We start from the raw sequence: 57,355 nt of genomic DNA, 5'->3' as shown, positions 1-57,355 counted from the left end.
TTGCGCAACAGTTCACGCGCGCGACGCAAACGCAGCGTCAGGTAATAGTGCGTCGGCGATACGCTCAGGAACATCTTGAACATGCGCTGCAAATGACGTTGCGACAAATGCACGAGCCGTGCGAGTTCGTCGAGCGATAACGGTTCTTCGATATTCGCTTCCATCAAGCGCACGACTTCGATCAATTCGGCGCGCGAGAAACCGACCCGCGCATCCACCGGAATATGCTGATAATCGGTCGACCCGCGAATCCGCTCGACGATGAACTGCTCGGACACCTGTGCCGCGACCGCAGGGCCGAGGCGCATACCGATCAGGTTCAGCATCAGATCGAGTGGCGCGGTACCGCCCGTGCAGGTGAGCCGGTCACGATCGATCACGAACAGTTCATCGGCGAATCGCACGTGCGGGTAACTTTTGTGCAGCGGCGACATGTCTTCCCAATGCACCGTACAGCGATAACCGTCGAGCAGGTTCGCAGCCAGCAGCGCGTACGGTCCCGTACACAGTCCGCCAAGCGGAATCCCTTTCGACGCAACGTCCTGCAGCAACGCGATAACCGTATCGTCCACATAATCGCGCACATGCCAGCCGGCGCAAACGATCAGCACATCCGGCATACCCGCTTCGGCCAGCGTCGTGGTCGGCTTCACCGTAATGCCGTTGCTCGCTCGCGCGGGCTCGCCGTCCGGTGTAATCACCGACCACGTGTAGTGCTGCGCGCGGCCCACGTAGTTGGCCATGCGCAGCACCTCGACCGCGCTCGTGAACGCGATCATCGAAAAATTCGGCAACGTCAGAAAGCCGAAGTGCGCGAGCCCGGACAGCGGCGAATCGGCCGGAGCCTCGACGGTGGGAATCGCCTCGCGCTTCATGGGCGGCTCAACTGTGCTGCGCCGTCGGCGCCCGGCGCACCTTCATGACGCTGCGCAGACCCGACAGCAACGGTGCGCGCGCCGTGCCCGGCGAGCGGCCGAAGCTTTCCGTAATGCGGTCGAGAATGATCGCCAGCATCACCACCGAAAGGCCGCTTTCGAAGCCGAGGCCGATATCGAGCCGCTGAATACTCGCCAGCACGTCGTTGCCAAGACCGCCAGCGCCCACCATCGAGGCGATGATCACCATCGAGAGCGCCATCATGATGGTCTGGTTCACGCCGGTCATGATCGACGGCAGCGCGTTCGGAAACTGCACTTTGTAGAGCAATTGCAAGGGCGTGCAACCGAACGCCTGCCCTGCTTCGACGATTTCGCGATTCACGTGCTTGATGCCGAGCGACGTGAGACGCACAGCAGGCGGCATCGCGAAGATCACCGTGGAGAGAATCCCCGGCACGCGGCCGAGACCGAACAGCATCGCCGCCGGAATCAGATAGACGAACGCGGGCATGGTCTGCATCAGATCGAGCACGGGGCGCACGATCGTTTCGACGGTGCGGCTCTTCGCGGTCCAGATGCCGAGCGGCACGCCGAGCAGCAGGCTGATCAAGGTCGACGAGAGCGTGAGGCCGAGTGTGATCACCATTTGATCCCAGAAGCCGGTGCCGTAGATCAGCAGCATCGCCAGCAACGTGAACAGCGCGAAACGCCAGCCCACCCGCCATAAGCCGACGCCGACAAAAAACGCCATCAACGCCCACATCGGCACCGCTTGCAGGCTGTGCTCGATCAGCGCGGCAAAACTCTCGATGACCTTGCCGATGGAGTCGAAAGTTTGCGCATCGTGGTCGAGCAGGTAATGAACGCCGTGGTCGACCCAGGCGCCAATTGGAATGATTTCAGACATGGGAACCTCTATGGCGCGTGAGAACGTGCAGCACGTTCGTCTTGTTGACCGAACCGCAGTAGGAGCCATCCGCTTCGACGACCGGCAGCGGCGCGCGGCTCGCCACCACGCGTTCGACGACGTCGTCCAGAGGCGTCGTGCGGCGGATGCATTCGATGTGATTGAGTTGGGGCGAAGCGCTGCCCATCGCATCGCGGCACACAAAGCCGCGAATCTTGCGTTCGGCGTCGAGCACGAAGGCGTATTCGGCGCTGCCGTTGAGCGTCGCGGCCACGCTCGATGCGTCGATCTGCGGCGAATGCTGCATGAGCGGCACCGCATCCGTCTGCATCAGATCGCCGGCCGTCAGATAGCGGCTGGTGTCGATGCCTTCGAAGAACGCGCGCACATAGTCGTCGGCGGGATTGGTGATGATTTCCTGTGGCGTGCCGATCTGCACCACCTTGCCGCCTTCCATGATCGCGATCCGGGTGCCGATGCGCATCGCCTCTTCCAGATCGTGCGAGACAAACAGGATGGTGCGCTGCTGCTCGCGTTGCAGATCGAGCAACACATTCTGCATTTCCTTGCGCTTGAGCGGATCGAGCGCGGAGAACGCCTCGTCCATGATCATCAGCGACGGGTTGACGGCCAGCGCCCGCGCCAGACCCACGCGCTGCTGCATGCCGCCGGACAGTTGGGCCGGCAACTTTGCCGCGAACGGTGCGAGGCCGACCTGTTCGAGCACGGTCATGGCGCGCTTCTCGCGTTCCTTCTTGCCGACACCGGCCACTTCCAGCCCGAACGCCGCGTTGGACAGCACCGTGCGCTGCGGCATCAAGGCGAAGGACTGGAACACCATGCTCATGTCCTTGCGGCGCAGTGCAGTCAGTTCCGAGCGCGGCACGCTCGCCACGTCGCGGCCGTCGATCAGCACCTTGCCGGCTGTCGGCTCGACGAGCCGGTTGATCAGGCGGATCAGCGTCGATTTGCCGGAGCCGGACAGGCCCATCAGCACGAAGATCTCACCCTCCTTGACTTCGAACGACACGTTATGGACACCGACTATCTGACCGGTGCGCGCGAACACGTCTTCTTTCGTGGCGCCGCCTGCCAGCATGCCGAGCGCCTGTTTCGGGTTGGTGCCGAACACCTTGCACAACCCTTCGACCACGACCTTGGGGGAATTCATTGAATGCTCTCCTATGTCGACCGGAGTTAGCGCTTTAGCGCTTACTCCGGTCCCATGCAACGCTGTCGACCGAGTCTGCGCTTTTGCTGTCAGCCGGAGTTAGTGTTTTGGCACCTACTCCGGGCCCATGCAGAGCACTTACCCGGGTCCCATGCAAGATAGTTGCTGCGTGGCGAACGGACGTCCGCGCTGTGCATACATAGTTGCCAGAAAAAAGTATGCCTAGCCGACTATTTGCGACAACCACATGTGGAAATGCGACACCGCTGCCGGGCGGTTATCGGCAAGCGGTCGATGAAACCCTGTTGGACAAGGGTTTGCGGGGTGTTGGGGTGGTCAACCCGGTGTGTCGCGCCAGAGCAAGTGGACATGCCTGGGCGGGAAAAAAATCCGCGTGGAGGACGTGACAGGCAAACGTGCGGCGGTGCAGCAAGCGCACCGCCGCTGAGCGGAAAAGCTTATTGCGGCGCCGGCGCCGCCCGATATCCTCGCCGGCCGATCGCCAAAGCGAGGATGGCGGATACCGCGAGACTCGCCGCCACCACGTAGAGTCCGGCAGCATATCCCCCCGTCACGCTTTTCAGCCAGCCGATCGCAAACGGGCCGACAAAACCGCCGAGATTGCCGATCGAGTTGATCATGGCGATGCCGGCCGCTGCGCCGGCGCCTGAGAGAAAGGTACTCGGCATGGCCCACAGCGGCGCCTTGGCCGCGCTAATGCCCACGTTGACGACAATCAGCGCGAGCACCACCGCAACGACCGTATCCGCAAAGCCAGCCCATGCAAGCCCGACGCCTGCCGCAACGCATGGAATCACTACGTGCCACGTGCGCTCGCCGGTGCGATCCGAATGGCGGGCCCACATCACCATGCCGACCACGGCCAGCACGCTGGGAATCGCATTCAACGCGCCCGTGCCGAGCGCGCTGAAGCCGAATTGCCGAATGATCAGCGGCGCCCACAAACCGAGCGTACAAAGGCCCGCGGAAGTGCCGAAATAAATCATCGACATGATCCACACGCGCGGGTCGCGCAGCGCGGCGAACGCGCCTGCCGCATGGCCTGCCTGCGACTCACGTCCCGCTCGTTCCTCACGCAAGGTCGCGACGAGCCACGCTTTCTCATCCGCGGCAAGCCACGTCGCTTTTTCGGGCGAATCGGTGAGTGCTTTCAACACCACGAAGCCGAGAATCACGGCAGGAATCGCTTCGACGATAAACAGCCATTGCCAGTCTTTCAGTCCGAACAGCGTCGGCATCTGCATGATGGCGCCTGAAATGGGCGACCCGATAGCCGTCGACAATGGCGCGGCCGCCATGAACGCCGCCGCCGCGACAGCACGCTGGCGCGCGGGAAACCACTGGCTGAGATAAAGAATGATGCCGGGAAAGAAACCGGCTTCCGCTACCCCGAGCAAAAACCGCAGCGTATAGAACGAGTGCGGCCCAACCACAAACGCGGAAGCCGCCGACACCAGGCCCCACGTCACCATCACGCGGGCAATCCAGATGCGCGCGCCGACCTTGTTCAGAATGAGGTTCGAGGGCACTTCGAACAGAAAGTACCCAAGAAAGAAGATGCCGCCGCCGAGCCCGAACATCGTCGGCGAGAGGCCGAGGTCCTTGTTCATCGTGAGCGCGGCGAAGCCGACGTTCACGCGATCGAGAAAGCTGACAAAGTAAAGCAGCATGACGAAGGGCAAAATGCGCCACGTCAGCTTGCGAACCACACGGGCTTGCAATTCATCGGCCATGCCAGTCTCCATTCTTTGAATCGCCCGTGACGTGTTCGTCCGGGCGTTATGTTTTTGTCTGATGCGTGCGTTGCGAGTTACACATTACGTATTACGTATTGCGTATTGCGTATGACGTGTTCAGGCTGCCTTGAATTGCGCCGCCGGGTCCGCAGCGAGGATCTCGCAGACCGCATCGGTCACCTGCACGGTCGTCGCCGTGCCGCCGAGGTCGCCGGTATGCAGCGCCGGGTCGGCCGTGATGCGTTCGATCGCGCTCATCAATTGCTGCGCGGCGGCCGTCTCACCAAGGTGATCGAGCATCATCACCACCGACCAGAACGTGCCGACCGGATTGGCGAGACCCTTGCCCATGATGTCGAAAGCGGAGCCGTGAATCGGCTCGAACATCGAGGGATAGCGGCGCTCGGGGTCGAGATTCGCGGTCGGCGCGATGCCGAGACTGCCGGCCAGTGCCGCTGCCAGATCGCTGAGAATGTCCGCGTGAAGATTGGTCGCGACGATCGTGTCGAGCGTGGCGGGACGGTTGACCATGCGCGCCGTCGCGGCATCGACGAGCTCCTTGTCCCATTTGACGTCGGGAAACGCTTTCGAGACTTCGAGCGCAATCTCGTCCCACATCACCATGGCGTGGCGTTGCGCATTGCTTTTGGTGATCACCGTCAGCAGCTTGCGTGGCCGCGACTGGGCGAGGCGGAACGCGAATCGAAGAATGCGCTCGACGCCCGCGCGGGTCATCATCGAAACATCCGTTGCCACTTCGATCGGATGCCCCTGATGAGCGCGTCCGCCTACGCCGGAGTACTCGCCCTCCGAGTTCTCGCGAACGATGACCCAGTCGAGATCCTTCGGGCCACAACGCTTTAACGGTGCGTCGATGCCGGGAAGGATGCGGGTAGGACGCACGTTCGCGTACTGATCGAAGCCCTGACAGATCTTCAGGCGCAGCCCCCAGAGCGTGACGTGATCGGGAATATGCGGGTCGCCCGCCGAGCCGAACAGGATCGCATCTTTGTTGCGGATCGCATCCAGCCCGTCGGCCGGCATCATCACGCCGTGTTGACGGTAGAAATCGCCGCCCCAATCGAAATTCTCGAACTCGAACTGGAAGGCGCCGCTTCGCGCAGCGATGGCTTCGAGAACCCGTTGGCCCGCGGGCACGACTTCCTTGCCGATGCCGTCGCCGGGGATGGTTGCGATGCGATAGGTCTTCACTGGCGTCTCCTGATTGTTGAATGACTGGCTGCATCCTAGAACAGGGAGCGCTCGCGAAAACGCTGCTAGACTCAAAGCATCCTTAACCTGAAGTTAACAATGAGCGCGCGGTATTAGCGCTCGTTATTCGGCCGGTTATTCGGCTCACTCATCCGCTCATCGGTCTACCCCTTTCCCCCACCCAACATGACCTCGTCGATACAGCCGGACGACCTCGCCTTCTTCTCCACGCTTGCCGCAAGCGGCAGCTTGACCGCAGCCGCCCGCGAACTCGGCCTGAGTACGGCGGCCGTGAGCAAGCATCTGGCACAGATGGAATCGCGTGCGGGCGTGTCGCTCGTCAACCGCACAACGCGGCGCATGAGCCTCACGCCGGAGGGCGAGCTCTACCTGACCCGGGCGCGGCGCATCCTGAGCGACATGGATGATCTGGCCCAATTGCTCGGCGGCTCGCAAGCGGCGCCGAAAGGTTTGCTGCGTGTGAACGCGACGCTCGGCTTCGGGCGCAGTCACGTGGCGCCGCTGATTTCGCGGTTCGTACGGCGCTTTCCCGACGTGGACGTGCAGTTGCAACTCTCCGTCGACCCGCCACCGATCAGCGACGACGCCTTCGACGTCTGTGTGCGCTTCGGCGAACCGCCGGATGCACGCGTGATTGCACGCCGGGTCGCGTCCAACCGGCGGCTGCTTTGCGCGTCGCCCGCGTATTTCGCCACACGGCGCACACCACGCAGTCCGGCGGAGCTATCGCAGCACAACTGCATCGGCATTCGTCAGGGCGACGACGGCTACGGGCTATGGCGTCTAACCAGCGGACGCGGTTCGACCGAAAAAACCGAGACGGTTCGCGTGCGCGGCAACCTCACCACCAATGATGGCGAGATCGCAGTGAAGTGGGCGCTGGACGGCCACGGCATTCTGATGCGGGCCGAATGGGATATCGCGGAGTATCTCGCCGATGGCCGCCTGATCCATGTACTGCCGGACTACCGCACACCGGGCGCCGATATTTACGCGGTGTACCCGCAACATTTGCAAATGACTGCGCGAGTCAAGGCATTCGTCGACATGCTGACCGAGACACTCGGCTCGCGCTGAGTCAATTTGCCGTTAGTTCTGCAATGCAGAACTAACGCATGAGGCGGCCAGCTCCCGATTCAAACCGGATAATTCCAGTAACCCCCTTTCATTACATAGCCTTACGGCACAAATCAAGCTCGCCACCGACACCAGGTATTTTCCCTATTCTGGCCTGCATTGCAGTTCAACAAGCGATTTCCCTCGTTGACACAGAACGAACGATCGTGCCAAATTGCGCCTGCATCCTGTGCGCAAGCACACGATCAATGAGCCCATAGCCGCGCCGCCCCAGCGATCAGGAGACAACCCACCAGGCAAGCCAACCCGCGGCGTTCATCAGCAGATCAATTATTTCGCATCCCTTACCAGATTGCGCAGGCCCTCTATCGCCCATTGAAATCGTATCGCGCAACAGATCGCCAGAATCTTGCAGCACACGCATTACTTCGCCAGTTCAGTCGATTCCAATAAACAAGGAGACACGAAGCATGCAGGCAAGTTATCGCAATCGGGTTGGAACCATTCTTGGATTAGTCGGCGCGTGCGCGCTCGGCGTCGCGCAGAACGCCCATGCGCAAAGCAGCGTTACGTTGTACGGTATCGTCGACGGCTCCCTGCTCTACACCAGCAAAACACTCAACCCGGCGACCGGCCAGAGCGCCGGCCATCAATACTCGTTCACCGACAGCGGGCTCTCGGGCTCGCGTTTCGGCATGCGCGGTGCGGAAGATCTGGGCGGCAGCACGCGCGCGATCTTCGAACTCGAAAGCGGTATCAGCATCGCCAATGGCTCGCTCAGCAATTCGAACGGCAACGAATTTGGGCGCCAGGCGTGGGTCGGCATCGACAGCCGTTACGGCACGGTCAAGGCCGGCTTGCAGTTCTCGCCCTTCTTTCTCGCGGTGTACGACTTCGACCCGCGCGAGATGTCGTACTTCGGCAGCGGACTTGTCACTTACCTGAATAACGTCTACGTGACCGGTCTGTTCAATCCGAACGGCATTTCGTACACGTCGCCGGAAATCGCCGGCCTGCAAGCCAGCGCGATGATGGCCCTGGGCGGCACAGCCGGGGATTTCCAGGCGGGCCGCCAGTACTCGGCGAGCTTGCGCTACCACCTTGGCTCGCTGACCGTCGATGCTGCGCTCTACAGCGGCAACGCCGGCGGCAGCGCCGCATCGATCGCGATTCCGAGCGTGGTTGAATTCGACGGCCGGGCAATTGGCGCCAGCTACGTGTTCAACAGCCTGACCGTGAAGGCTTCATACGTGCAGTACAAGGTGGCGGGTTCGTTCAACGACCGCGTCTATTCAGGCGGCGCCAGCTATCGCATCACACCGGCATTAAACGTCGACGCAGGCGTGTGGGTCACGCGCGACGGGAACCACTCGTCGAACAATTCGATACTCGCGTCCACCGGAGTTGAATATTCGCTGTCGAAGGCCACCGTGGTGTACGGGCAAGCCGGCTTCGTCACCAACCATGGCGCGATGCACACCGGACTGTCCGTCAACAACGCGCTGAACGAAGCGACCGGCACAACCGCCGGCGTGAATCTCGGCATCCGGCATATGTTCTAGCCGGTGCGGAACGCATGCGAAAGTCCGGCGCACCGCGCGAGCGGAGCGCCGGACGGATCACGTGGAACTACGCGTGGCATTAAGCGCTACAGATCGTAGCCAGGATTGCGCCGCGTCAAACGCCGCAGCAGGCCGGGCCACACCAGATCGGCGCCCTTGCCTTTGCTGACTTGACGCGCCTGCTCCCCCATCGTTTCGATGATCGACTGCGGCACTTCGATCAACTTGCCCCCCGCTTGCGCCAGGATCTGGATACGACATGACGTTTCGAACAGGTACATCGCCTGAAACGCTTCGGCAACGGTGCGCCCGCAGGTCAGCAGTCCGTGATTGCGCAGCATCATGTAATTGGCGTTGCCGAGATCGGCGACCAGCGTCGCCTTTTCCGCATCGCGCAGCGCGACGCCTTCATAGTCGTGATAGGCGAGATTCGTCAACACGAAACCCGATTGCTGCGACAACGGCAACAAACCGTCTGCTTGCGCCGCGACCGCGATGCCGTGTGCTGTGTGCGTGTGCAGCACGCAGTTCACGTTGGGCCGCGCTTCATGCACGGCGCTATGGATCACGAAGCCGGCAGGATTCACGTCGAACGGGGTCGGCATGACGGGCTGCCCTTCATGGTCCACCTTGACCAGACTCGATGCGGTGATCTCCTCGAAGAAGAGACCGTATGGGTTGATCAGAAACTCATGCTCGCGACCCGGCACCCGCGCCGAAATATGCGTGAACACCAGGTCGTCCCAACCGAACAAAGCCACCAGCCGGTACGCGGCGGCAAGGTCGACGCGGACCTGCCATTCCTCCGGTGACACCATCTGACGAACGCTAGGGATTTCGATTGCGGAGTTCATGGGCGAGGCACCTTGAGAAAGCGATGAACATCATGTTGACGGCCGCTTTGCGAAGCATTTGCGCCGGAATGTGGGGAGCGCGTGAGCGGTGGGCTTATTTCTGCATTGCAGAATACTGGGGCGCACAAAGTGAAGTCAAGCCGACTTTCCCTTTTCACCCTCGCAGTTTTCGAGCTCGATCGACATGCCGCCGATCTATGCCGAATGCAAGCAACGGCGCTGCTCTTATGCAATGTCTCTGGTTACCTCAAACATGCTGCTTCAAGGTATGCATCATCTAAGTGACTTCCCTAATAATCTGCATTGCAGAACAATTAAATGGAAAAACGTGTTGACGGAAAGCGAACGCCCGTGCCAAATTTCTCTCGCGCCGCCTTTTCAATTTGCACCGATGCGTGCGTGTTTCAAACCGTCGACAACTGTCGACAACGGTAGCCGGATTCATGAGAACGGCCGTTGTCCCGTCCGTAGCCAGGCGTGTCGCGATGCGTCCCCTGAAACAGGGGTGACCCTTGCACAGCACGCCTTCCATTGGAGGGTGTAAAAGCGTGGATATGTTTTTGCAGCAGGTTCTCAACGGCTTGACGCTGGGCGGCATCTACAGCCTCGTCGCGCTCGGACTCACGCTGGTGTACGGCATTCTCGCCGTGCCGAACTTCGCTCACGGCGCGTTCTACATGGTCGGCGCTTTCGTCTCGTTCTACCTGATGAGCCGGCTCGGCTGGAACTACTGGCTCGCCATGATCGGCTCCGGCCTGGCGGTCGCGGTCCTCGCGATCCTTGCCGAGCGGCTGGTGTTTCATCCGCTGCGCAAATCGTCCGAATTGCATCCGATGATCGCCGCGATCGGCCTTCTGCTATTTCTCGAAGCCGGCGCGCAGGCGATCTGGGGCGCGGACTTTCATCGCATGGCCACACCCTACGCCGGAATCATCGACCTGGGCGGCGTGACCGCGCCGTTGCAGCGCTTGCTGATCATCGGGGCCGCGTTCGCGCTGGTGGTGCTGCTGCAACTCTTCCTCCGCTACACGGTGATCGGCTCGAGCATCATCGCAATGGCGCAGGACCGCGAAGGCGCCTCGCTGATGGGCATCGACGCCAACAAGGTGACCATGCTGACCTTCGGCATCTCGGGCCTTCTCGCCGCCGTGGCGGCCACGCTGTATGCGCCAATCAACCTCGTCTATCCGGCCATGGGCCAACTGGTGATCCTGAAGGCCTTCGTGATCATCATTCTCGGCGGCATGGGCAGCGTGCCGGGCGCAATCGTAGGTGGCCTGATCATCGGCATGGCCGAGAGCTTCGGCGCCTTCTACATTTCGACCGACTACAAGGACATCATCGCCTTCGTTCTGCTGGTGGTGATTCTGTCGGTTCGTCCTCAAGGGCTGTTCACCAGGGAACTGCGCGCATCGTGAAATCAGTCATGAAATTATTCGAGGGCAGACTGGGCTGGACGGTGCTGTTCCTGCTCGGTCTCGTGTTCCCGTTTCTGGCCACTAACGACTACATGCTCACGGTGATGTCCACGGCGTACATCTTTGCGCTGGCCACAGTCGGCCTGAATCTGATCACCGGCTACACAGGACAGTTCAATCTCGCGCACGGCAGCTTCATGGCGGTGGGCGCGTATACGGTGGGGATTCTGACGGTCGATCATCAGGTACCGTTCTGGCTCGCATTCATTGCCTCGGGCGTGGTCGTCGGGATACTGGGCGCGCTGGTGGGCCTCGTCTCGCTGCGTCTGCGTGGCCACTATTTTTCCATTTTCACCTTGTGCGTTGGCTACATCATGTTTCTCGTGATCGAGAAATGGGACGGCCTCACGCACGGCGTCTCGGACATTGTCGGCATTCCGGCGCCTTCGGGCTTCGGCATCGTCTCGTTCGACAATCCGCGGCCGCTCTATTACCTGGTGTTCGCGTTTCTGGTGCTCGGCGTTTGGCTGATGCAGCGCATCGTCAACTCGCTGCTCGGCCGGACCTTCATGGCGATCCGCAATAGCGACGGCCTCGCGCAGTCGCTCGGCATCAACCTGATGCGCAACAAGGTGCTGGCCTTCGTGCTCTCGGTTGTCTATGCGGGGTTCGCGGGCGGTCTCTATGCGGGCGCCGTGCGCTTTCTCGGTCCGGATCTGGCCGGCGTCGAACATACCTTCGACATGACCATGTACATGCTGGTGGGCGGCATCGGCACCCTCGCCGGCCCGTTGCTCGGCGCGCTCGCCATACCATGGCTCACACAGTACCTGCAGTTCTTGCAGGCGTACCGCTTCGTCGTATTCGGTCCGATCCTGATTCTGCTGGTGATCTTTCTGCCGAACGGTATCGTCGGTCTGTATGTGGCAAGAAAAAACCGGCGCGCCAAACTTGCCACGCAGCAAAGCGCCAGGGTCGCGCGTCAGCCGCAATCCGCGCGCGGAGACCGTCATGCTTGAAATCGACTCGCTCAGCAAACACTTTGGCGGCCTCGTCGCGGTAGACGACGTCAGCACGCATATCGAAGCAGGCAAGATCAACGCGATCATCGGGCCGAATGGCGCGGGCAAGACCACCTTCTTCAATCTGATCAGCGGTACGCATCTGCCGAGCGCCGGACGCATTCTCTTCAAAGGCCAGGACGTGACCCGGCTGGGCGCGGATCAGATGGCACGCCTCGGTGTCGCGCGTACCTTTCAATCCACCGCGTTGTTCGACCGGGCCAGCGTGCTCGACAACCTGATCGTCGGCCACCGGCTGCGCACGCGTTCGGGGCTGTGGGACGTGCTGACACATTCGGCGCGGCTCAGGCAGGAAGAGCGCATCTGCCGCGACAAGGCGCGCGAAGCGCTGGACTTCGTCGGCTTGTCGGCGATCGCGGAACGGATGGCCGGCGACATCTCGCAGGAAGAGCGCAAACGCGCCGCCATCGCGCTCGCGCTCGCTACCGTGCCGAGCCTGATGTTGCTCGACGAGCCCGCGGGCGGCGTGAATCCCGAAGAAACCGAGGGCCTCGCCGAACTGATCCGCAAGCTGGTGAAACACGGTGTGACGGTCTGCCTTGTGGAGCACAAGATGAACATGATCATGAAGCTCGCCGACCGCATCATGGTACTGAACTACGGCAAGAAAATCGCCGAGGGCACGCCCGCCGAAATTCGCGCGACCCCGGCTGTAATCGACGCCTACCTCGGGAGCGAGCATGCTGAAGTTTGACAACGTCTCGCTCGACTACGGCAGCTTCCGCGCGCTGGACGGCATCAGTCTGCACGCGAGCGACGGCGAACTGGTGGTGCTGCTCGGTGCGAACGGCGCAGGTAAGAGTTCGATCTTCCTCGCGACGAGCGGCCTGCGGCGTGCCGCGAGCGGCAGCCTGCGTCTGGGCACGCGCGAACTGCTGGGCATGACGCCCGCGCAGATCGTGAAGAACGGCGTGATCCAGTGTCCCGAGGGGCGCAAGCTGTTCCCGGGCATGTCGGTACTGAAGAATCTCACGCTGGGCGCTTACGTGCATCGCAGCGACAAGGCCGGCAATCAGCGCAATCTGGACCAGGTGTTCGCACTCTTCCCGCTTCTCGCCGAACGCAAAGACCATCCGGCCGGCTCGCTGTCCGGCGGCCAGCAGCAGATGGTGGCGATCGGCCGCGCGATGATGGCCCGGCCCAAGGTGCTGCTGCTCGACGAACCGTCGCTCGGTCTCGCGCCGCTCGTGGTCAAGCAGGTTTTCGAGGTGATCCAGCAGATCAATCGCGCGGGCACGACCGTGTTGCTCGCCGAACAGAACGCGTTTGCGGCCCTGAAAATCGCGCACCGTGCCTACGTGATCGAGAACGGCCGCATCGTGCTGGAAGGCGATCATGCGAGTCTCATGAACAACGAAGCGATCCGGCGCGCTTACGTCGGCGGCTGAACGAATCTGACGCACGGTCTGACACTCGGTCTGGCGCACGAATATGAACCTGAGCGTCGAACCATTCGGACCATCTGAACCATCCCAAAGGAGACACGCATGACGATCAAACGCTTGTACGCACGGGCGGGCCTGTGTGCGGCTGTCGCCGCGACTGCGCTGCTGGGCACGGGCGCCGCAATGGCGCAACAGGTGGTGCATATCGGCTACTCGGGTCCGTTGAGCGGCGGCGCGGCGAAGTACGGTCAGGAAGTGCTCGACGGCATGCAGATGGCGGCCGCCGACGTCAATCAGGCCGGTATCGAAGTGGCCGGCAAAAAGATCAAGCTCGAGATCGTGCCGCTCGACGACAAGTACAACCCCGCCGAGACCGCGATCAACGCACGGCGTCTCGCGCAGGAACAGCAGGCAGCGGTCGTGCTGGTGCCGCATTCGGGCGGCGGCTTCGCGGTGCAGACCAGCAACGAGCAGCAGAAATTGCTGCTCCTTTCGTACACCAGCGTGCCGCAGATCAGTGAGCGCGGCAACAAGCTCACGGTGCGTATTCCGCCCGCATTCACCTCGTATCTGAACGCGTTTATCAAGTACGAAATGGCGACGTACGGTAAAAAAGTGGCGCTCGCCGCCACCGATACCGACTACGGCAAGATCTGGGTTGCCGCATTCAAACCCGCGTGGGAAGCGGCTGGCGGCACGGTCGTCGCGGACAATTCGATGTCGTATAACCGCGCCACCGATTTCTACAGCGGCGTGAGCCGCGTGCTGGCGGCCAAACCCGATGTGATGTTTATCGGCGGCCCGTCCGAACCGACCGGCCTGATCGCACAACAGGCGCGCGAGTTGGGCTTCAAGGGCGGCTTTGTCGTGATGGACCAGGCCAAGCTCGACGAAGTGGCCAAGGTCACCGGCGGCTATGCCCCGCTCAACGGCGCGATCGGGGTATTGCCGCTGGCCAACGACGACACGCCGAACGCCAAAGCGTTTGTGGAACGTTTCCGCAAGAGTCACGGCGGACGGGACCCGAGCCAGGAGGTATCGCTGAACTACACCGCGGTCTACGCAACGGCACTTGCGATGAAACTGGCCGGCAGTGTCAGCGACGCGACCGCGATTCGCAATCAGTTCGATAAGGCGGTGAAGGCGCTGCCGCCGCAGGCCAATCCGAACGGCGTGAGCGGTATCGACGACCACGGCGGTTTCGTGCTCGGCAATCCGCTCGCGGCGGTGGTTCAGGGGGGACAGTTGAAGTCCGCGGGATTGGGTTCGCTGACTGCTGCGAAGTGACGGCTAGCCCCGCACAAACCACGTCCGTTTAGCCGAACTGAGCATGCCGCGATACACAAGCCAGGAAACGACAAAGCTCGCCGGTGCAGAGAACGACTGCACCGGTTCTGGCACATTCATCAGCACAAGGCCGGCAAATGTGCCTGCGAACCATGCGGTCAGTCCGCCCGGATTGAAAGCAGGCACATGCGAATCGCGGCATTCGATTTCGCTGCCGATCAGTTCATCGTAGCGTGCTGAAAGGATGTGTGCGAGCGCCACGCCGACCCACGCGACCACGAAAATCCCTTGATACGCCAACGCCTGCAGGATTTTCGAAAATACATCGGCCATCATCAGCGCATAGACAACTGCGCCAACGACTAGCGCCCACGCGAACTTCGGCGCGCGAAGACCGACCGCTTTCTGAAAGAAAGCCTGCATGTTAATGGCCGCGAGATAGTAGTTCGCCGTGTTGATACGCGACTGCGTTACCCACACAAACAGCAGACCCCAGATCCCCATCAGCTTGAGCAGCGCAAGCACGACGGACACCTCCGAGAGCGTACCGAGGTCGGAAATCGTGCTGACCAGATAGATGCCGACCGCTCCATTCAGCAGGAATGTGACCAGATAAAAAGGGATGCCAAAGTTGAAGCGGCCGTGATAAACGGCGTCCTTCTTGCGGCCGAAGCGGGCGTAGTCGAAGGTAAACATCATCAGTACCCACACGCCCATGTAATAGACAAAACAACTCCACCAGCCATTGGCCGGCGTGCTGCCTTTCGGCCCAAAGTCGAGCCACGCCGCGTTGTAGCCATATTCATGGGTAGCCAGCACAACGGCCGCGACCAGTCCGAGCAGATAGAACGGCAGCAGCACGCCGTTGAACTTGTCGAGCCAGTGCTGCACACTGCCGAACACGAGCGGCACGCTGTAGCAAACGACAATCAGCGCCGCCCACCGATAATCCAGTGCTGGAAACAGGCTGTGCGCCGCAACGGCGATCACGGATCCTTCAAACACCGCGTAGTAGATTGCAGTCGCGAAGAAGATCAGCGTGGCGAGCGCGGCGCCCGCGCTGCCGAACAGGACCCGGGAAAACAGCGCAACGGACAAACCGGTGCGAACCGCGTAGCGGCTGATGATGGAGTTGACGATACCGTACGACACCACCGAAAGCACCATCCCGATCAACGCGTTGCGCGCACCATAGTTGAGCGCAAGCGTTGCACCGACCACAATGTAGAACATCGCACTGCAAACCGCCCACCAGGCCATCGTCAACGAAAACGCCGGCATGCGGGCATTCTCCGGTATGGCAACGGTCGATAGATCGAGATCGCCCTCGGCTGATTCCTGTGCCAGATTGGCCATGATCGTGCTCCTCTATACATCTGCAGGTTTGAGAGTGACGCCGTAATGGCAACCGCGTTCGGCGCCACGGCGAGGTGTAAAAGAAAGACCATCGGTGCGGCGAAAAACGAATGCACGTGCCCGCGCGCGGCGCATGGCGCCGCACGAACGGAATCGCGAGAAATGCAATTAGATGCCACACGAGCGGCGCTTGATTCGGCCTGCCCGTGCATGCGTTGTTTGTGTGCTAGAGCAGTAACGCTTCGCGCAGCCGTGCGAGCCGAAGTTGGGCGTCGCGTCGGGCAGCGAGCGCCTGTGTCATGGAGACGGCCACGAAGTGCGCCTGATGGTTCGGCTGCATTTGCCCGATCAGATCCATGTCGGCGCTGATGACTGTGCCAATCGTGGCGTAGCCGCCGCCAGACACTGCGTCACGAAGCAGGATGATCGGCTCGAGTCCGGCCGGGACCTGGATCGAGCCGATCGGATAGCAGGCGTCGACGATGTTCGAGGGATCGGAGCCGGCGCCGAATGGCTGCTCGCGCTCGCGAAACTTGAGTGGCCGACCTTGCTTATAGCGATAACCGATGCGGTCTGCTTCAGGCGCGACGGTCCACGTATCCTCGAAAAACGTGATGGCTGACTCGTCTGTGAGGCGGTGATGGTAGAGCCCAGGCAGCACGCGCAGTTCGACTTCGCGAGCGAGCGGCGTACGCAAGCTCCCGGGCAACTCCGTGCCTTCCCGAGCGGGTCCTCGGGCATGTCCGATTCCAAGCCGGTCACCTTTTTGCAGACGCCGCCCCTCATGACCACCGAAAGCCCCTAGCGTATAAGTGGAGCGGCTTCCAAGCACCATCGGCACGTCGATGCCGCCGGCCACCGCAAGGCAGGCTCGCGCACCGCCTTTCACATAGTCGAAGGTCAGTGTGCTGCCTGCCTTGATTCGCAGCGCGACATTGCAGGCCTGCGACACGCCATCGATTTTGGGTTGCATTTCAGCGCCCGTCACGGCGATCAGCGCGTCCACATGAAACAGAATTTGCGGGCCGAGCAGCGTGCATTCGAGTACGGCGGCGCTCTCGAGGTTGCCCACCAGAAGATTGGCCGCACGCAAGGCGTATTGATCGAGCGCGCCGGACGGTGGAATGCCGACGTGGTAATACCCTTGCCGGCCGGTATCCTGCACGGAGGTCGCCAGTCCGGGCTTGACGACCTCAATGGCGTGAAGAGGACTAGTCGGCATTGAGCACCTCGATCAACGAGCGGTTATAGGCTTCGGGGTCGCTTAAAAAAGCGCCGAGTGAGAAGTTCACGTCGCGCACACGTAGTGAAAAAGTCCCCGCATCGACAGCGGCCACGGCTTTGTCGTAGGTATCCCGATCGACCGGCTTGAACTTGACGATATCGCCGGGGCGGAAGAACACCATGAAATCGCGCAAATAATCCAGGCGTTGTGCCGGATCGAAGATCGGTGCGGGCGTCACGCCGAACATCTGATAGCCCCCCGCGCCGCGCACCGAGTAGATGCAGCCGAAGCAGCCGCCGTGGCCGACCGTCAGCCTGGGTGTATCGGTGCGGGGCCGCAGATATTTGGGCACCTGCAGTTGACGGGCACGTTCGACCATCTGGAACATGAACGGCAAACCGGCCACGAAACCCACCATCGAGACAAACCAGGGGGAGCCGGCGTGCGCTGCGATGAAGTCCTCGACATCCTTCTTTCCATTGATCCGCGCCGCGTATTCCAGGTCGGTTGAAGCCGGGTCCTGATGGCGCTCGCGAAAACGCATCAGCGTCTCGTGCGTCCATGGATCGTTATAAAGCACGGGTATCTCGACGATACGTGTCGCAAGGTCCAGTTCCGTCGCGCCGGCCACCTCCGTTTCTATCCGCTTGAGCAGCGCGAGGAGCTCGTCCGGCTCGATCACGTCGGGATCGTAGCGAACCTGGAATGACGCGTTAGCCGGGCAGATTTCGGTCACACCGCTCACCTTGCGGCGCTGCAGTTCGCGCGTGATCGCGGTACCCGTGAAGAAGGCTTCGAGCGACATGTCTTCGCTGATCTCCACGAAGATGAACTCGTCGCCACCGAATGTGTAGCGGATTGTCATGCTGCCTCCTCATTCCCGGCCGCGGCTGCCATCTGTTTGGCGCGCCAGTCTGTTACCCATGCTTCCAGATAGTTGGTGTGATAGCGGCCGGCGAGAATCTCTTCGTCATCCAGCAATGCGCGGTGCAGCGTCGCGGTCGTCCTGATGCCGCCGATACGCAGCTCGCTCAACGCCCGCTTGAGTCGTGCAAGCGCTGCAGGCCGGCTTTCGTCAAAGACAATCAGCTTGGCGAGTAGTGAATCGTAGAATGGCGGTACAGCGTAACCTTGGTAAAGCATCGAATCGATGCGCACACCCGGGCCCGCCGGCCAGACCAGTTCATCGATTCGGCCCGGGTTCGGACGAAAATCCTGCTCGGGATCTTCAGCGTTGATCCGGCATTCGAGCGCCGCGCCGCGCATCGCGATATCGTTCTGGCTGAAACGCAACGGTTCGCCATCGGCAATACGCAGTGTCTCGCGCACCAGATCGATCCCGGTGATGGCCTCGGTTACCGGATGCTCGACCTGGATACGGGTATTCATTTCAATGAAGTAGAACTCGTCGCGCGTTTCATCGAACAGATATTCCAGCGTTCCAGCGCTGCGATACCCCACCTGCTTCGCAAGCCGCGTCGCGGACGTACACAACGCATTGCGCAATGCCGGCGTAAGCGATGGTGACGGCGCCTCTTCCAGAATTTTCTGGCGGCGCCGCTGCAGCGAGCACTCGCGTTCGAACAGATGGACAACATCATTGCCGTCGCCAAGCACCTGCACTTCAATATGGCGGGCGCGTGCGATGAATCGTTCGAGATACACCCCACCGTTGCCAAACGCCGCTTGAGCCTCACGTTGCGCCAAGGGCAATTCGGTCTCGAGTTGCGTAGCGTCGTGCGCCACCCGGATGCCGCGTCCACCGCCGCCCGCTGCCGCCTTGATCATCACCGGGTAACCGATTCTGGCTGCGATCTCACGCGCTTCGCCGAGAGACAGGACAACGCCGTTGCTACCGGGAACGGTCGGAACGTCGGCGCGCTGCGCTGTTTCTCGCGCCTTTGCCTTATCGCCCATGGTCGCAATGACATTCGACGAGGGGCCAACAAAGATCAACCCGGCGTTCTCGACTTGTGCTGCAAATGCGGCGTTTTCCGAGAGAAAACCGTATCCCGGATGAATGGCATCCGCCCCGCACTGCTGTGCGGCAGCGAGAATCGCGGCGGGGTTCAGGTAACTTTTCGCAGCATGCGCGGCGCCGATGTGAATGGTCTCGTCGGCCATGCGCGCGGCAAGGCTGTCGCGATCGGCGTCGCTGACCACCGCGACCGCCCGCATATCCAGTTCGTGTGCTGCGCGGATTACTCGCACAGCAATCTCGCCGCGATTAGCGACCAGGACCGTGCGGATTCGCTTCGGCTGATAGAACATGCCCGTGGAGGCGCCCGTGTTCGACGTGTTCATCGTGCTCACCCTTCGATCCGCATCAACACTTGCCCTGCATCGACCGGCTCGCCGTCATCGACCAGAATTTCGGCGACGCAGCCCGCCACATTCGTCTCGACATCGTTGAACTGCTTCATCACTTCGACGAGCCCAACCACGGCACCGCTTTCGACGGACACCCCTGCTTCAACGTAAGGCGCGGCCTCAGGCGACGCGCGCCGGTAGAACGTGCCAGGCAAGGGGCTAACAATATCGTGTAATGCCATGGGTATGCTCCTCAAGTCTTTTTGGGTCACTGCGATTAGCGGGCGACTGGGTATAAGGGCGCCGCCACACGAATATCGTGGTGTGTCAGCGTGGCACGCGTGGCCTCGACGAGCTTGAGTGCGCCCGGCGTGTCGCTATGAATGCAGACCGAGTCGAATTCGATATCGATGTCGTCGCCGTCGACTGTGGCCACCCGTCCTTCCACACAGGCGCGCAATACTTTCGCTGCCACCTGCGCAGGATCGAGCCGCGCGACGTGCCGGGTAAAGACGATCGAGCCACTGCGATCGTAGTCACGGTCGGCGTAAAACTCGCGGATCACCGGCTGGCCGAGCTCACGTGCGATCCGGTACGTCACCGAGGCTTCCATGCAATACAGCAATAGCGTCGGGTCCAGCGTTTGAAGCGCCCCCACCAGCAGGCGCGACAGGTCCTCGTCGCGCGCGGCGAGCATATAAAGCGCCCCGTGCGGCTTCACGTGCTGCACGCTGACGTTATAAAGGCGTGCGAATTCGCGGAGTGCGCCGAGCTGGAAGATGATGTCGTTGACGAGCGCCTGCGGCGTCTCGGCAATATTGCGGCGTCCAAAACCCACCAGATCGCGGAATCCCGGATGCGCGCCGACCCCCACCCCTGCCTGTTTCGCGAGTTGCACCGTGCGCGCCATGATGTTTGGGTCTCCTGCGTGAAACCCTGTCGCGATGTTGGCCGAGCTGATGAGGGGCATGATGTCCTCATCGACGCCGTCACCAATCCGCCATGGGCCGAACCCCTCCCCCATGTCGGAATTCAAGTCGACGCTGTGCTTTTTCATGCTTGATCTCTCCTGGGTCAACGGCCTGGCCGGGCTTGAAGGACGCCCACCAGATCGATTCAGATGAACGTTATCTGCTCGCCAGTCGCCAAAATAGTTCTATTTTTATATGGCACGTTATCTGTTTTTTCGATAGCTTCCACGGCGTACGCGGACGGAGGAAAGCAGCTGTGCAGCCTATGGGTAAAGGATGGAAGCGCCGGACCCGTTTCTGATCATTTTCGGAGGGTAAGATATTACGCAGAGCAATATCATTTTTTCGGGTGAACTCATGGCCTTGACCCTCCGGCAACTGAAATACTTTGTCGCCACTGCTGAACTTGGTCAGATTTCGCAGGCAGCCATTCAACTGACGATTTCGCAGTCGGCAGTGACCAATGCCATCAAGGAGCTGGAAGACAGCCTCGGCACACAACTGTTCATGCGTACCGCTTCTGGCATGACGCTGACCAATACCGGGCGGCGTTTTCTCAACCAGGCGTACACGATCCTCTCCTCGGTGGATGAGGCAATGCGTATTCCGAACCTCGAAAGCACGCTCACAGGCACCCTGACGCTTGCGGCGAGCTACACCGTGCTCGGCTATTTTCTGCCGCATCACCTGCTGCGCCTGAACACGCTCTATCCGCGGCTCACCATCCAACTGCACGAGTTGAACCGGGAGTCGATAGAAGAAGGATTGATCGCGGACCGATATGACATGGCTGTGTTGCTCACGTCGAACGTTGCGAATCCGGAGCTGGTGCTTGAACCGGTCATTCACTCGGTTCGTCGCCTGTGGTTGTGCGCGCAACATCCGTTGCTAAAGCGTGAGAACGTCACACTCGCCGACGTCGCCGCCGAACCGTTCGTGATGTTGACCGTCGACGAAGCGGCGTTTACGGCTTTGCGCTACTGGAACGAGACGCCGTACCGGCCGAACGTGAAACTCCGCACATCGTCCGTTGAAGCGGTGCGCAGTATGGTGGCAAATGGAAGCGGCGTGGCGATCTTGTCGGACATGGTCTATCGCCCCTGGTCGCTGGAGGGCAGACGTATCGAGACCATGCTGCTACGCGACCCGGTGCCGCCGATGAGCGTGGGCCTGGCATGGCGCAGAAGTGCCGAGTTGAGCCCGGCGATGCATGCGGTGCGCGAGTACTTCCGTCATACGTTCATGGAACCGCGGGCGTTCACCGGTAGCAATTGAAGTACCTTTGTGCCTCCAATTCCAAGCATGTTTCGAATCATGCGTATTTGAAGCCTCTTTATGAAGCCGGCGCGTCCGCCGGCTCCCCGATTACCCTTTCAATGCGTCGATAATCTGCGCACGTACTTCAGGCCGCTCGGCAAACGGATCGGTCGGATTACGCGGCATGACGATATCCTCGGCACGCGTTTTCACGCCGCCTAACGCGTGCGGATGCGAGAAGATATAGAACTGCTCTTCGCGGATCGCATCGAACACCATGCCCGCAACCTCCTGCGCACTCACCTTCCCCGAACTCACCGCCTTCTCGCTCATCACGCGCGATACGCGTTGCGATAAGGTCGGCGGCGTGTCGTTCGCCAGTTCGGACGGCCGGTTGCGATGCGCCTTCGCAATCCCCGTCGGCACGAAGTAAGGGCACAGCACCGAGCACGCCACCTGCTGCGTGACCAGTGAAAGATCCTGATACAGCGATTCGGTCAGCGACACCACCGCATGTTTCGACACGTTGTACGGCCCCATCATCGGCGGATTGAGCATGCCGGCCATCGACGCGGTATTGACGATGTGCCCGCGATAGCCGGCGTCGTGTTTGGCGGCCTCAAGCATGAGCGGCGTGAAAACCCGCACGCCGTGAATCACGCCCCACAGGTTGACACCGAGCAGCCATTGCCAGTCACGTTCGGTGTTCTCCCACACGAGGCCGCCGCTGCCGCCTACGCCCGCATTGTTGAAGACCAGATGCACGCTGCCGTAAGCCTCGAGCGTGGCGCGCGCCAATGCGTCGACTTCCTCGCCTTTCGCCACGTCGACCCGGCGCGCGATGACCTGCGCGCCGGCTGCGCTCACCTCGGCGAACGTTTCGTCGAGTGCGTCCTGCTGGACGTCGGCGAGCACGAGGCGCATGCCCAGTTTCGTGCCGAGCCGTGCGAACTCACGGCCGAATCCGGAGCCGGCGCCGGTGATCACCGCGACCTTGCCTTCAAAATTGTTCATGTCTCGTCCTGTCTCCAGTTGGTGCATCCAGTCGGATTTCGTGGTGCGCTGTACTTTGCGTTGTTACGTTGCGTTGTTACGTTGCGTTGTTACGTTGCGTTGTTCATCCTGTTAGCGTGCGGTGGGATTGTGCTGCTCGCGCAATTCCCGTTTCAGCACCTTGCCGATCGGGCTGCGCGGCAAGGCGTCGACAAAAATCAGCGCGGAAAGCCGTTGCATTTTTCCCAGCCGCGCGTTGACCCAGGCAAGCAGCGTGTCGGCGTCGATCGGCGCATGTTCCCGGCGCACCACGAACGCAACCGGTGTCTCACCCCATTGCTCCGAATGCATACCCACCACGGCTACCTCCGCGACGTCCGGATGCGAGCCCAGTTCGGCCTCAAGGTCGCTCGGATAGATGTTGAAGCCGCCCGAAATGATCATGTCCTTCTTGCGATCGAGCAGCGTCAGAAAACCGTCCGCATCGAAGCGTCCCATATCGCCCGTGCGGATGAAGCGCTTGCCGCTCGGGTCATGCCATTCCGCCTCGGCGGTCTTGTCCGGCTGACGGTAATAGCCGGTCATCATCGCAGGCGAATGGCCGACGATTTCGCCCACCTCGCCTGCCGCCACCTCGTTGCCGAGTTCGTCGATCAACCGGATATCGTGACCTTCCGCCGGTTTGCCGACCGTGTGCAGCTTGGTGGGAAACTCGTCGGCCTCCAACTGGCATGAGCCGCCGCCTTCGGTCATGCCGTAGTACTCGGTAAGCTTGCCGGGCCAGCGGCGCACCACGTCCGCCTTCACGCTCGCCGCGAACGGCGCGCTGGTGCAAAACTTGGCCTGGAAGCTGGAGAGATCGTAACCGTCGAAATCCGGCTGCGCCATCAAGCGTTGATACTGAACCGGCACCAGCATCGTATGCGTGACGCGGTACTGTTGCGCCAGTTCGAGATAGCGTGTGGCGTCGAACTTCGGCATCAGCACAACCGTGCCGCCAAACGTCAGCGTCGGCATGAAACTCACGAGCGTCGTGTTCGAATACAGCGGCGTGGAAATCAGCGTCGTGGCGTCAGGCCCGTAGCCACGCTGAATGCTGCGCGCCGCATAGGCCCAGCGCATGCCGTGCGGCTGCACGATGCCTTTCGGCGTACCCGTGGTGCCCGACGAATAGATGATGTTGAACGGCCACGCCGGATCGATCGTCACGGCTTCAGGCGTGGCACCCTTGGGCGCGAGCCACGTCTCGAGCGCGGTGCTGCCCGCATGCGCATCCAGCGCGATGGGGATGGCGCCGATCTCGCCGGCCACCGCTTCGAGCAGACGCTTGACGTCGGCGTCGAGGAACAGCAGCCGCGCGCCCGAATTGCCGATCATGCTGACGAGACTCGCCGCGCTGGACGACGGTGCGAGCGGCGCCACCGCGGCCCCCGCGCGCAGGCCGCCGAGAAACGCCACGACGTATTCCACCGAGGCGGCCGCGCACAACGCAATCGCGTCGCAAGGCTGGATGCCGTCGCGCTGCAATGCGGCGGCAAAGCGATCGACCCGTGCGTCCAGCGCGGCGTAAGTCACGATTTTGCCGTCGCAGATCAATGCCGCGTGCTCGGCGCGTTCGTGCGCGAAGCGGCGGAGCATGTCGGTGATGCAAACGAACGGTTCGTCGATTAGCGCGTCGAGCCATGTCATGACGAAGCACCTCCCGTGCCGCCGGCACCGCCAGCGCCACCATTGCTGCGATTGCTCTGATTGCTCTGATTGCTCTGATTGCTCTGATTGCTCTGATTGGCCGCGGCCGTGCGCGCCGCGTCCTCCTCCTGCAACTTGCGCCACAGAATCTTGCCGCTGCCCGACTTGGGCAGCGACGTCACGAATTCGACGATGCGCGGCGCCTTGTAAGACGCCATCTGTTCGTGCGCCCAGTCGATGATCTCCTGCTCGCTGATCGTGCCGGCCTGCGCCGCGGCGGGCACCACCAGCGCCTTGACGGTTTCGCCTCGCTTTGCGTCCTTCACGCCGATCACGCACACCTCGTGAATCGCGGGATGCCGGTACATGAGGGCCTCGACTTCCGCGGGCCAGACCTTGTAACCCGATGCGTTGATCATGCGCTTGAGGCGGTCCGTCATGAAAAAATAGCCATCCTCGTCGATATGACCGAGATCGCCGGTGCGCAGGAAGCGCTTGCCGTCGATCAGGATAAACGCTTCTTCAGTCGCCTTGGGATTACGCCAGTAACCCTGCATCACCTGCGGCGCATTCACGATGATCTCGCCGGTTTCGCCTTGCGGAAGTTCCAGCAGCGTGACCGGATCGATCACGCGCGAGTCCACGTCGAACACCGGAATGCCGAGACATTGCGGCTTTGGCCGATGCGGCGGATTGATGTGCGTGCCGGCGATCGTCTCGGACATGCCGTAGCCTTCGACGTAATCGAGTCCGGTCAGCGATTTGAGCTTCTGGGCAATGGCCTCGGGCATCGCCGCGCCGCCACCGCGCGCGCCGGTCAGGCTCGACAGATCATAGTCGCCCAGCTTCGGGTTCGAGAGAAAATCCACCATCATTGCCGTGATCGACTGCCACGCGCTTACGCGATATTTCTGCATGCATAGTGCAGCGGCTTCCCGATCCCAGCGCGGCAGCACGACAATCGTTGCGCCGGAGAAGACCGCGCTGTTCATGCCGCCCTGCATGCCTGTTACGTGAAACAAGGGCAATACCGATAGATACACACCGTCCGACGGCGCCGCGAACCACGCGCAACCGCCGAGCAACGTGCTCATCACGCTGCGGTGCGTGTGCATGCAGCCCTTCGGTTTGCCGGTGGTGCCGGACGTGTAAGGCATCACGCACAGGTCGTCTGGACCTGTGGTGATCGGCCCCGGCGCGATATGCTTGTCGAGCATCTCGCGCCACGGTGTAACGCCTGGAATATCGAAGGTCTTGCGCGGCGCCGCCACCAGTTCCGGCACGGGAATCGACGATACCCCCTTCACGTAATCGCTATACGTCGCGACGATTGCATGCTCGATGCCCTGACCTGGCCCCGTGCCGATCAGCGGCTCGACGTTCGCGAACAGACATTGCGGCGCAATGATCGTGGTCGCCCCGCTGTCCTCGACGTAATGCGCCAGTTCACCGCTCATGTTCATTGGGTTGACCGGCACCACAACGGCGTTCGCGCGCAAGATCCCGTAGTAGGCGATGATCCATTGCGGGCTGTTCTGCATGTAAAGCAGTACACGCTCGCCTGCCTTGACGTGGCACTCCTGCTGAAGAAAGCCCGCAACGCGCTCGGCTTCTTCCTTGAACTCGGCGAATGTGACCGGCGTGTCGTAGAAAACGATGAACGGCTTGTTGGGAAAGCGCGCCGCCGACACCTCGGCGTTATAGAAGATATTGGTTTCGGGCAGCGTCAGATGCTTGGGCACGTGCGGCGGCCAATTCGGGTAATGGCGTTCGTTCATAGGCGTCTCCTGCCTGACTGTCTGTGCGCGTTTCACTGAAGACGCGCTTCGTTCACATCCGCCGCGTGACGGACGCGGCCAACTGATGAATCCGTGAAATCAGCCGTGCCGGCGGCTTCATAAGCGCCCGAGGTGGCGCCCGAGCTCCATCTTCGCGATGGCGTTACGATGCACCTCGTCGGGTCCATCCGCGAAACGCAGCGTGCGCGAACTCGCGTACGCGCGCGCGAGGCCGAAGTCGTCGCTGACCGCGCCGCCGCCGTGGACCTGCATGGCCCAGTCGATCACCTGGCACGCCATGCTCGGCGCGGCCACCTTGATCATGGCGATTTCCTGACGCGCGTCCTTGTTGCCGACCGTATCCATTTTGTACGCCGCGTTCAGCACCAGAAAACGGGTCTGGTCGATCATGATGCGGGCGTTCGCGATCCGTTCACGTGTCACGCCCTGATCGGCAATCGGCCGGCCAAACGCTACGCGTTCGAGGGAGCGGCGGCACATCGCCTCGAGCGCGCGTTCGGCACGCCCGATCAGGCGCATACAGTGATGGATGCGGCCCGGTCCGAGCCGCCCTTGCGCGATTTCGAAGCCGCGCCCCTCGCCGAGCAGCATGTTGCCGGCCGGCACGCGCACGTTTTCGAAGGCGATCTCGGCGTGGCCGTGCGGCGCGTCGTCATAGCCGAATACGGGCAGATGGCGCAGCACTTTCACGCCCGGCGTGTCGATCGGCACGAGAATCATCGACTGCTGCTGATGCCGGTTCGTGTGATCCGGATTGGACTTGCCCATGAAGATCAGCACCTTGCAGCGCGGATCGTTCGCGCCCGAGGTCCACCATTTGCGGCCGTTCAGGATGTAATCGCCGCCATCGCGTTCAATGCGCGCTTCGATATTGGTCGCGTCCGACGAAGCCACTTCCGGCTCCGTCATCGCAAACGCCGAGCGGATCGTGCCGTCGAGCAGCGGTAGCAGCCATTGCTCCTGCTGCTCAGGCGTGGCATAACGCACCAGCGTTTCCATGTTGCCGGTGTCCGGCGCCGAACAGTTGAACGGCTCCGCGCCGATATGCGAGCGCCCCATGATTTCGCAGAGCGGCGCGTATTCCAGGTTGGTGAGCCCCGCACCGTATTTCGACTCGGGCAGGAACAGGTTCCACAAACCCACGGCCCTGGCTTTCTGTTTCAATTCCTCGATCACCGGTGCGGGTTGCCACCGGTTGCCGGATTCGCGCGCGGCGTCCATCTGCGCGTCGAACACTGCTTCGGCCGGATACACGTATTCGTCCATGAACGCGTTCAGGCGTTGCTGCAAACTCCTGACCTTGTCCGAATGCTGAAAATCCATGCGGCGTCTCCTGTCCCATGCAAAGCCGTTATGTACGTGAGCGCAGCACGCGTGGACCCTCGCGCCGCGCCTCGAAACCGCTCAGTCAGAGCATGAGTCAGACGATGATCGAGCCGCCGTCCACGGCAAAATACTGGCCTGTGATATGGCGCGACGCTTCACTCGCGAGGAACACCACCGGGCCTTTGAGATCCTCGTCGCCGCCAAGACGCTGCAAGGGCGTGCGCGAGACGATGGTGCCTTCGAGTTTGTCGAGCAGTCCTGCCGACATCTTCGAGGGGAAAAAACCCGGGCAAATCGCGTTGACGTTGATGTTGTACTTGCCCCATTCCGCCGCGAGCGCCCGCGTGAAATTGATCGCGGCGGCCTTGGATGTGTTGTACGCAATCGTGTTCATGCCGGGCGGCGAACCCTTCAGGCCCGCCACCGACGCGATGTTGATGATCTTGCCGGCACGGCGCGGGATCATGCTGCGCTTGCCGACTTCACGCGCGACGAAGAACGGCGCATGGACATTCAGGTTCATTACCTTATGCCACGCTTCGTCGGGATAGTCTTCAGCCGGTGCGCCCCAGGTCGCGCCCGCGTTGTTCACGAGAATGTCGACATGGCCATGCACGCCGAGCACTTCGTCCACGAGGCCGGGGATGCCCTCGAAGCGCTGCAGATCGTTGACGAGAGTCTGCACCTCGATACCCAGGCTTTGCAGATGCGTTTTCGCCTCGGCCAGTTCGTCGGCCTTACGCGCGGTGATCGCCACGCGACAGCCCATTTCTCCCAGCGCCTCGGCCATTTGCAGGCCCAGCCCGCGAGAGCCCCCGGTGATCAGTGCAACCTTGCCGTCCAGTTGAAACAGGTCTTTCACAGACATTACGCCGCTCCTCCAGGTTGTTCTGCAATGCAGACTTTCGTTCCATATTTTCAGACCATCATACGTGCCGAAATCCGCCGTGTAAATAAAAGCACGCTCATTCACTTTTGATTTAAACTGACACGCATCGTCGATGGGCGGATCATCGGGACTTACCCGAATACCGCGCTTCTCAATCGAGCCGCGTCCATGCAATCGCGGGCGTTTTCGCGCCTGCCGCGTAGTTGTTCTGCATAGCGGCTCACCTTTAGACGGGTCTTCTTCCATGCAAGATGCACTGATCATCAACTCGCGTGATCTGGAGTTCCAGCTGTTCGAAGTGCTCGAGGCCGAAACGCTCACACAGCGCGTTCGCCACGCCGACCACAGCCGCGAGACCTTCAACGCGGCGCTCGAAACGGCCCATGCCGTCGCCGTCGAAAAATTCGCCACGCACAACCGCCTCTCCGACGAACACGAACCGCAGTTCGACGGTCAACGCGTCACGATGCCCGCAGAGGTGAAAGAAGCGCTCGACGCGTTCCGCTCCGCGGGATTTCTGGCTGCCGGTAAAGACTACGAATGGGGCGGCATGCAATTGCCCGCCGTGATTTCCTTTGCGTGCCTGTCGCTCTTCAAGAGCGCCAACATCGCCACTTCGTCGTACGCGATGCTGACCACCGCGAATGCGAACGTGATCGAGCGTTTCGGCAGTGCCGCGCAAAAGCACAAGTATCTGCAGGCATTACTGGAAGGCCGCGCGTTCGGCACGATGGCGCTGACCGAGCCGCAAGCCGGCTCGAGCCTCTCGGATCTCGTCACCAGTGCGGCGCCCAACGAAGACGGCACCTATTCGATCCGCGGCAACAAGATCTTTATTTCAGGCGGCGATCACGAATTGAGCGAGAACATCGTCCACCTGGTGTTGGCGCGCATTCCAGGCGGGCCGCCGGGCGTCAAAGGCATCTCGCTCTTCACCGTGCCGAAGTTTCATGTGAATGACGACGGCAGTCTCGGGGCGCGCAACGACGTGGCGCTCGCGGGGCTGATTCACAAGATGGGCTGGCGTGGCACGACGTCGACAATGCTGTCGTTCGGCGAACGCGGCGAATGCATCGGCGAACTGGTGGGCGAACCGCATCATGGTTTGGCTTATATGTTCCACATGATGAACGAGGCGCGTATCGGCGTCGGCCTCGGCGCGGTCATGCTCGGCTATCGCGGCTATCTGGCTTCGCTCGATTACGCGCGCGAGCGGCCTCAGGGGCGGCGCCCGGATAACAAGAACCCGCTCGATCCGCAATTGCCGCTGATCGAACATGCCGACGTACGCCGTATGCTGCTCGCGCAAAAGGCCTATGTGGAAGGCGCCTACGCGCTGTGCCTGTATGCGGCGCGCCTCGTCGACGAACAGAACACCGGTGAGAGCGACACCACGCGCGCCGAAGCGGGCCTGCTGCTCGATCTGCTGACACCGGTCGTCAAGTCGTGGCCGTCGCAGTGGTGCCTGGAAGCGAATAGCCTCGCCATCCAGATTCACGGCGGTTACGGTTATACGCGCGAATATCCGGTCGAACAGTTCTACCGCGACAACCGCCTGAACATGATTCACGAAGGCACGCATGGCATCCAGGCGCTCGATCTGCTGGGCCGCAAAGTTGTGATGAAACAGGGAGCGTCGCTCAAGCTATTAGGGCGTGAAATACAGCGCAGTATCGACGCTGCGCGCACGCATGCAACGCTGCAAGCGCACGCCGATTCACTCAGCCACGCATGGAGCGAACTGACCGGTACGGTCGAAGCGTTGTTGCCCACATTGGCCAGCGAAAGCGAACGCGCACTCGCCAACGCGAATGCTTTTCTCGAAGCGTTCGGTCATATCGTGCTTGCGTGGACATGGTTGCGGCAGGCGATCGTTGCGAGCGCCGCCTTACCTGAAGCTGAAGCGAAGAACCAGGCCGACCGCGATTTCTATCGCGGCAAGCTGCATGCATGCCAGTGGTTCTTCCGTTGGGAATTGCCGCGCGTCTCGCTGATGCTTGCCACGCTGCGCGGTCTCGACGATACGACGCTCAGCATGGCGCCTCAGTGGTTCTGAACGCCGTCGCTCGCTCAGTGCCTCAGTGCCTCAATGCCTCAATGCCTCAATGTGAAAGCGCGCTTTCCAACTGGGTCACTACGTCGATCAGGCGTGGCCGCACCTCTTCAAGCAGGAATTCCTTCGAGAGTTTGAACGAGGGGCCGCCAACATTGATCGCCATGATCGGCAATTCACCGCCCGGCTGGAAAGCGCGGGCGATGCCGTTCACGTCTTTCTGCCAGTCCCCGAACGAAGTCGTGACGCCGAGCGTGCGGTACTCTTCAAGCGCATTCTCAATACCGCGACGGGTTTTGGGCCACGCCACGTGATCGAGCTCGCGCACCTGCTCCATGAAGCTCAGACGATCATGTTCAGGAATCGCCGCAAGCCACGCACGGCCAATCGCAGACGTGGCGACCGGAATACGCGAACCGACTTCCAGGGTCAACGCGAGCGCAACCGAGCCCCGGCAATTTTCCACGTAGATCATCGAGAGGCGATCGCGCGTACCCAACGAAACGCTTGCACCGACGATCTCGGCCAGTTCCTGCATCACCGGCCGGGCAATCTTGCGCACATCGAGCCGCGCCAGCATCGCGCTGCCCAGCGCGAGCGACGCCGTACCAAGCCGATATTTTCCGCTCTCTTTCAAATGAATCAGGTAGCCGAGCAGCGTGAGCGTATGAGTGAGACGCGACACCGTCGATTTCGGCAGCTTGCAACGCAAGGCGAGTTCCTGATTGCTCAGCGATTTGTCGCCGGAGCGGAAACACGCCAGCACCTCGAGCCCGCGCGCGAGTGCGGTGACGAAATGCCGGTCGTCCTTGTGCGCCTCGTGCGCCGTCCTGCTCGCGAGGACTGAATGGGTCCTGGCGGATGTCACGGGCGATAGCTCAGCGTCGCCTGGGTTCAGGTCGGTGGCCGGATTATCGACCAGGCTGTGATTGGCTTTGCTCAAAATGAAATGCGCTCCTGCGAAACGGCACCATCTGAAGGACAAACCGAGACCGGATCGAGGGTGATCCGGGCTGCCGAATTATAGACAAACGCAAACCGCTGCTCAGACCTCTTCTGTCGGCGCGGCCACCACCGGGCTGAAAAAGTAGATCGCCGCGCCAATCGCAAGCGGCACGACGGTCACGGCGAACAGCGCCGAGTAGGTTCCCGCGTTCGATAGATGCCCCCGTTTCGCAGCGCCCGCGATCCAGCCGAAGCAACTGCTGGTTAGCGCCACGCCGAGAAAAACCAGGCTATTGAGCAGGCCCAGGCCAAGCCCGAGCCGGCGCGGCGCAATGATGGCGCGCGCTTGCGACATCACAAGCGGATGGATCGAGCCGACCGAGAACAACACACAGATCAAGGCGATGCTGAGCACCCAGTTGCCGTCCGGAACGACTGCGAGCACGAGTGCCGCCAGCACGCCGGCGATCAGCCACAGCAACGAAATCAGCTTGGGCGCGCAGAATCGCACGGCCAACGGGATACCAAACGACGCGGCGATCCCGATCACGCTGGTGACGGTCATCGCATTGCCGCGCGCGATGACGTCGAAGCCGTAGACGTCGGCAAGATAGGGGCCGCCCCAGGACGTGCGAAACGTGCTGCCAACCGAGAGCGCGAGGCAAGCCGGCATCAAGGTCCAGAAACCGGTCCGCCGTTTCACTGCGACTGCCGCGTGTTGCGGCGCAGCGAGGCTGCGCTCATGCTCGGCCGCATTGCGCCGGCGCACGAAGCACACGACACCCAGCGTCGCGCATAGCATGGCGAGCGCGGCGATGACCATGACCGGACGCCAGCCGAAGCTGGCCGTCGCCCGGCTCAGCGGAAACGCGGCCAGCAATGCACCGGCCAGGCCGATCGCACTCGCTGTCGTGATGGCACGTACATTGCGCGTGCCGTGGCCAGTACGCAGCACGTAATTGAGCAGCCCCATGAAGATGGGCGCGCAACCCAGTCCGATGCCGGCTTGTGCGACGAGCGCAACGGTTGCGCTCGTCGTCATCGAAAGGATGCCGGCGCACGCGGCACCGATGCCCATCAGAAACGCCGTGGGTCCGCGCACGCCGTAGCGGTCGAACATCATGCCCACCGGCAGTTGCGCGAGCGCGAACACGAGAAAGAACGAACCCGCGAACCAGCCGAACATTTGCGGCGAGAAATGGAAATCGCCGATCAACTGGGTGGAGATCACGGCGATATAGCTGCGGAAAAACTGGCTGAGCACGTAGCTGAAGGTCAATGCCCATAGGCCGTAATCGACCGGCGATGCCGTTACATCCGTGGGTGGTTCATGGAGTTGTTGCTGTACGCCATCAGACATCTGCGCCGCGCCTTTTGATGATCGAAGCCGCCATGATAGGCGAATCCCGCGCCGGGCGGCCGGGGTCGGACGGTCGGCGACGCGTGGCCGGCAACGACTGGCCCGATCAGTTTTTTCAACATTCACGCGTTTGCTGGAGTATTGTTTAAGCGCGCTGGGAGCGTCACAACGTCACTCTTCTACAAGACAGGCGGCTCAGTGCAGGCGGAAAAGTGCTTGCACGCGCGTAGTTTTTTGCATGCAACGATGCGACATCAACTTTTCGAGGAATGGAGAAAACGTGAAAACAGTCAATCTATTGAAGGCACTCGGCATCGCATTGTGTGTGGCGACTGTGTCCAGCGCCTACGCCCAGTCGAGCGATGCCATGGCGTCGGGCAGCATGGCGGCGCCAGGCGCCAATCCGAAAAGCGTCAAGAAAGTAGACCGCAAGTTAGGTCTGGACGTGCGCAAGGCTTTGGCGAAAGCGCAGGGTTTTGATGTGTCGAACGTGTTTGTCCGCGCGCGTGGCGGCGCGGTGACGTTGACTGGAACGGTGCCCGACAGCGGGCAGATCTCGCAGGCAGAGGACGTGGCCAAGGGTGTTGCCGGTGTGAAGTCGGTGAGCAACAAACTGACGCTCGGCACGCAGGGCGGCGGTGGGGGCTGATCGCGCCTCGCGTTTGATTCACACTTGATTCACGCTTGATTCACGCTTGATCAATGACGACAGGTTGCGATGGGTAGCGCCGCAAGCGCCAATCTGCGGCGGTGCCTGTCGTCCCGATCTGTCCTGGCATTTGAAACCGTCATCGTCGAACCAGGCCGACGACATAGCGGCACGCTGTGTTCCCGCCATTGAAGAACTCACAATCAAGCGGCGCGCCAAGCTGCAGGCAATCCCCTTCTGCAAGCAGATGCACCTGCCGGCCTTCACGAAAAGTCAGGACCCCTCTCGTCACCCAGATCTGCTGATGCTGAAACGCAAAAGCGTCCGGCGGATAAGGCACCCGCACGCCCACGGGTAATTCGATCTCCAGCAACTCGAGCACCCCGCCGGTAGGAGGCGAAATCCGCCGCCGTGTATAACCCGTTTCAGGGTCCTGCCACACCGGCTGCATGGCTCGCCGCACCAATCGCTCGCCGCTTTGCTCGGCGAGCGCCAGCAAGGTCGACAAGGTCAAGCCAAAGGCCCCCGAAAGACGCCCGAGCACGGTCGCGGTCGGACTCGCCTCGCCCCGTTCGACCTTGCTGATCATCGCCTTCGAGACGCCCGAGCGCTCCGCCAGTTCGCTCAGCGACCAGTTGCGCGCCTCGCGCTCCGTCTTCACGCGTGAAGAAATCGCCTCGGTCAAATCGATAGCAGCGAATTCGGACATGAAAGGATCGGGATCGATGAAAGGAGGGTCACGTTGAGCCCTCATTAAAGGTCAAAATCAATGTCTTGCATAGTGATTTTTCGTCCACTATATTAAACGAACGATTCCCGTGCAGCCTCGGTGCCGATCGCCTGTTTTGAACTGCTTTTGAACTGCAACCGTAAGCATCCCGTCCACCTCAGCCGGAAGACACCATGCCGAAGGAAATCGTTCTCAACGCTTTTGACATGAACTGCGTCGGCCACATCCAGCAAGGCATGTGGACCCATCCGCGCGATCAGTCCACCCGCTATACCGATCTCCAGTACTGGACCGACTACGCCCGCTCGCTCGAGGCAGGCCTGTTCGACGGCATTTTTTTCGCGGACGTGGCCGGTGTCTACGACGTCTACGGCGGCAATCCCGAGGCGGCGATTCGCGGTGCGGTGCAGGTGCCGGTGAACGACCCGACGCTGCTGATTCCAGCCATGGCCGCCGTGACGCGTCACCTGTCGTTCGGCGTCACGTCCAATCTCACGGTCGAGCAGCCCTATCTGTTCGCGCGGCGCATGTCGACGCTCGACCATCTGACGCGCGGCCGGGTCGGCTGGAACATCGTGACGGGCTATCTGGACAGCGCGTCACGCGCGATCGGTCTCGCCGGGCAAATGGCCCACGACGATCGCTACGATCTCGCCGACGAATATATGGAACTCGTCTACAAACTGTGGGAATGCAGTTGGGAAGACGGCGCGGTGCTGCGTGACAAAACGCAAGGCCTCTACGCTGACGCGTCGAAAGTCCACGTGATTCATCATCACGGCAAGCAGTATCAGGTGGACGCCATGCATCTGAGCGAACCGTCGCCGCAGCGCACGCCGGTGCTCTATCAGGCGGGTTCGTCGGCGCGTGGCAAACAGTTCGCCGCGGCGCACGCGGAGTGCGTGTTCGTCAATGGCCAGGCGAAACCCGCCGTGAAAGCCATTGTCGACGACATCCGCGCGCACGCCGTAGCACGCGGACGCGATGCGAACGACATCAAGGTTCTGCTCGGGCAAACCGTCATCACGGGCCGCACGGATCGCGAGGCGCAGGAGAAATACGCCGAGTACCGGCGTTATGTGAGCTCCGAGGCCGCGCTCGTGCATGCGGCGGCGTCGCTCGGTATCGACTTCGCGCGCTACGACCTCGACGAACCCATCGAAACCGGCAAGAGCCAGGCCATCGTGTCCAACGTCGAAGCCATGACGCGCGCCGCCGGCCCGCAATGGACCAAACGCAAACTGCTCGACCAGATGGTGCTCGGCAGCCGTCAGGCGCCGCTCGTCGGCTCTGCGGAGCGCATCGCGGACGAACTCATCGGATGGACCGAAGAAACCGGTGTGGACGGTTTCAATCTCTCGCGCACGGTCGCGCCGGAATGCTTCGACGATTTCATCGCACTGGTGGTGCCGATTCTGCAGGAACGCGGCGCCTATAAGCACGCGTATCGCGACGGCACGTTGCGCGAAAAACTGTTCGGGCACGCGCGTCTGCCCCCCAGCCACACGGCGGCCCGGTTCCGGGGAGGCGCCGCTCACCATGCTTGACAAGCACACCTTCCGCGACGCAATGGCCGGCCTTGGCGCCGCCGTGAATATCATCAGCAGCGACGGCGCCGCAGGTCTTGCCGGCTGCACAGCCTCGGCGGTGTGCGGAGTCACCGACGAGCCGCCTACCCTGCTCGTCTGCATCAATCGCGGCAGTCGCAACAACGCGGCCTTCCGCGCTAACGGCGCGCTCTGCGTCAACGTACTGAGCGCGGATCAGCAAGCCCTTGCAGCGCAGTTCGCCACGGGCTCGCGGCCCATGAGCGAGCGCTTTGCCGCCGCGCAATGGAATACGCTCGTGACAGGCGCGCCCGTTCTGCCTGGCGCGCTTGCCTCGCTCGACTGCGAGATCGAATCAGTCACCGAAGTCGGCACGCATACGGTGTTCTTTTGCGCGGTCAAAGCCGTGCACACGCACGTCGGCGGCGATGCGCTGATCTATTACGGCCGCCATTATCATCGGGTCGGCACGCGGTCCGCGCCTCCAACACCTACTCAGCCCGCTCAGCCTGCCCAGTGTCCCGGTACCCACGCCCAGTGATTGCCTTCCCAGCGATAGTGGCCCTTCACCCAGTGATAACCCGGCGCCGGTGCGGCCGGCACAACCTCGACAAGCGGCTCGGGTTGCGGTGGCCGCGCGGGTTCGACAACGCATGCCGACAACAAGGCAGCACATAGACCTGCAAGCGATACGGCACGGATAGTTGATCTGGTTTTCATTTGCTCTCCCTGGTAATTTTGATGTTATGCACGCACGAGTCCTGTAGTTGGCCGTATTCCAGCGACCTCGCCAAACAGTGTGCCGGCCGTACGCTGCGGATCGAGTCCGAGACTTTCGCTCGCAACGCCGGCGATCAACGCGTCCAATGACATGGTCGGCTTGAGATCGCGCGCTTCGTAAAGGTCGCCAGGCTTCAGGCCGGGCCAGTCGGCCAGCACGCGTCCGCCCGCTACCGATCCGCCCAGCACCATCGCGACCGACCCGGTGCCATGATCCGTGCCGCCGGTGCCATTGGCGGCGGCGGTTCTGCCGAACTCGGTTGCCACCACCACGGTGGTCTTGTTCCACAACGGACCCATACCGTCGCGCAACGCCGCGAGCATCGTGTCGAGCGCTTTCAACTGATTGGCAAGACGCGCGTTCTGCGCCGTATGCGTGTCCCAGCCGCCGGTTTCGATCATCGCGATACGCGGACCGTCGTCGCGTGACAGAAAGCCCGCGGCAAGCTTGCCGAGGCTCGCCGGGTCCTGGCGCGCACCGGCGTCGCCCGCGAGCCCGCGCGCGGTCATGGCCGATTCCCAGAGCGGGCGCAATTGCGCATCCTGGTCGTACAGTTGCGAGACCCGCATCAGCAGATCGTCAGGCGCCGCCGGCAACCCCGAGGGCGCGTACGACGTCACCGCGGCCTTGCCGCGCAGCGCCATCGGCACGGTCGGCGCGAAGGCGATCGCATTCTCGCGTGTGGTGGGCATCGATGCGACGAGCCGGTTCAGCCAGCCGTCCTTCATCTGATACGGCGACGTACCGCCGGTCTCCAGCACGTTCTGCCCGTCGAAGTGCGAGCGGTCGCGATACGGCGACGCCACCGCGTGAACAAACAGCGCCTGATGATTCGCGTACATCGCGGCGGTCTGCGCGAGCGCGGGATGCAGCGCGAACGTGCCGTCGAGCTTGACGGCGTTGCTGGTATCGATCGCGAGCGCACCGCGCAGCGTCGAATAAGCGGGTTCGGCGTACGGCACGACGATGTTCAGGCCGTCGGCCGCGCCGCGCTGGATCACGAACACGAAACGGCGATCGGTCGCGACGCTGGCGAAAGCGATCTGCGGCGACACGAGAATCGCGCCCGCGCCTGCTGCGGCAATGCTCAAAAACTTGCGGCGTGAAAGCATGGCATTCATCTCCGTTGAAAATCCGGCGAGACCAGCAGTAGCGCGATCGCCGTCGACGCGCTATCGGCGCGCGACACCGCGGTGGCGGTCGGCGCGCTGAGCGAGCCGGCCAGCAAGGTCTGGCCAAGCGCGCGCGCATCGAGCCGGTCGCCGACACGCGACGCGAAGCGCTGCGCGACATCGACCCGGCGTATGAGCGCATCGGGAGCCGCCCAGCTCGCGGCAATGTCGTCGTAACCGGCGGGCGAACCCGGACGCCATACCGGCTGGCCGAGTTGCGTCAGGATGGGGGCGGTCTGCAGGTTGCCGAGGTCCTGCCAGCCGAGCCCGCGCATCGAAGAAATGGTCCATTCCCACGGCGTCTTGAACTTCACGGCGACCGGCGACCACGCCTGCGGCATGTCGATCAGCGTCCGGTACACGGTCGGCAGATCGCCGCCGCTGCGCTCGAACGCGTTCGCCAGGCGCTCGCTCACTTCAGGCGGTGGATTGTCCGCGACGAAGTGACGGGCGAGCTTGCCGCCGATGTGCTGCGCCGTCGCAGGCGAGCTCGCGAGGTCGTGCAGGATCGCCAACGCCTGCGCTTCGCCCGGCTGGTCATAGCGGCGGCCCATGATGGTTCTCGAGCCCGGCTCGTGCAACGCCACGCGAAACACGAAGGTGCCCGGGGCCGCGTTCGGCTGCCCACCCAGGCGGCCCGGATTGCCGCCATTGCCGGCATTGCCAGGATTGCCTGGATTGCCGGCGAGACTCCAGCCGGTCAGCGCGCGGGCGAATTCGGTGACGTCGTCCTGGGTATAGCCGCTGCGCACGCCGAGCGTATGCAGCTCCATGATTTCGCGCGCGAGATTCTCATTCAACCCGCGTTTGACGTTCGGATTGCGTTCAGCGGCGCGCATGGCCGCCATGCTGTCCGGTCCGACTGAGCGCGTCTGGTCGAGGAACAACTGCATGGCCGGATGACGCTCGACCGCGACTAGCATGTCTTCGAAACGGCCGAGCACGTGCGGGCGAATCGCTTCCGCTTCGAATGAACCAGCCAGTGCCGCGACGCCGGGTTTCTCCGTGGATACCGCGAAGTGGTTCGCCCAGAAATGGACCAGCCTTTCGACGAAAGGCGTCTGCGTGGTCAGCGCGCTTGCGACACGCGCGTTCACCGAAGCACGGTACATCGCGCCGATCTCGCCGCGCAGTGCTTTTCGTTCGGCTTGCTTAGCAGTTTGGGCGGTGGTTTCGGTTGCAGCTTGTCCAGTGGTTGGCGTGTTGGCCTGAGTATTGGCCTGCGCATTCGTCTGACTAGCGGCCGCGCCTGCGCCGACGTTCTGCGGGTTCTGCCGGATCAGCTGGTTGAGTTCCATGCGCTGCTGTACCAGTTCGGTGGACAGCGTCACCGAGTCAGGCTGGCTCGCCCACGCGGCGGGCCGCGGCTGATACTGCTCGAACTGCGCGAGCAGCCACGCTTTCGGGTCGGCAGGCGGCGTGTCGTCGACACGCGCGCCAAGGCCGAAGCGGTTCAATGCAATCGCCGCGGCATTCATATTCGGTGAGGTAGACATACCGTCCTCTTCGGCGTTGGATATTTCTTTAAACGAGGGCGACGATGAATTCCGTCGCGCTCGTCCATAAATTTTCATCCCCCCGAAGCTGCACCCGGCGTTGCATTCGAAGCATCACTCGCGCTCGGCACAGACGCGGCGGGTTGCGGCGGTTTTTTCGCATTGGCGGCCGGCTGTGGCTCACGCCACTGGCCCCGCAGCTTCAGACTGTCGGCGAATTCGACACGCTCCTCGGGCGACAGCGTGGCCGCAAAGTCCGCCACACTGCCCTCCACTTGTGCGCGCAAGCTGCTGTCGGCTTCACGCGTGCGGGCCAGCGCGGCATCCAGCGCCGCGCGATCGAACTGTGGCGCGGCGAGCAGGCGCAACACTTCGTGACGCCCTTCGCGGCCATCACGCGCAAACTCGTGGCCCTCGCGGCGCGCCTTCTTCAAGCCGTCGAGAAAGGACTTCTGACGTTCGGCCGACAGCGTTTCGGCGGCAAAGCGCAACGCCGTACGCTGCTGCGCCTGTGCTTGCGCCTGGGCCTGCGCCGGGGTCATCGCGCCATGCGCCGCGAACCATTGATAAGCACCACCGACAATCGCACCCACCAGGAACACGTTGAGCACCAGCGAAGCCACCAGTACGATTTTCCATGACCGGCCGTTCATTCGCCGCTCCAATCGGCGGATGAACCACCGAAACTCGAAGTTAAATAAGAAGACTCGTGCACGGGCGGCGCCGTCCACGTCAACGCAAAGAACGACACCGCAAACGCGCCGGCCACGCCGCCCAGCAGCCCGACCCCCGCCACCGCCGCGCCCGACCACCACAACCGCCGGCGCGGCGCACTGGGCCGCCGTACCGGCGCGCTGCCGATGACGCGCTGCTGCAACGCCGCGCCAGGCGGATCGACCTTGTCGGCCGCCAGCCACGCATCGATGCCGGCCGCGGCCGCCAGCGCCGCATCGGCCTCGGCACGATGCGCGGCAGCCCAGGCCTGTCCCGCTGCGCGTTCCTGTTGCGGCCAGCGGCGCGGATCGGCACCGTAGGCTTCGACGATCTGATGGAATCTTTCGGGCGTCATGACTTGTCCTTGCTAAGGCCGCTGCCGGCCAGTTGGGCGCGCAGATTGCGGCGCGCACGTGCCAGCAGACTTTCCAACGCATCGACCGTGATGCCCATCAGGGCGGCAGCGTCGATGTTCGACATCTCCTGGTAGTAATTGAGCACGAGTGCCTCGCGCTGTCGTGCCGGCAATGCGGCGAGCGCCTCGCGAACGCGCTCGTCCTGGGCGCGTGCTTCGAGGGCAGCGTCGGGTAATGCGGCGGGATCGATTGTGTCGGGCAAGTCGTCGTCAGGGACTTCGCGGCGGCCGCGCAAGCGGTCATAGCAAAGATTGAGCGCCACGCGATGCACCCACGTGTCGACCTTCGCCTCGCCTTCCCGCCAGCGCGGGGCCTGCTTCCAGATCCGCACGAAGACCTCCTGCGCCACGTCTTCCGCTTCCATGCGGTCGCCCAGCATGCGCGTGGCGAGCGCGAGCAGACGCGGCAACTTGCGCGCGACGAGCGAGCGGACGGCTGCCGGATCTTGCCTGGCAACCCCCGCCAGCAGTTCCGCATCGGGATCGCGTTCACTCAAGGCATGCGGCTCCACAGCGCGCGCGGGATGCGGAGCGCGGATCGACTGGTAATGCGCGCGCCGCTTCGAACGGCGCGCACCGGACGGATTGCAGGGTGCATTGCGATCAATATACGACGACCGCCGGTCGATAGTAGGCCGGACGTGCTGGATAGACGACACAGCCGGCGAGCGTGGCCGCCAGCAAAATGATCACAAGCGTTTTCATGGCAACCTGTCCGGTCGAGTGATAAAGCGCGCCGCCGCGCAAGGAACCGCGTCACGGCGCTCAGCGTTCAGGCCCAATGCCCTTCGACCCAGCGCCAGTTCGGGCCGCGCTGCACCCAATGCCCCGGCACCCAGCGATAGCCGACACGAACCGGCTGCCAATGGCCCGGCACCCACACATAGCGGCCGTGGCTCCAACGCCAGCGGCCCTGATCCCAGACGTAGCCGGCGCGCGGTGCCGGCATCACTTCGACACGCGGCGGCGGCGGCGCCATTGGCGCGATGATCACCGCCTGCGCGAAAGCGGGCGCGGCCGTCAGCGCCGCGGCGCACGTGATCGCCGCAGCGAGCACGGAAGTCAGAAGGCGGACCGGTTTGGTGGATGTCATGCTGATTTCTCCCCTAAGTGCCGAAGCCAGATACGGCTGCGTTTCTTCTTGAACGCGAGAGCCGGAGAAATCCGTCGTTTTGATTTGCACTGAAAGAAACGCAACGACGCATGCGAGCCGTGACCGGCAGCGCTGCCTTCAGTTTGCGGTTTATAGAAAGTAGAACGACAGTGAAAGTTATTCAAATGAATGGCAACTGATAGGCAACGTAATGTTCGCGCCCTCAAATCTTAATCAGCCGATGTTTCAATGCGCGCTGTTTCTAGCGGTAAGACGTCTCAGCTGTATTTCTAACTTTCTAACAATATCCCCAGCGAACATCCACACGTGCATCACTGGAAACGCTGAACGGCGAAGTCGAATCTGGAGCCAGTCACATGTTCCGTAGAACCCTCTTACCCATCCCGTTTGCCGCGATGCTTGCGCTCGCTGCATGCGGAAGCAACAACGTGAACTCGCCGGCGTCGGCGTCCGCGCCGGCTCCCGCATCGACACCGGCAGCAACGGTGTCGGCGCAGGATGCCGTTACGACGGCTACGCCGATCAAACACGTCGTGGTGATCTTCGGCGAGAACGTCTCGTTCGATCACTACTTCGCGACCTACCCGCAAGCGTCCAACCCGGTCGGCGAACCGCAATTCGCGGCAGCCGCGGGCACGCCGACGGTCAACAACCTCGCCAGCAACAACCTGATCACCGCGAACCCGAACTCGCTGTCGAGCTCGCCGAACACGGCCGGCCGCACGGTCGGCGCGGTAAACGTTGCGGGCCTCGGCCTGCCCGCCGCCGACCTGCTGCCGTTCCGTCTCGATCGTTCGCAAGCCAATACGTCGAGCCAGAACCACGCCTATGCCGCGGAACAGCTTGCGTATAACAACGGCGCGATGGACTCGTTCCCCCTGTTCACCGCATCGGGTTCGACGATTGCCGGCAGCACCGGCGCGTTCGCCACGAAGGGCCAGGTGCTCGGCTACTTCGACGGCAACACGGTCACGGCGATGTGGAACTACGCCCAGAACTTCGCGATGAACCAGAACGCGTACACGGACACGTACGGTCCGTCGACGCCTGGCGCAATTGAAGTGGTGTCGGGCCAGAACAACGGTGTGGTGGTGACGGGCGGAACCTCGGCCAACGCGATTCCGGATTCGGCCGGCGGCTTCACGCTGGTCGGCGATCTGGATCCGACCGGCGACGCCTGCACGATCGCGGCGGGCAGCACGGTGACGGCCGCGATGTCGTCGAACAACAAGAACATCGGCGACCTGCTCAGCGCGAAGGGTCTCACGTGGGGCGGCTTCATGGGCGGCTTCAATCTGACGACCACCAACGCCAACGGCACGACCGGTTGCGCACGCTCGACCTTCTCGCAAGTGCTGAACGCGACCAAGACCGACTACACGCAGCATCACAACTGGTTCCAGTACTACCCGACCACGGCCAACCTCGCGCACACGCGTCCGTCGTCGACGGCAGCGATCGGCTCGACCGACCCGCTCGACAACACCGCAACGCCGGTTCACCACCAGTACGATACCGACGACTTCTTCGCGGCGGTGAAGGCGGGCAACTATCCGTCGGTGAGCTTCCTGAAGGCGCCGGCGATCAGCGATGGCCACCCGGGCAACTCGGACCCGATCGACGAGCAGGCTTTCGTCACGAAGGTGATCAACTTCCTGCAGCAACAGCCTGACTGGAAGAACACCGCCGTGATCATCGCCTACGACGATTCGGACGGTTGGTACGATCACCGCTTCATGGCGCCGAAGAACTCGTCGTTCGATTCGACCACGGCGCAATCCGCGGGCGGCGTGACGGTGGCGGGCACGGACAACCTGAGCGGCACGGGTCAGTGCACGGCAACGGGCGCGGCTCAGCCGCTGGGCGTGAATGGCGGCGCGGTGAACGGCCGTTGCGGCCCGGGTACGCGTACGCCGTTTATCGTGGTGTCGCCGTGGGCGAAGGTCAACTTCGTCGACGATACGCCGATCACGCAGGCTTCCGTGGTCAGGTTCATCGAGGACAACTGGCTCGGCAGTCAACGCCTTGGCAACGGTTCGTTCGATGCAACGGCAGGCAGCATCATGAACATGTTCAACTTCTCGGGCTCCGGCAACAATCCGACGGTGTATCTGGATCAGAACCTGGGTATCAAGCTGTCGGCGCCGCCGGCGAGCTGAGCGGCATGCGTGAATTGCCCTTGCGGTGGTGCGCTTCCAGCGAGTTTGCTGTCACGTCATGCACGCGTGCTGTTCGTGCATGACGGTATGAAGCGCGGTGCCGCCAGGGTATGAAACACACCAAGCTGTAGTTAGGCGTCGAGCCAGTGCAAACGTACTGGCTCGATTTGCTTTTTGATCGCACCTGATCGAATTACTTGTCACCACCGCCATGAATCATCCTTCAGACGCCGTCCTGCCCTCGCACCTGCCTGCCGGCGGTGAGCCGGGTCCCGTCATTACCCGTCGCTCGTGGCTCAAGCTGCTCGCGTGGAGCGCTGCCGGTATCGTGTTTGCGCTCGTCGTGGTTTGCGCGTACGCGCTCGTCTATCCGGAACGGATGCCGCCCGCCGTCGGCGCGATCGTCGAAGAAATCACCGGCGCGAATCCTCATCCGGTTCAATTGATGCGTCCGCAAGACGCTCCGCTGAGCGCGGTTGCGCTGCTCGGCAAACAGATTTTCTTCGACGCGTCGCTATCGGCCTCGGGTACGCAGTCGTGTGCGTCGTGCCACTCGCCACAGCATTCGTACGCACCGGATAACGCATTCCCGGTGCAACTCGGCGGCGCGCACATGAATCAGGCCGGCTACCGGCCGCCGCCGTCGCTGGCGTATCTGTACCGCCAGGCGCCGTTCAGCATCGGACCGGATCAGGGCGATACCGACGTGCCGGTGGATATGACGCAACTGGCCTCACAGGCGGCCGGCGTGCAGCGCGCGCAGAAGACAGCGCTTGCCGCCCCTGCCGCTCCGGCAATGGTGCCGCAAGGCGGACTGTTCTGGGACGGCCGCGCCGATACGCTGCAAATCCAGGCGCTCGGTCCGCTGATGAATCCGGTGGAGATGGCCAATGCGACAGAAGAAGACGTCGCGCACAAGCTGCTGCAAACGAAGTATCTGGATCAGTTCAAACAGATCTTCGGACCGGGCATCGTCAGCAATCCGAGCCTGCTGATCTCGGAAGCCATGTTCGCAGTGGGACGGTATCAGACCGAGGATCAGTCGTTTCATGCCTTTACCAGCAAGTACGACTACTGGCTCGAAGGTAAAGCGCGACTCACGCATGCCGAGTTGCACGGCTTGCAGTTGTTCAACGACAAGGACAAGGCGAACTGCGCCGGTTGCCACTTGAGTCAGCCCAGCAAGGATGGCCTGCCGCCGGTGTTTACCGATACACAGTACGAGGCGCTTGGCGTGCCGCGCAATCCGGCCATTCCGGTCAACAAGGATCCGAAGTTCTTCGATATGGGCGTGTGCGGGCCGTTCCGCGACGACATGAAGAAGGAGACGCAGTACTGCGGGATGTTCCTCACGCCGACCCTGCGCAATGTTGCCGAGCGCAAGGTGTACTTCCATAACGGCGTTTATCACGACCTCAAGCAGGTCATGGACTTCTACAACCTGCGTAATACGGCGCCCGAGAAGATCTATCCGCGCGATGCTTCGGGCAAGGTGCGGAAGTACAACGATCTGCCGCCGCAGTATCACGCCAATGTCGACGTCGCCGACGCGCCGTTCGATCGCAAGTTCGGCGATCAGCCGGCCATGACGGATCAGGATATTCAGGACATCATCGCGTTTATGAAAACGCTGAGTGACGGGTATAAGGCCGGTTCCTGATCTCTCGCGGGAAACCGTCGCATCGCCGTTATGCGGGGTTGTGCGGGGTTATGCGGGGTTGTGCGAGGTCGCGCGAGCCGGTGAGGTATCCTTGCCGGCTCCGCGACCACTTTTCGTACCCTGCCCGATGGCCCATTCCCCTTTCCCTTTCGACGCTGTACTTTTCGACTGCGACGGCGTGCTCGTCGACTCCGAACCCATCACCAACCGCGTGCTCACCGAGATGCTCGGCGAGTTAGGCTGGCAATTGAGCGTCGAAGAGGCGATGCAGATTTTTGTCGGCAAGGCCGTCAGGGATGAAGCCGCCCTCATCGAGGCGCGTACCGGTTTCGCGATTACCGCGGATTGGCTCATGCAGTTCCGCGCGCGCCGTAATGAGGCGCTCGATCGCGAACTGGTGGCGATCGACGGCGCGGCGTCGGCCGTGCGCGCCCTTTACGCGACACTCGACGGACGCATTGCCGTTGCTTCGGGCGCCGATCGCGTCAAGGTTGAGTTGCAACTGGCGAAGGCCGGCATTCTCGACTGCTTCGAAGGACACATCGCGAGCGGTCACGAAACGCCGCGCAATAAGCCGTATCCCGATGTCTATCTCGCCGCGGCCGCGGGGTTGGGCATGGACCCGCACCGTTGCGCGGTGGTGGACGATACCGTCACGGGTGTGACGGCAGGTGTCGCCGCCGGCGCCACGGTGTTCGGCTATTGTCCGGCAGAACTGAGCCACAGCAGCGCGACTGCCCTGCATGGCGCGGGCGCGGCTCACGTCTTCCGGGACATGGCCGAATTGCCCGCCCTGCTCGCCGGATGGCGCGGCGCGCAGGGTTGACGGCTCTTTTTTCATCCATCGATCGATGTTCAATCCTGCCGATGCGCTCTTAGCCACGCGAGCACGTCGGCCGCATTCCGATCCGGTGGAAACACGGGGTTATCGAGCCGACTCGATCGGCCGCGGTACTTGCCCGCCCGGGTGGTCTTCAACATGCCAGCCCGCAGCTTTCAAACGCTCACGCAGACGGTCGGCTTCGCACATGAAAAACCCCGCAAGACTTTCACCTTGCGGGGTTTTTACTCAACCAGCGGCGTTTTCCGCCTAGCGCGACATCATGTGCATGCTGACGTTATGCATGATCCACAATGAGCCGATGATCAGGATCACGGCCGTGAGCACGGTGAAGCCGAACGCCATGACGTTCCAGCGTTGAGCCGACGACGCATTCATGTGCAGGAAGAAAATCAGATGCACGACGATCTGCACGAACGCGAGGCCCGCGATCGCGAGCAACGCGTTCTCGCCCGTCAACGTGCCGTTCAGCACGAGGCCGAACGCCGCGGCGGTCAACACGACGGAGAGAATGAAACCCATCGTATAGCTGCCGACGCTGCCGTGACTCTCACCCGAGTGCGCCAGGTGTGCGGTTTCGCTATGGTCCATTTAGATCACGCTCGCAAGATAGACAAAGGTGAAGACGCCAATCCACACGACGTCCAGGAAGTGCCAGAAAAGGCTCAGGCAGGTCAGGCGAATCATGTCGCGTTCGGTCAGATCACGATGACGCATCACCTGCACGGCGAGCACCGCCATCCAGATCAGGCCGCACGTCACGTGCAAACCGTGCGTGCCGACCAGCGTAAAGAACGATGACAGGAACGCGCTACGGCTCGGTCCCGCACCCTGTGCGATCAGGTGCGAGAACTCGCGCATTTCCAGCACGAGAAACGCGAGACCCAGCAGGAACGTCACGCCGAGCCAGAAGAGCAGCACGCCCTTCCTGTTCTTGTGCGCACCCAGCATCGCGAAGCCGTACGTGATACTGCTCAGCAGCAGCATCGACGTTTCGAGCGCGACACCCGGGATCTCGAACAGATCCTTGCCGGTCGGACCACCCGCGAACTGATGGCCCATCACCGCGAACACCGCAAACAGCGACGCGAAGATGATGCAGTCTGTCATCAGGTACAGCCAGAAGCCGAATACCGAATGCGACGGCGGGTGATCGGCATGATGCGCATCGTGAAGATGCGAGCCCGCCGTAAGAGTGTTGTTCGACATCAATCCACCTCCAAAGCGACCTGCGCATCGGCGCGGGAGCGTTTTTCTTCAATCGCGACCTGTGCGCCTGAGCCGGAGCGTTCTCGTTCAATCGCCGCTACCGTGGCGGCCGGGATGTAAAAGCCTTCGTTCTTCTGGAAGCTGTAAATGATCACAGTACCGATCGAGCCGACCAGACCCACAATCGCGAGCCACCAGATGTGCCACACAGCAGCAAAACCCAGCACCAGCGAGAACATCGCCACAACCAGACCTGCGGACGTGTTTGACGGCATGTGAATGTCGCGATACACCGGCTTCGGCCGATTCTTGCGCGACTTCATTTCAGCGAATGCGTCCAGTTCACGCACGTCCGGAATGATCGCGAAGTTGTACGACGCCGGCGGCGAGCTCGTTGCCCATTCCAGCGTGTGTGCGTCCCACGGATCGCCTGTGACGTCGCGGTTTTGCGGCAGGTTGCGGTCGCGGATGCTGACGACCAGTTGCAGCACCTGGCAAGCGATACCGATGGCGATCAGCACAGCACCGACCCACGCGAAGATCAGCCACGGGTGCCAATCCGGATTGTCATAGTGATTCAGACGACGCGTCATGCCCATGAAGCCCAGCACGTACAGCGGCGTGAACGCAACCCAGAAACCGATCTGCCAGAACCAGAACGACGCCTTGCCCCACGTCTCATTCAGCTTGAAACCGAACGCCTTCGGGAACCAGTAGTTGAAACCAGCCAGGTAGCCGAACAGCACGCCACCAATAATCACGTTGTGGAAGTGAGCGATCAGGAACAGGCTGTTGTGCAGCACGAAGTCCGCGCCTGGAATCGCCATCATCACGCCGGTCATACCGCCGATCGTGAAGGTGACCATGAAGCCGAGGGTCCACAGGATCGGCGTCGTGAACTGCAGACGGCCCTTGTAGATCGTGAACAGCCAGTTGAACACTTTCACGCCGGTCGGAATCGCAATGACCATCGTCGCGATACCGAAGAACGCGTTGACGTCCGCGCCCGAACCCATCGTGAAGAAGTGGTGCAGCCACACGAGGAACGACAGCACCATGATCGCGCAGGTTGCCCACACCATCGTCTTGTAGCCGAACAGCGGCTTCTTGGCGAAGGTAGCCACGACTTCCGAGAAGATACCGAACGCCGGCAGGATCAGGATGTACACCTCCGGGTGACCCCATGCCCAGATCAGGTTCAGGTACAGCATGGCGTTACCGCCGCCGTCGTTGGTGAAGAAGTGCATGCCGAGGTAACGGTCCAGACCGAGCAGCGCGAGCGTGACGGTCAGGATCGGGAACGCGGCCATGATCAGCACGTTCGTGCACAGCGCGGTCCACGTGAACACGGGCATCTTCATGAACGTCATGCCCGGCGCGCGCATCTTGACGATGGTCACGAAGAAGTTCACGCCGGTCAGCAACGTGCCGATACCGGAGAGCTGCAGACTCCACAGGTAATAATCGACCCCGACACCTGGACTGAACTGCAATTCGGACAGGGGCGGATAAGCCAGCCAGCCCGTTTGCGCGAATTCACCGATCACCAGCGAGATGTTGATCAGGACCGCGCTGATCGCGGTCATCCAGAAGCTCAACGAGTTGAGGAACGGGAACGCAACATCGCGGGCACCGATCTGCAACGGCACGATGATGTTCATCAGGCCGACCATGAACGCCATCGCCATGAAGAAAATCATGATGACGCCGTGCGCGGTAAAGATCTGGTCGTAGTGATGCGGCGGCAGGAAGCCTGGCGCGTTATACGACAGCGCTAGCTGGGTACGCATCATGATCGCGTCCGCAAAACCGCGGAACAGCATGATGAGCGCAACCACGATGTACATCACGCCCAGCTTCTTGTGGTCGACCGATGTGAGCCATTCGGTCCACAGGTAGCGCCATTTGCCAAAATAGGTGATCAGACCCAGAACGAGCGCACCGCCGAGGGCGATCCCGGCAGCCGTCACCATGATGATCGGCTCGTGGTACGGAATCGAGTCGAGTGAGAGTTTTCCGAACATGCGTTACCCCTTACCCTTTGGCGCACAGTTAGCGTCGTTCATGTTGTCGAGGACGTTACCGTTGTTGTATCGGGCAATGATGTTGTGAAAGAGCTTCGGATCGACCGACGAGAAGTACCGCACCGGTTCCTTCTCCGTCGGCGCCGATACCGCGTGATAGCGGTCCATGTCGAGGCGCTCGGACGAGGCGCGTACCTTGGCGACCCACGCATTGAACTCTTCAGGCGAGGTGGCGAGTGCGCGGAACTTCATGTCCGAGAACCCCCTGCCGCTGAAATTTGCCGCAGTGCCCGCGTAGTTGCCGGCTTCGTCGGCGATCAGGTGCAGGCGTGTTTGCATACCCGCCATCGCGTAGATCTGGCCACCGAGTTGCGGAATGAAGAAGGAGTTCATCACCGTGTCCGACGTGATGACGAAGTTCACCGGCGTGCCGACCGGGAACGCCAACTGGTTCACCGACGCAATGCCGAGGTCGGGATAGATGAAGAGCCACTTCCAGTCGAGCGCGACGACTTCGACGTTGATCGGCTTCACCTGCGACTCGAGCGGCTTGTACGGATCGAGCTCGTGCGTGCTCTTCCACGTCAGCACGGCGAGAAACAGAATGATCAGCGTCGGGATCGTCCAGATGGCGATTTCGATACCGGTGGAATGCACCCAGCCCGGACGGTACTCGGCATTCCTGTTCGAAGCGCGATAGCGCCAGGCGAACAGCAGCGTGAGCACGATAACCGGCACCACCACGATCAGCATGGCCCAGGTCGACGTGGCGATCAGCTCACGTTCCGCCAGCCCCACACTTCCCTTCGGATTCAGAATATCGAGCTTGCTGCAACCCGAGAGCAACACCATGAGGCCGATGGAAAGGAAACTTGACGACCTTCGCAAAGTCTTTCCTTTCATATCCATTGCCCTTCTTTTACGACTTCAACGAACGTCATTCGACCGCTCTCCTTTTTATAAGCGATCGCATAATAGGGGCTCGTCAGCGGGATATAAACCCTCGATTTTGCAATGATCTATTGCGTCGCAACACCGCGCGACATGTTGTCGCAGGTGTGTGCGCAGGTGAAGGTCTGCTGTGCGTTATCGCAAGGTGCCGGCGGAGTCGTCGGATCACAAAAGTCCCTTTAAACAAGCGATAAAACGCAGCACGGCCATTCAGGTCGTGCTGCGTCGGATGCTCTGAAAAGGATGCGTGTCGGCGCGGAAAAACGCGTCAGGCAGTTGCAGCATCCGCATGACGAATGCTGCAACTGCGCAATGCCTCGTTCCGGTCAGCCCGGCGTGCGTGCCGCCACGGTTGCCGGCGCCGCCGCCTGCAGGTGTTCGCCACCGCCAGACGGTACGGAATCCGAAGGATGTGCGCTGCGCTCCGATTGAGCGAGGAGCGTGCCGACCGACGGGTCGATCGCGTCGGTGAACGGCTTCGGATTGATGCCGATGGCCAGCACCAGCAAAGCCATCGCGCCGAGCAGCGCGAACTCGCGTTTGCCGAGGTCCTGCAGCTTCGCGACACGTGCGTTGGCAATCGCGCCGAAAATCACGCGTTTGTACATCCACAGCGTGTAGGCCGCGCTCAGGACCAACGTGGTGGCCGCGATTGCGCCGATCCAGAAATTGAAGCGGATCGCGCCCATCAACACCATGAACTCGCCGACAAAACCCGAGGTGCCCGGCAGACCGATATTGGCCATCGAGAACAGCATCACGAACGCGGCGAAGCGCGGCATGGTGTTGGCGACGCCGCCGTATTCCGCGATCGAAGCGGTCTTGGTGCGGTCGTAGAGCATGCCAGTGCACAGCAGCATCGCGCCGGACACCACGCCGTACGACAGCATCTGGACGATTGCGCCCGCCTGGCCAATGCGGTTGAAGACGAACAGGCCGAGCGTCACGAGACCCATGTGCGCGATCGTCGAATAGGCGAGCAGGCGGCGCATGTCGGTCTGCACCAGCGCCAGCAGGCTCGAATAGATCACCGCGACCAGCGACAGCGTGATCATCATCGGCGCGAAGAAATGGCTGGCCTGCGGCGCGATCGGCAGCGCGAAACGCAGCAGACCGTAACCGCCCAGCTTGAGCATGCCGATCATCACGGCGGCGCCGGTCGGCCCGTCGAGGTGGACGTCCGGCAGCCACGTATGCAGCGGCCACATCGGCACCTTGACACCGAACGCGGCAAGGAAGCCGAGGAAAACCAGGACCTGTGCCCAGGTGCCCAGATGCGTTTCACGCCACAGGGCGAGATCGAAGCTGTGCGTCTGGCTGTACAGGTACAGCATCGACATCAGCATCATCAGCGAGCCAAGGAACGAGACGAAGAAGAACTTCACCGCAGCGTACGAGCGGTTCGAATTGCCCCACGTCCCGATCAGCAGGTACAACGGGATCAGCGTCGCTTCGAACGCGATGAAGAACAGCATGCCGTCCATCGACGTGAACACGCCTTGCATGAAACCCGACAGCATCAGGAAGGAGCCGAAGTATTGCGCGGTACGCTCGGTGATCGACTCCCATGAAGCGACCACGATGATGATCGTGGTCAGCGCGGTCAGCGCGACGAGCCACAGCGAAATCCCATCCACGCCCACATGCCACGCAATGTCGAACGTGGGCGACCAGCGAACGTTCTCGACGAACTGCATCGACGTCACGTCGTTGCGGAAGTTCGACACGAGAGGAATCACCGGCAGAAAACCCGCCACCGCGCCGATCAGCGCGAGCCACCGCGTGCGACTACGCGCCGCGTCAGATCCGGCACGCAAAACCACCAGGCCGGCGACAATAGGGATCCAGATGAGTAGGCTGAGAAGCGGAGGCAATGGCATGTGTTCTGTTGAAAACTTGAAATACAAAACGCCGCTCCAACGCCTTCAAAAACGAAAGCATTGAAATGGATATGTAGGCTGGATTTCGCTGAAATTGACGTCGGAGCGGTACTGCCCGCCTCGCGTTTACCCGCAGTCGAATGACCAAGGGTGGGAGATTACCAAGATAAGAATAGTTTTGCAGCGCAACAATGCTGCAACGCCCTTGACAATGCATTGTTGCCACGCCTGCCCTTGCGAAATGCAAAAAAATGTGCAAACGCACAAATGCATCTGAACAGAAAATCGCCCATGCTTTTTGCATGGAGAAGAATGCAGTTGGCAGACGGTTAGCCACTCTTGCACGAGCACCTTCATCCGGCGCTTGCACTGGAATAATTCATGCTGGCGCGCAAGGCGCCATCAAGGCCGATTTCGGGGCGGTGGCGAAAATTTGGCGCCTCCGCGAACAGAAAATTTTTTTGATCCGGCACTCTAAAGAAGCGCCGGTACGCGCCCGAAAAGACCTGCGCGCCCCGCCCCGGCCGCCTGCTTTCAAACGGGTATCCGGCGATGGTGGCACCGGCCTGCGAGCCTTACAGAACCCGAATATACTTCGGCGGTTCAGAGGCCGACACGCGTGCGCAGCACGGGTAGTTTCTTCGCATGGCAGGACGCCATCTTCGCTGGCCAGACTTATTGGATACCGCATGGAGTTTCGTGACGAAGGTGTCGTTCCCGCGCTCGAATGCCGCGAGCTTGGCAAGACCTACGGCGTCGGCCGCGTTGTGCTGGCGCACCTCGATTTCAAGCTCGCGCCGGGTGAATTCGTCGCGATCATGGGGGATTCCGGCGTCGGCAAATCGACGCTGCTCAATCTCATTGCAGGGTTAGACAGCGCCGATAGCGGCGACGTGATCATCGACGGCAGCACGGTCTCGCGTCTGGACGATAACGCGGCCACGCGTTTGCGCCGGCAAAAACTGGGCTTCGTGTTCCAGGCGTTTCACGTGCTGCCCCATCTGACGCTCGCGCAGAACGTCGCTCTACCGCTGCTGTTGAACGACCTGCCCACGGCCGCCGCCCTTGATATGCTGGCGGCCGTCGGCCTGAGCGGCCGTGGCGATGATTTTCCGCGGCAGTTGTCGGGCGGCGAGTTGCAGCGCGTCGCCATTGCGCGGGCGCTCGTGCATCGCCCGAAACTGATTCTCGCTGACGAACCCACCGGCAACCTCGACCCCGATACCGCGCACGACGTGCTCAGCCTGTTCCGCGCGCAAAGTAAGGCCACCGGTGCGGCCACCATCATGGTCACGCACTCGGAGGCAGCCGCGGCCGTCGCGGACCGGATCCTGATTCTGAGTAATGGCGGTTTGCACGCATCGCCAGGACGCAACGCCGTTTCCGGCTTGCCACCCGAGTCCCAAACCACTGCGCGCTCAGCCGGCAATGCACGCTGATTCACGCCCGCTTCAGCGAATTCGAGGCCACCGTGTGCTCGCGCGCTGGCTGTTGAGCGCCGAGTGGCGCAGTCATCGCGGACGCGCCCTGGTTGCGATTGCCACGATCGCGCTCGGTGTCGCGCTTGGCTATGCCGTCCAGTTGATCAACAGCGCCGCCTTCAATGAATTCTCGGCGGCGGCGCGCAGCCTCTCGGGACAGGCCGATCTGCAGGTGCGCGGCGCGCAACCCTTATTCGACGAGTCCATCTATCCGCGCCTCGCGACCGAGCCTGGTGTCGCTCTGGCGAGCCCGGTACTCGCTCTCGATGTCACTGTGCCGGACCGCAACGCCGCGCTACCCGTGCTCGGCATCGACGTCTTCAAGGCAAGCCGCATCGCGCCTGACCTGATCGGCGTGCCGGCGGCGGAACGGCCGTTCGATACGCTCGCGACCGACACGGTGTTTCTTTCGACGGCGGCGCAGCAATGGCTGAAGGTGAAGATCGGCGATGACGTGGCACTGCGAAACGGCACGTCGATCGTACATTTGCGCGTGGCCGGCGCTCTCGTGAGAACCCGGCCAGGGCAGCGGCTCGCGGTGATGGATATTGCCGCTGCGCAGTGGAAGTTCGGCAAGCTCGGCAAGCTGTCGCGCATCGACGTGCAACTCGAACGCGGTGTCGATCGGGAGCGTTTCAAGCGTGATCTGCAGGCGCGACTCGGCAGCCGGTGGGTGATCGCCGAGACACGCGATGCCGAAAGCCGCACGGATCGTCTGTCGCGCGCCTATCGGATCAATATGAACGTGCTCGCGCTGGTGGCGCTTTTCACTGGCGCGTTCCTCGTGTTTTCGACGCAGGCGCTGGGTGTCGTGCGGCGCCGTGCGCAGTTCGCAATGCTGCGCGTGCTTGGACTGACGCGTGGCCAGTTGCTGCGCCAGATCCTGATGGAAGGTGCGCTGCTGGGCCTGCTCGGTTCACTGTCCGGACTCGCGCTCGGCTACGCGCTGGCAAGCGGTGCGTTGCGCTTTTTCGGCAGCGATCTGGGCGGCGGCTACTTTCCCGGCGTGCAGCCGCACGTCGGCTTCGAACCGCTGGCAACCGCGCTATTCCTGGTACTTGGCGTCGCTGTGTCGATACTAGGCAGTCTTGCCCCCGCATTGGAGGCGGCGCGTGCGCGCCCGGCGGCGGCGCTCAAGGCGGGCGCCGAAGAAGGCGCATTGGCGCGACTGGCTACGCCATGGCCCGCTTTGGGCTGTTTGCTGGTTGCCGCCGTTCTCACGCAAGCGCCGCCTTTATTCGACACGCCGATCGGCGGCTACCTGGCCGTTGCACTGTTGCTGATCGGTGGCATTGCGCTGATGCCGCGCGTGACCGCTTTGATCTTTGGCGCAGCGAACCGTGCTCTCGGCGCGCGGTATCGTGCCGGTGCGGCGAGCACTTTGGCATTGGCACGTCTCGCGAATGCGCCGGGCCATGCATCGATCGCAATGGGTGGCGTACTGTCGAGCTTCGCGCTGATCGTCGCGATGGCGATCATGGTGGCCAGCTTCCGTGTTTCCGTCGAAGACTGGTTGGGCCACCTGCTCTCCGCCGATCTTTACGTGCGCGTGGCGCCGAACGGCGACACCGGGGGCTTGCGGCCCGACGAACAAACGCTGCTGGCCGGCGTGCCCGGCATCAGGACCGCCGCGTTTGCCCGCTTCTCGCATCTCACGCTCGACCCGGCACGGCCTGATGTCGCCGTGCTCGCACGCAAGATCGACGCTGCCGATCCTGGCGCGAATCTGCAAATGACCGGAGCGGTATTGTCACCCTCCCAGCTTCATGACGGGGAAACACCTGTTTGGGTATCCGAAGCAATGGTCGACCTGTATGGATACAAGTTGGGCCAGCGCGTGCAACTGCCGCTCGGCGAACGTGGTCACGTGTTCGTTGTGGCCGGCATCTGGCGTGATTACGCGCGTCAAACCGGCGCGATCCAGATACGGCTTCCGGATTACCGGCGCCTGACTGGCGATACGGGCGCGACGGATGTGGCCGTCACCGTTCAACCGGGAACGAGCGTCGAACGCGTGATGACCGGTCTGCGTGCGCTGCCCTTCGGGGCATCACTGGACCTGTCGCAACCGGGTGAAATTCGCGCGCATACGCTGGTTATTTTCGATCGAAGTTTTGCCGTCACCTATCTGCTCGAGGGAGTCGCGATCGTCATCGGCCTGTTCGGCGTCGCGGCGACGTTTTCCGCGCAGACGCTTGCACGGGCCCGCGAGTTCGGCATGCTGCGGCATGTAGGCGTGACGCGCTCGCAAGTTCTCGCGATTCTCGCGCTCGAAGGCGGGATGCTCACCGCTTGCGGTATCGCGATGGGTTTCGTTCTCGGATTTGCGATCAGCCTGATCCTGGTGTTCGTCGTCAATCCACAGTCGTTTCATTGGAGCATGTCACTGCATGTTCCGTGGACCGTGCTCGGCACCGTCGCGTTGGTGATGCTGGCCTCCTCGTGTTCGACGGCGGTGATTGCGGGACGAGGCGCGGTGTCGGTGGATGCGGTGCGCGCGGTAAAGGAGGATTGGTGATGGGATGGCCGCGTGAGATGACGCAGGAGTCGGCGTGTGAGGGCGTGGAGCGAAATAATCGAGGGAGGCGCGTTGGTCAGGCCGCCCGCTTGCGCCTCAAGCATCGCTTCTGGCTAGCGACCGCCTTGTCGTGCGCCTCACCGACTGCATTGCCTGGCATTGCGCGTGTAGGGCAGCTAAACGCCAAGGCTTGCGCGGTATTGCTTGGCATAGGCTTTCTGATCATCGCGCCGGCGTTCGCCGCAGCACCCGAGTTCGCTGCGGTTACGCAGGATCATCCGATCGTCCTTCCGCAAGATACCGGTGCACACCCGGCTTTTCGCACCGAGTGGTGGTACGCAACGGGCTGGCTCACGACTCCGGACAATCAACCGCTTGGTTTCCAGATCACCTTCTTTCGCTCGGCAACCGGCCACGACCCTGCGGACCCGAGTGCGTTCGCTCCGTCGCAATTGATCATTGCTCATGCCGCATTGAGCGATCCCGCGCTCGGTCACCTTGCGCACGATCAGCGCATTGCCCGCGAGGGCTTCGGGCTAGCGTATGCGAAGCCGGGCAATACGGATGTCAAACTCGACGCATGGAAAATCATCCGTGCCGCTGACGGCCACTACGACGTTACAGCGGACGCTAACGGATTCGCGCTGCACCTCGCGCTGACGCCGACACAGGCGCCGCTGATCCAGGGCGAGCGCGGCTACTCCCGCAAAGGTCCGCGCCCCGAGCAGGCGAGCTATTACTACAGCGAGCCGCAATTGCATGTGACCGGCACCATCGTTCGACCGGTCGTGGCAGGCAGAAAATCGACAGGTGAAACGGTCGTTACCGGCGCGGCGTGGCTCGATCACGAATGGTCGAGCACGCTGCTCGATACCGACGCGGTCGGATGGGATTGGCTCGGCGCCAATCTGACGGATGGTTCAGCCTTGATGGCTTTCAAGGTCCGCAGTCGCGATGGACATGCGATATGGGCACATGCCGCCCTCAGAAATCGCGACGGTCAGGCGACAACGTTCAGGCACGATCAGGTCGATTTCAGTCCGGTTCGCACGTGGCGCTCGCCACGCACGAACACGTCGTATCCGGTCTCGATGACGCTCAGAACCGGCACGTTGACGTGGCGCCTCGATCCGTTGATGGACGATCAGGAACTCGATTCGCGGCAGTCGACCGGTGCGGTGTACTGGGAAGGTGCGGTGCGGGTGAGCCGTGAAGGTACGGAGGTCGGCC

Annotated in this window: 50 protein-coding genes (1 of these 50 cut by a window edge); 18 read left to right on the top strand and 32 right to left on the bottom strand. The window is 62.0% G+C overall.

The genetic code is table 11. The annotated features are described in order from the left end of the window. The 5 genes from PQR67_RS23640 to PQR67_RS23620 all read right to left on the bottom strand — a co-directional run. Positions 1-875: the 5' portion of a GlxA family transcriptional regulator gene (locus PQR67_RS23640; protein ID WP_408464616.1), read on the bottom strand. The gene continues 124 nt to the left of window position 1, outside the view; the window shows 875 of its 999 coding nt (coding positions 1-875); it begins with the start codon at positions 873-875; its stop codon lies beyond the left edge, outside the window. Positions 876-882: 7 nt separating this feature from the next. Then, a complete protein-coding gene (gene choW, locus PQR67_RS23635; RefSeq protein WP_408464614.1) occupies positions 883-1,785 on the bottom strand; it encodes a choline ABC transporter permease subunit in 903 nt (300 codons plus the stop codon). After that, positions 1,778-2,956 carry a quaternary amine ABC transporter ATP-binding protein gene (locus PQR67_RS23630; protein WP_120345444.1) on the bottom strand — a complete coding sequence of 393 codons (1,179 nt, stop codon included), beginning with the start codon at positions 2,954-2,956 and terminating at the stop codon, positions 1,778-1,780. Before PQR67_RS23630 ends, choW begins: the two co-directional genes overlap by 8 nt. 458 nt (positions 2,957-3,414) lie before the next feature. Further along, positions 3,415-4,710: an MFS transporter gene (locus PQR67_RS23625; protein ID WP_408464612.1), complete on the bottom strand. Its 1,296-nt coding sequence runs from the start codon at positions 4,708-4,710 to the stop codon at positions 3,415-3,417. A gap of 120 nt (positions 4,711-4,830) precedes the next feature. Then, positions 4,831-5,925 (bottom strand): tartrate dehydrogenase, encoded by a 1,095-nt coding sequence (locus tag PQR67_RS23620; RefSeq protein ID WP_408464610.1) that lies wholly within the window; start codon positions 5,923-5,925, stop codon positions 4,831-4,833. A gap of 186 nt (positions 5,926-6,111) precedes the next feature. Here PQR67_RS23620 and PQR67_RS23615 point away from each other — a divergent pair, with 186 nt between their 5' ends. Continuing rightward, complete coding sequence (locus tag PQR67_RS23615; protein WP_408464608.1) at positions 6,112-7,023, top strand: LysR family transcriptional regulator; 912 nt, start codon at positions 6,112-6,114, stop codon at positions 7,021-7,023. 470 nt (positions 7,024-7,493) lie between these two features. Further along, positions 7,494-8,585, top strand: a complete 1,092-nt coding sequence (locus tag PQR67_RS23610; RefSeq protein WP_408464606.1) for a porin — start codon at positions 7,494-7,496, stop codon at positions 8,583-8,585. An 86-nt stretch (positions 8,586-8,671) separates the two neighbouring features. Here PQR67_RS23610 and PQR67_RS23605 read toward each other — a convergent pair whose 3' ends face one another. Then, on the bottom strand, positions 8,672-9,439 hold the full coding sequence (locus tag PQR67_RS23605) for a class II aldolase/adducin family protein (RefSeq protein ID WP_408464604.1): 768 nt from the start codon (positions 9,437-9,439) through the stop codon (positions 8,672-8,674). Between the two features lie 554 nt (positions 9,440-9,993). Between PQR67_RS23605 and PQR67_RS23600 the strand changes: the two genes are divergently transcribed. The 5 genes from PQR67_RS23600 to PQR67_RS23580 all read left to right on the top strand — a co-directional run bounded on the left by PQR67_RS23600 (position 9,994) and on the right by PQR67_RS23580 (position 14,611). Next, on the top strand, positions 9,994-10,857 hold the full coding sequence (locus tag PQR67_RS23600) for a branched-chain amino acid ABC transporter permease (RefSeq protein ID WP_408464755.1): 864 nt from the start codon (positions 9,994-9,996) through the stop codon (positions 10,855-10,857). An 8-nt stretch (positions 10,858-10,865) separates the two neighbouring features. Continuing rightward, positions 10,866-11,876, top strand: coding sequence for a branched-chain amino acid ABC transporter permease (locus PQR67_RS23595; protein WP_408464602.1), 1,011 nt, complete (start codon positions 10,866-10,868; stop codon positions 11,874-11,876). Further along, positions 11,869-12,633, top strand: a complete 765-nt coding sequence (locus PQR67_RS23590) for an ABC transporter ATP-binding protein (protein ID WP_408464600.1) — start codon at positions 11,869-11,871, stop codon at positions 12,631-12,633. The genes PQR67_RS23595 and PQR67_RS23590 overlap by 8 nt, the downstream gene beginning before the upstream one ends. Continuing rightward, positions 12,620-13,327, top strand: a complete 708-nt coding sequence (locus tag PQR67_RS23585) for an ABC transporter ATP-binding protein (RefSeq protein ID WP_408464598.1) — start codon at positions 12,620-12,622, stop codon at positions 13,325-13,327. Before PQR67_RS23590 ends, PQR67_RS23585 begins: the two co-directional genes overlap by 14 nt. Before the next feature lie 99 nt (positions 13,328-13,426). Beyond that, positions 13,427-14,611, top strand: a complete 1,185-nt coding sequence (locus PQR67_RS23580; RefSeq protein ID WP_408464596.1) for an ABC transporter substrate-binding protein — start codon at positions 13,427-13,429, stop codon at positions 14,609-14,611. A gap of 3 nt (positions 14,612-14,614) precedes the next feature. Here PQR67_RS23580 and PQR67_RS23575 read toward each other — a convergent pair whose 3' ends face one another. The 6 genes from PQR67_RS23575 to PQR67_RS23550 all read right to left on the bottom strand — a co-directional run bounded on the left by PQR67_RS23575 (position 14,615) and on the right by PQR67_RS23550 (position 20,559). Then, entirely contained in the window at positions 14,615-15,967 is a 1,353-nt protein-coding gene (locus PQR67_RS23575) for a purine-cytosine permease family protein (RefSeq protein ID WP_408464594.1), read from the bottom strand. 226 nt (positions 15,968-16,193) lie between these two features. Next, positions 16,194-17,189 (bottom strand): 5-oxoprolinase subunit C family protein, encoded by a 996-nt coding sequence (locus tag PQR67_RS23570; RefSeq protein WP_408464592.1) that lies wholly within the window; start codon positions 17,187-17,189, stop codon positions 16,194-16,196. Continuing rightward, a complete protein-coding gene (locus tag PQR67_RS23565) occupies positions 17,179-18,057 on the bottom strand; it encodes a 5-oxoprolinase subunit B family protein (protein ID WP_408464590.1) in 879 nt (292 codons plus the stop codon). Before PQR67_RS23565 ends, PQR67_RS23570 begins: the two co-directional genes overlap by 11 nt. Further along, a complete protein-coding gene (locus PQR67_RS23560; RefSeq protein ID WP_408464588.1) occupies positions 18,054-19,496 on the bottom strand; it encodes an acetyl-CoA carboxylase biotin carboxylase subunit in 1,443 nt (480 codons plus the stop codon). The genes PQR67_RS23565 and PQR67_RS23560 overlap by 4 nt, the downstream gene beginning before the upstream one ends. 5 nt (positions 19,497-19,501) lie before the next feature. Further along, positions 19,502-19,744, bottom strand: a complete 243-nt coding sequence (locus PQR67_RS23555; RefSeq protein WP_408464586.1) for an acetyl-CoA carboxylase — start codon at positions 19,742-19,744, stop codon at positions 19,502-19,504. Positions 19,745-19,779: 35 nt separating this feature from the next. After that, on the bottom strand, positions 19,780-20,559 hold the full coding sequence (locus PQR67_RS23550) for a 5-oxoprolinase subunit PxpA (RefSeq protein WP_408464584.1): 780 nt from the start codon (positions 20,557-20,559) through the stop codon (positions 19,780-19,782). A gap of 271 nt (positions 20,560-20,830) precedes the next feature. Here PQR67_RS23550 and PQR67_RS23545 point away from each other — a divergent pair, with 271 nt between their 5' ends. Beyond that, a complete protein-coding gene (locus tag PQR67_RS23545) occupies positions 20,831-21,748 on the top strand; it encodes a LysR family transcriptional regulator (RefSeq protein WP_408464582.1) in 918 nt (305 codons plus the stop codon). A gap of 90 nt (positions 21,749-21,838) precedes the next feature. Here the strand turns inward: PQR67_RS23545 and PQR67_RS23540 are convergent, their stop codons facing one another. From PQR67_RS23540 to PQR67_RS23520, 5 genes are all read right to left on the bottom strand, one after another. After that, positions 21,839-22,744, bottom strand: coding sequence for an SDR family oxidoreductase (locus PQR67_RS23540; protein ID WP_408464580.1), 906 nt, complete (start codon positions 22,742-22,744; stop codon positions 21,839-21,841). 111 nt (positions 22,745-22,855) lie between these two features. Continuing rightward, positions 22,856-24,412: a class I adenylate-forming enzyme family protein gene (locus PQR67_RS23535; protein ID WP_408464578.1), complete on the bottom strand. Its 1,557-nt coding sequence runs from the start codon at positions 24,410-24,412 to the stop codon at positions 22,856-22,858. Then, positions 24,409-26,190: a long-chain fatty acid--CoA ligase gene (locus tag PQR67_RS23530; RefSeq protein WP_408464576.1), complete on the bottom strand. Its 1,782-nt coding sequence runs from the start codon at positions 26,188-26,190 to the stop codon at positions 24,409-24,411. The genes PQR67_RS23535 and PQR67_RS23530 overlap by 4 nt, the downstream gene beginning before the upstream one ends. A 117-nt stretch (positions 26,191-26,307) precedes the next feature. Then, a complete protein-coding gene (locus tag PQR67_RS23525) occupies positions 26,308-27,534 on the bottom strand; it encodes an acyl-CoA dehydrogenase family protein (RefSeq protein WP_408464574.1) in 1,227 nt (408 codons plus the stop codon). Positions 27,535-27,631: 97 nt separating this feature from the next. Next, entirely contained in the window at positions 27,632-28,405 is a 774-nt protein-coding gene (locus PQR67_RS23520) for an SDR family oxidoreductase (protein ID WP_408464572.1), read from the bottom strand. 265 nt (positions 28,406-28,670) lie between these two features. On the opposite strand from PQR67_RS23520, the gene PQR67_RS23515 reads away from it, so the two are divergent. Continuing rightward, complete coding sequence (locus PQR67_RS23515) at positions 28,671-30,482, top strand: acyl-CoA dehydrogenase (protein WP_408464570.1); 1,812 nt, start codon at positions 28,671-28,673, stop codon at positions 30,480-30,482. 46 nt (positions 30,483-30,528) lie between these two features. Here PQR67_RS23515 and PQR67_RS23510 read toward each other — a convergent pair whose 3' ends face one another. Both PQR67_RS23510 and PQR67_RS23505 read right to left on the bottom strand, forming a co-directional pair. Then, on the bottom strand, positions 30,529-31,347 hold the full coding sequence (locus PQR67_RS23510; RefSeq protein ID WP_408464753.1) for an IclR family transcriptional regulator: 819 nt from the start codon (positions 31,345-31,347) through the stop codon (positions 30,529-30,531). Between the two features lie 177 nt (positions 31,348-31,524). Next, positions 31,525-32,784 carry an MFS transporter gene (locus PQR67_RS23505; protein WP_408464568.1) on the bottom strand — a complete coding sequence of 420 codons (1,260 nt, stop codon included), beginning with the start codon at positions 32,782-32,784 and terminating at the stop codon, positions 31,525-31,527. Between the two features lie 280 nt (positions 32,785-33,064). On the opposite strand from PQR67_RS23505, the gene PQR67_RS23500 reads away from it, so the two are divergent. Continuing rightward, a complete protein-coding gene (locus PQR67_RS23500; protein ID WP_408464566.1) occupies positions 33,065-33,433 on the top strand; it encodes a BON domain-containing protein in 369 nt (122 codons plus the stop codon). A gap of 139 nt (positions 33,434-33,572) precedes the next feature. Here the strand turns inward: PQR67_RS23500 and PQR67_RS23495 are convergent, their stop codons facing one another. After that, complete coding sequence (locus tag PQR67_RS23495) at positions 33,573-34,142, bottom strand: helix-turn-helix domain-containing protein (protein WP_408464564.1); 570 nt, start codon at positions 34,140-34,142, stop codon at positions 33,573-33,575. 194 nt (positions 34,143-34,336) lie between these two features. On the opposite strand from PQR67_RS23495, the gene PQR67_RS23490 reads away from it, so the two are divergent. Both PQR67_RS23490 and PQR67_RS23485 read left to right on the top strand, forming a co-directional pair. Continuing rightward, a complete protein-coding gene (locus PQR67_RS23490; RefSeq protein WP_408464562.1) occupies positions 34,337-35,710 on the top strand; it encodes an LLM class flavin-dependent oxidoreductase in 1,374 nt (457 codons plus the stop codon). Continuing rightward, positions 35,703-36,251 (top strand): flavin reductase, encoded by a 549-nt coding sequence (locus PQR67_RS23485; protein ID WP_408464560.1) that lies wholly within the window; start codon positions 35,703-35,705, stop codon positions 36,249-36,251. Before PQR67_RS23490 ends, PQR67_RS23485 begins: the two co-directional genes overlap by 8 nt. Here the strand turns inward: PQR67_RS23485 and PQR67_RS23480 are convergent. The 7 genes from PQR67_RS23480 to PQR67_RS23450 form a co-directional block, all read right to left on the bottom strand. Further along, on the bottom strand, positions 36,215-36,430 hold the full coding sequence (locus tag PQR67_RS23480) for a YXWGXW repeat-containing protein (protein ID WP_408464558.1): 216 nt from the start codon (positions 36,428-36,430) through the stop codon (positions 36,215-36,217). The two genes, PQR67_RS23485 and PQR67_RS23480, sit on opposite strands and share 37 nt — an antisense overlap. A 24-nt stretch (positions 36,431-36,454) precedes the next feature. Further along, a complete protein-coding gene (locus tag PQR67_RS23475) occupies positions 36,455-37,603 on the bottom strand; it encodes a DUF1501 domain-containing protein (protein WP_408464556.1) in 1,149 nt (382 codons plus the stop codon). 5 nt (positions 37,604-37,608) lie between these two features. After that, the gene (locus PQR67_RS23470; RefSeq protein ID WP_408464554.1) at positions 37,609-39,159 is read right to left on the bottom strand and encodes a DUF1800 domain-containing protein; all 1,551 of its coding nucleotides are present in this window, start codon (positions 39,157-39,159) and stop codon (positions 37,609-37,611) included. A 74-nt stretch (positions 39,160-39,233) separates the two neighbouring features. Further along, complete coding sequence (locus PQR67_RS23465) at positions 39,234-39,812, bottom strand: periplasmic heavy metal sensor (protein ID WP_408464552.1); 579 nt, start codon at positions 39,810-39,812, stop codon at positions 39,234-39,236. Continuing rightward, a complete protein-coding gene (locus PQR67_RS23460; RefSeq protein ID WP_408464550.1) occupies positions 39,809-40,228 on the bottom strand; it encodes a hypothetical protein in 420 nt (139 codons plus the stop codon). The genes PQR67_RS23465 and PQR67_RS23460 overlap by 4 nt, the downstream gene beginning before the upstream one ends. After that, positions 40,225-40,785, bottom strand: a complete 561-nt coding sequence (locus PQR67_RS23455; RefSeq protein WP_408464548.1) for an RNA polymerase sigma factor — start codon at positions 40,783-40,785, stop codon at positions 40,225-40,227. The genes PQR67_RS23460 and PQR67_RS23455 overlap by 4 nt, the downstream gene beginning before the upstream one ends. Before the next feature lie 275 nt (positions 40,786-41,060). Beyond that, on the bottom strand, positions 41,061-41,381 hold the full coding sequence (locus PQR67_RS23450; RefSeq protein ID WP_408464546.1) for a hypothetical protein: 321 nt from the start codon (positions 41,379-41,381) through the stop codon (positions 41,061-41,063). 377 nt (positions 41,382-41,758) lie between these two features. Between PQR67_RS23450 and PQR67_RS23445 the strand changes: the two genes are divergently transcribed. From PQR67_RS23445 to PQR67_RS23435, 3 genes are all read left to right on the top strand, one after another. Further along, positions 41,759-43,561: a phospholipase C gene (locus PQR67_RS23445; RefSeq protein WP_408464544.1), complete on the top strand. Its 1,803-nt coding sequence runs from the start codon at positions 41,759-41,761 to the stop codon at positions 43,559-43,561. Positions 43,562-43,772: 211 nt separating this feature from the next. Next, positions 43,773-45,221, top strand: coding sequence for a cytochrome-c peroxidase (locus PQR67_RS23440; RefSeq protein WP_408464542.1), 1,449 nt, complete (start codon positions 43,773-43,775; stop codon positions 45,219-45,221). A gap of 127 nt (positions 45,222-45,348) precedes the next feature. Continuing rightward, a complete protein-coding gene (locus PQR67_RS23435; RefSeq protein WP_408464540.1) occupies positions 45,349-46,047 on the top strand; it encodes an HAD family hydrolase in 699 nt (232 codons plus the stop codon). Positions 46,048-46,311: 264 nt separating this feature from the next. Here the strand turns inward: PQR67_RS23435 and cyoD are convergent, their stop codons facing one another. The 5 genes from cyoD to PQR67_RS23410 form a co-directional block, all read right to left on the bottom strand. Then, positions 46,312-46,653: a cytochrome o ubiquinol oxidase subunit IV gene (gene cyoD, locus PQR67_RS23430; RefSeq protein ID WP_408464538.1), complete on the bottom strand. Its 342-nt coding sequence runs from the start codon at positions 46,651-46,653 to the stop codon at positions 46,312-46,314. Beyond that, on the bottom strand, positions 46,654-47,271 hold the full coding sequence (gene cyoC, locus PQR67_RS23425; RefSeq protein WP_408464536.1) for a cytochrome o ubiquinol oxidase subunit III: 618 nt from the start codon (positions 47,269-47,271) through the stop codon (positions 46,654-46,656). Beyond that, positions 47,271-49,295 carry a cytochrome o ubiquinol oxidase subunit I gene (gene cyoB / locus PQR67_RS23420; protein WP_408464534.1) on the bottom strand — a complete coding sequence of 675 codons (2,025 nt, stop codon included), beginning with the start codon at positions 49,293-49,295 and terminating at the stop codon, positions 47,271-47,273. The genes cyoC and cyoB overlap by 1 nt, the downstream gene beginning before the upstream one ends. Before the next feature lie 3 nt (positions 49,296-49,298). After that, positions 49,299-50,198 carry a ubiquinol oxidase subunit II gene (gene cyoA / locus PQR67_RS23415; protein ID WP_408464751.1) on the bottom strand — a complete coding sequence of 300 codons (900 nt, stop codon included), beginning with the start codon at positions 50,196-50,198 and terminating at the stop codon, positions 49,299-49,301. Between the two features lie 374 nt (positions 50,199-50,572). Further along, entirely contained in the window at positions 50,573-52,126 is a 1,554-nt protein-coding gene (locus PQR67_RS23410) for a complex I subunit 4 family protein (RefSeq protein WP_408464532.1), read from the bottom strand. Between the two features lie 689 nt (positions 52,127-52,815). On the opposite strand from PQR67_RS23410, the gene PQR67_RS23405 reads away from it, so the two are divergent. The 3 genes from PQR67_RS23405 to PQR67_RS23395 form a co-directional block, all read left to right on the top strand. Further along, complete coding sequence (locus PQR67_RS23405; protein ID WP_408464530.1) at positions 52,816-53,565, top strand: ABC transporter ATP-binding protein; 750 nt, start codon at positions 52,816-52,818, stop codon at positions 53,563-53,565. Beyond that, the gene (locus tag PQR67_RS23400; RefSeq protein ID WP_408464528.1) at positions 53,555-56,125 is read left to right on the top strand and encodes an FtsX-like permease family protein; all 2,571 of its coding nucleotides are present in this window, start codon (positions 53,555-53,557) and stop codon (positions 56,123-56,125) included. Before PQR67_RS23405 ends, PQR67_RS23400 begins: the two co-directional genes overlap by 11 nt. Before the next feature lie 200 nt (positions 56,126-56,325). After that, on the top strand, positions 56,326-57,355 hold a 1,030-nt coding region (locus PQR67_RS23395), incomplete at its 3' end, for a lipocalin-like domain-containing protein (protein WP_408464749.1).

Origin of the sequence: Paraburkholderia fungorum, from assembly GCF_046026025.1 — a bacterium.
GTDB lineage: Bacteria > Pseudomonadota > Gammaproteobacteria > Burkholderiales > Burkholderiaceae > Paraburkholderia > Paraburkholderia fungorum_E.
This window is presented reverse-complemented; position numbering and strand designations above follow the sequence as displayed.

Excerpts from the sequence above, each read along its gene's own strand:
- choW (WP_408464614.1), bottom strand. The coding sequence starts at position 1,785 with ATGTCTGAAATCATTCCAATTGGCGCCTGGGTCGACCACGGCGTTCAT.
- PQR67_RS23630 (WP_120345444.1), bottom strand. The coding sequence starts at position 2,956 with ATGAATTCCCCCAAGGTCGTGGTCGAAGGGTTGTGCAAGGTGTTCGGC.
- PQR67_RS23625 (WP_408464612.1), bottom strand. The coding sequence starts at position 4,710 with ATGGCCGATGAATTGCAAGCCCGTGTGGTTCGCAAGCTGACGTGGCGC.
- PQR67_RS23615 (WP_408464608.1), top strand. The coding sequence starts at position 6,112 with ATGACCTCGTCGATACAGCCGGACGACCTCGCCTTCTTCTCCACGCTT.
- PQR67_RS23610 (WP_408464606.1), top strand. The coding sequence starts at position 7,494 with ATGCAGGCAAGTTATCGCAATCGGGTTGGAACCATTCTTGGATTAGTC.
- PQR67_RS23605 (WP_408464604.1), bottom strand. The coding sequence starts at position 9,439 with ATGAACTCCGCAATCGAAATCCCTAGCGTTCGTCAGATGGTGTCACCG.
- PQR67_RS23600 (WP_408464755.1), top strand. The coding sequence starts at position 9,994 with ATGTTTTTGCAGCAGGTTCTCAACGGCTTGACGCTGGGCGGCATCTAC.
- PQR67_RS23595 (WP_408464602.1), top strand. The coding sequence starts at position 10,866 with ATGAAATTATTCGAGGGCAGACTGGGCTGGACGGTGCTGTTCCTGCTC.
- PQR67_RS23590 (WP_408464600.1), top strand. The coding sequence starts at position 11,869 with ATGCTTGAAATCGACTCGCTCAGCAAACACTTTGGCGGCCTCGTCGCG.
- PQR67_RS23585 (WP_408464598.1), top strand. The coding sequence starts at position 12,620 with ATGCTGAAGTTTGACAACGTCTCGCTCGACTACGGCAGCTTCCGCGCG.
- PQR67_RS23580 (WP_408464596.1), top strand. The coding sequence starts at position 13,427 with ATGACGATCAAACGCTTGTACGCACGGGCGGGCCTGTGTGCGGCTGTC.
- PQR67_RS23575 (WP_408464594.1), bottom strand. The coding sequence starts at position 15,967 with ATGGCCAATCTGGCACAGGAATCAGCCGAGGGCGATCTCGATCTATCG.
- PQR67_RS23570 (WP_408464592.1), bottom strand. The coding sequence starts at position 17,189 with ATGCCGACTAGTCCTCTTCACGCCATTGAGGTCGTCAAGCCCGGACTG.
- PQR67_RS23565 (WP_408464590.1), bottom strand. The coding sequence starts at position 18,057 with ATGACAATCCGCTACACATTCGGTGGCGACGAGTTCATCTTCGTGGAG.
- PQR67_RS23560 (WP_408464588.1), bottom strand. The coding sequence starts at position 19,496 with ATGAACACGTCGAACACGGGCGCCTCCACGGGCATGTTCTATCAGCCG.
- PQR67_RS23555 (WP_408464586.1), bottom strand. The coding sequence starts at position 19,744 with ATGGCATTACACGATATTGTTAGCCCCTTGCCTGGCACGTTCTACCGG.
- PQR67_RS23550 (WP_408464584.1), bottom strand. The coding sequence starts at position 20,559 with ATGAAAAAGCACAGCGTCGACTTGAATTCCGACATGGGGGAGGGGTTC.
- PQR67_RS23545 (WP_408464582.1), top strand. The coding sequence starts at position 20,831 with ATGGCCTTGACCCTCCGGCAACTGAAATACTTTGTCGCCACTGCTGAA.
- PQR67_RS23540 (WP_408464580.1), bottom strand. The coding sequence starts at position 22,744 with ATGAACAATTTTGAAGGCAAGGTCGCGGTGATCACCGGCGCCGGCTCC.
- PQR67_RS23535 (WP_408464578.1), bottom strand. The coding sequence starts at position 24,412 with ATGACATGGCTCGACGCGCTAATCGACGAACCGTTCGTTTGCATCACC.
- PQR67_RS23530 (WP_408464576.1), bottom strand. The coding sequence starts at position 26,190 with ATGAACGAACGCCATTACCCGAATTGGCCGCCGCACGTGCCCAAGCAT.
- PQR67_RS23525 (WP_408464574.1), bottom strand. The coding sequence starts at position 27,534 with ATGGATTTTCAGCATTCGGACAAGGTCAGGAGTTTGCAGCAACGCCTG.
- PQR67_RS23520 (WP_408464572.1), bottom strand. The coding sequence starts at position 28,405 with ATGTCTGTGAAAGACCTGTTTCAACTGGACGGCAAGGTTGCACTGATC.
- PQR67_RS23515 (WP_408464570.1), top strand. The coding sequence starts at position 28,671 with ATGCAAGATGCACTGATCATCAACTCGCGTGATCTGGAGTTCCAGCTG.
- PQR67_RS23505 (WP_408464568.1), bottom strand. The coding sequence starts at position 32,784 with ATGTCTGATGGCGTACAGCAACAACTCCATGAACCACCCACGGATGTA.
- PQR67_RS23495 (WP_408464564.1), bottom strand. The coding sequence starts at position 34,142 with ATGTCCGAATTCGCTGCTATCGATTTGACCGAGGCGATTTCTTCACGC.
- PQR67_RS23490 (WP_408464562.1), top strand. The coding sequence starts at position 34,337 with ATGCCGAAGGAAATCGTTCTCAACGCTTTTGACATGAACTGCGTCGGC.
- PQR67_RS23485 (WP_408464560.1), top strand. The coding sequence starts at position 35,703 with ATGCTTGACAAGCACACCTTCCGCGACGCAATGGCCGGCCTTGGCGCC.
- PQR67_RS23480 (WP_408464558.1), bottom strand. The coding sequence starts at position 36,430 with ATGAAAACCAGATCAACTATCCGTGCCGTATCGCTTGCAGGTCTATGT.
- PQR67_RS23475 (WP_408464556.1), bottom strand. The coding sequence starts at position 37,603 with ATGCTTTCACGCCGCAAGTTTTTGAGCATTGCCGCAGCAGGCGCGGGC.
- PQR67_RS23470 (WP_408464554.1), bottom strand. The coding sequence starts at position 39,159 with ATGTCTACCTCACCGAATATGAATGCCGCGGCGATTGCATTGAACCGC.
- PQR67_RS23465 (WP_408464552.1), bottom strand. The coding sequence starts at position 39,812 with ATGAACGGCCGGTCATGGAAAATCGTACTGGTGGCTTCGCTGGTGCTC.
- PQR67_RS23460 (WP_408464550.1), bottom strand. The coding sequence starts at position 40,228 with ATGACGCCCGAAAGATTCCATCAGATCGTCGAAGCCTACGGTGCCGAT.
- PQR67_RS23450 (WP_408464546.1), bottom strand. The coding sequence starts at position 41,381 with ATGACATCCACCAAACCGGTCCGCCTTCTGACTTCCGTGCTCGCTGCG.
- PQR67_RS23445 (WP_408464544.1), top strand. The coding sequence starts at position 41,759 with ATGTTCCGTAGAACCCTCTTACCCATCCCGTTTGCCGCGATGCTTGCG.
- PQR67_RS23440 (WP_408464542.1), top strand. The coding sequence starts at position 43,773 with ATGAATCATCCTTCAGACGCCGTCCTGCCCTCGCACCTGCCTGCCGGC.
- PQR67_RS23435 (WP_408464540.1), top strand. The coding sequence starts at position 45,349 with ATGGCCCATTCCCCTTTCCCTTTCGACGCTGTACTTTTCGACTGCGAC.
- cyoD (WP_408464538.1), bottom strand. The coding sequence starts at position 46,653 with ATGGACCATAGCGAAACCGCACACCTGGCGCACTCGGGTGAGAGTCAC.
- cyoC (WP_408464536.1), bottom strand. The coding sequence starts at position 47,271 with ATGTCGAACAACACTCTTACGGCGGGCTCGCATCTTCACGATGCGCAT.
- cyoB (WP_408464534.1), bottom strand. The coding sequence starts at position 49,295 with ATGTTCGGAAAACTCTCACTCGACTCGATTCCGTACCACGAGCCGATC.
- cyoA (WP_408464751.1), bottom strand. The coding sequence starts at position 50,198 with ATGAAAGGAAAGACTTTGCGAAGGTCGTCAAGTTTCCTTTCCATCGGC.
- PQR67_RS23410 (WP_408464532.1), bottom strand. The coding sequence starts at position 52,126 with ATGCCATTGCCTCCGCTTCTCAGCCTACTCATCTGGATCCCTATTGTC.
- PQR67_RS23405 (WP_408464530.1), top strand. The coding sequence starts at position 52,816 with ATGGAGTTTCGTGACGAAGGTGTCGTTCCCGCGCTCGAATGCCGCGAG.
- PQR67_RS23400 (WP_408464528.1), top strand. The coding sequence starts at position 53,555 with ATGCACGCTGATTCACGCCCGCTTCAGCGAATTCGAGGCCACCGTGTG.